We start from the raw sequence: 56,007 nt of genomic DNA on the forward strand, positions 1-56,007 counted from the left end.
CGCCGCCAGCGCCAGCGCCTCAGAAGACCGCCGAAGCCGCGCCGCCCGCCGCCGGGGCCGCGCCCTCCTGGCGCTGGGTGTCGGCCACCTGCTCCGGGTCGAGGTTGGACCCGCACGCCGCGGCGAGCAGGCACACGGCGACGGCCAGGACGGCCGCGACGCCGGACTTCGACCTCTCGGTCAACAGTGTTGACACGCCGGGGACGTTACGTTCGCAGGGCACGGTGTGTCAACGATCACCCCGCCGTTGGGCTACCGTCCGGAACGTGAGGGGCGCGACGTGAGCGAGGCGGTGACGTCGCGCGCCGCCTCCGCGTCGGCGACGCGGGAGGCGATCGGCACGGCCGCGCGCCAGCTCTTCAACCGTCAGGGCTACGCCGGCACGTCGGTCCGCCAGATCGCCGCGCAGGCCGGCGCCGACCCGGCGCTGGTGATCCGCTACTTCGGCTCCAAGGAGCGGCTGTTCCTCGAGACGGTGCCGGTCGAGGGACGGTTCGACCACGTCACCAACGGGCCGCTCGACGGCATGGGCGGCCGGCTCGTCGCGTCGCTGCTGACCGAGTCGCCCGAGCTGACGTTCAGCATCTGGCGGGCGATGCTCCGGGCCTCCGACAGCGAGCTCGTGCGCGAGCGGCTGGTCGCCGCGATGGAGCAGATGTTCATCGAGCCCCTCGCCCCGCGCCTCGTCGGTCCGCACGCCGAGCTCCGGGCCCGGCTGGTAGCGGCGCAGATCTCCGGCCTGCTCGACGCGGTCGCCGTCCTCGGCGACCGGCGGATCACCGAGGCCACCCACGAGCAGCTGGTCCGGTTCTACGGCGCCTCGATCCAGACCCTCGTCGACCCGCCCGACGACTCGCCCGTCGACCCCGCTCTGGACGACGGCAACTAGAACCTGTTCTATTTGCTCCATGCGCAACGGCCTCGTCCTGTTCTCGTCCGACCGCGGCATCACCCCCGCCCAGCTCGCCGTCGCGGCCGAGGAGCGGGGGTTCGACACGATCTACGTGCCCGAGCACACCCACATCCCGGTGCGCCGCGACGCGGCCCACCCGACCGGCGGCGACACGCTGCCCGACGACCGCTACACCCGCACCCTCGACCCGTGGATCTCGCTGGCCACCGCCGCCGCGGTCACCACGCGCATCCGGCTGTCGACCGCGGTGGCCCTGCCGGTCGAGTCCGACCCGATCACCCTCGCCAAGCAGATCGCCACCCTCGACCACCTCTCCGGCGGCCGCGTCACCATCGGCGCCGGCTTCGGCTGGAACACCGACGAGCTCGAGGACCACCACGTCCCGCCGGCCAAGCGGCGCACGGTCCTGCGCGAGTACGTCGAGGCGATGCGGTCGCTGTGGACCGAGGACGAGGCGTCCTACGACGGCGAGTTCGTGAGGTTCGGGAAGTCGTGGGCCTACCCCAAGCCCGTGCAGGCGCACATCCCGCTTGTCATCGGGGCCGGGGGCGGACCCAAGACCTTCGACTGGATCGCCCGCACGGCCGACGGCTGGATGACGACACCGGTCGAGACCGGCATCGGCGAGAAGGCTGACGCCCTGCGCGCCGCGTGGAAGGACGCCGGCCGCACCGGCGATCCCGAGATCCACGTGCTCATCGCGATGAGACCGACCCCCGAGCAGCTGGAGGAGTGGGCCGCCGCGGGTGCGACCGACCTGATCTGGGGCGTGCCCGACAAGTCGGCCGACGAGGTCGTCGCCTACCTCGACCGGCTCGCCGCACGGGTCGGGCTGGGTGCCTGAGATGGCCGACAACATCCAGCAGCTGCTGCGCGAGCTCGCCACGGGCGAGCACGCTGACCGGGCCGGGCTCCTCCACGAGGAGCTGGTCCTCACCTGGCGCGAGCACCTGACCGAGGCGGCCACCGAGGCGGCGGCCGTCATCGGCCTGGCCGACCCCGACCTGCCGCTCCACGTCGGCGTCCTGCTCGGCAACACCCCCGAGATGCTGCGGTCGATGGCGGCGGCCGCGCTCGGCGGCTACGTCCTGTGCGGCATCAACACGACGCGCCGGGGTCCGGCCCTCCTGGCCGACGTACGCCGGTCCGACTGCCAGGTGCTGGTCGTCAACGCCGAGCACCGCGACCTGCTCGACGGCCTCGACCTCACCGGCGTCCTGGTCGTCGACACCGGCTCCGACGAGTGGGCCGGCCTGCTGGCCGCGGCCGCGACGACGCCCGACGACCTCGTCCCGCACCGTGAGGTCGAGGCCATGGACACCTTCATGATGATCTTCACGTCGGGCACGAGCGGCGAGCCCAAGGCCGTGCAGGTCGCCCACCTGATGGTGCTCTTCTCGGGGCTCAACCTGGTCGAGCGGTTCGCCGTGACCGCCGACGACGTCTGCTACCTCTCCATGCCGCTCTTCCACTCCAACGCCGTGGTCGCCGGCTGGGCCGTCGCGATCGGGGCCGGCGCGGCGATGGTGCCGGCGCGCTTCTCGGCGTCGGGCTTCCTGGCCGACGTGCGGCGCTACGGGGCGACCTACATGAACTACGTCGGCAAGCCGCTGGCCTACGTGCTGGCCACCCCCGAGCAGCCCGACGACGCCGACAACACCTTGCGCCAGGCCTTCGGCAACGAGGCCAGCGACCGTGACATCGCCGACTTCTCGCGCCGCTTCGGCACCAAGGTCATGGACGGCTTCGGCTCCACCGAGCTGGCCGTCATCGTCACCCGCTCCGAGGGCACCCCGCCCGGCTCGATCGGCGTCGGCTTCGACGGCGTCGCGATCTATGACAGCGAGACCGTCACCGAGTGCCCGGCCGCCGTCTTCGACGAGAGCGGTGCTCTCGTCAATGCCGACGAGGCGATCGGCGAGCTCGTCAACACCCAGGGTGCGGGCTACTTCCAGGGCTACTACAACGACAAGTCGGCCAACGACGAGCGGATGCGGCACGGCATGTACTGGTCCGGCGACCTGGCCTACAAGGACGCCGACGGCTGGATCTACCTTGCCGGCCGCACCGCCGACTGGATGCGCGTCGACGGCGAGAACTTCGCCGCGGCTCCCATCGAGCGGGTGCTGATGCGGCTGCCCGACCTGTCCCAGGTCGCGGTCTACGCCGTGCCGGACGGCAACGTCGGCGACCAGATCATGGCCGCGATCGTGCTCGTCGACGACGGCACGCTCACGCCCGTCGACCTCGAGAAGTTCCTCGGCGACCAGGCCGACCTGTCGCCCAAGGCGTGGCCGCGCTACGTGCGCATCGCCCGCTCGCTGCCGTCGACGGCCACCAACAAGGTGATCAAGCGCGAGCTCGCGGCGCAGGGTCCGACCGCCGGCGACGGGGTGCTGTGGACGCGCGAGGAGCGCGGGCGGTCCTACACCGCCGGCTGACCGGTCAGCCCGGTCAGCCCGACCACTCGACGAGCAGCACGGTCGCGTCGTCGCTGAGCCAGGCGTCGTCGCGGGCGAGCAGGTCGAGCCGTATCCGCCGGAGCTTCTCGGCGAGCAGGCCGCCGCGGGCGAGCTCGTCGCGGAGGACCACGAGGAAGCCGTCGAGGCCGAGCATCCGGCCGTCGAGGCCGCGGGCCTCGGTGATGCCGTCGGTGTGCAGGACCAGGACGTCACCGGGCTCGAGGTACTCCTCGGCCAGGTCGGGCGCGCCGCCGAGCCCCGTGCCGAGCGGCGGGGCGGCGTCACCCTCGAGCACCTCGACCGCGCCCCCGGCGCGCACGACCACCGGGGCCGGGTGCCCGGCGCTGAGCCAGGTCAGCCGGCCGGTGCCGAGGTGCAGCTCGACGAGGAGCGCCGTGGCGTAGCGGTCGTCCCCGCCGGTGTCACCGACGAAGCGGTCCATGACCGTCCAGGCGCCGAGCAGGTCCTCGCCCGACCGGCGGGCGCTGCGATAGGCGGCGACCCCGACCGCGCTGACGAGCGACGCGGCGAACCCGTGGCCGGTGGCGTCGAGGATCATCGCCCGCAGCACCTCGCCCTCGACGGCGTGGTCGAGCGCGTCGCCGCCCGAGGCATAGCTCGGCTCCATCACGGCCGCGAGCGCGACCCGGTCGTCGGTGTAGGTCAGCGGCGGCACGATCGAGCCGAGGAGCTCGGCCCCGACCGCCATCTCCTGCGTGCGCCGGACCACCTCGACGCCGTCGCTGTAACCGCGGTCGGCCGCCAGGTGCAGCGCCACCGCGTCGACGAGCGCCGCCAGGTCGCCCGCGAGGGGCTCGACCTCCGCCTCGACGACCAGCACCCCGAGGCGGTCACCGCGGTGGGTCACCGGGACCCAGGTGGTGCCGCCCTCGACCACCGACTCGCCCCGGGTGAAGCACCGCCCGGCCGGACCGTCGTCCACCGCGACCGCCTGCTGGCGGGCGCCGGACCGTCCGGTCCGCGGCATCGGCACCAGCTCGGTCTGCTCGTGGGTCGCCAGCAGCAGCGCCACGTCACCGGCCTCCCACGCCTCGCGCGCGACCTCGGCCACGGCGTCGGCGAGCTCGCCCGGCGGACGTCGGGAGGCGCGCCCGACGAGCAGGGCCGCCACGTGGGGGAGGGTCGGCACCCGACCATTGTGGTCGATCCCGGGCGTCCGCGCGGCCCGATCCCCGATCAGGCGGCCGGCAGCCCGAACGCCTCGCGCTGGTCGTCCGGCACGAGCCCGAGGTGGTCGGGGTGCTTGGCCAGCCACGACGTGACGTAGGGGCAGAACGGCAGCACCGAGGTCCCGCGCTCGGCCATCGCGTCCATCGCGACCCGCACCAGCCGCGAGGCGAGCCCGTGCCCCTCGAGGTCGGGCTCGATCTCGGTGTGCACGAAGGCGTAGCCGTCGTGCCGCTCCTGGTAGACCGTGAAGCCGGCCAGGCGGTCGCCGTACCGGATCTCGAAGCGGTGCTCGGCCGGGTTGTCGGTGACGCTGACCGGGGTCTCGTCCTCGGGAGGCATGGGCCCAGCCTAGGTCGACCTGAGTATCCGGACCCTGCGGCGGACGTCCGCGGGCGGTGAGGGTCGACCCATGACCACGACCCAGCCGCTCCCGCCCGCCGTGTCCGCCCGCGAGTCCCTCGCCTCGTCCCGCCTCCTGCTGTGGCTCCCCGTCCCGGCGCTCGTCCTCGTCGGCGTGCTCCTCGTCAAGGGGTACGCCGTCGCCATGGGCTTCGACGCCGTCGCCGAGGCCGACGAGTTCGGGTTCGGCTACCTCGCCATCGTCGCCGCCTGTGCCCCGTCGGGCCTCGTCGTCCTCGTGCTCGCCACGACCTACTCGTTCGCCGACGCGGAGTCCCGCTCGACCGGCGTCGTCGTGACCGCGGCCTGGACCGCCGTCAGCGGCGTGGCCCTCGCCGGCTTCTGCGCCCTGCCCGCCACGTCCGACGGCCACGGGACCGTCGCCTACGTCGCCGCCGGCCTCGTCGCCGCGGCCCCGCTGGCCCTGGTGGCCGTGGCCCGCTTGCGGAGCAGGTGAGGTCGCACCTATTCTGGACACATGTCCAGTCAGGTGTTCAAGTCGTCGCGGTCCGGGCTGCGGAGCCGCCAGGCCGAGACCCTGACCAAGCTCCTCAAGGCCGGTGACGAGGAGCTTCGGGCCGTCGGGCACGAGGCTCTCACGGTTCGTACCGTCGCCGCACGCGCGGGGGTGTCGCCGGCGACGGCCTACACCTACCTGGCCTCCAAGAACCACCTGTTCGCCGAGCTCTTCCTCGGCTACCTCACCGACGACGCCGACCACGCCCCCACCGGTCCCACGCCGGCCGCGCGGGTCCAGAGCGTGACCCGGCGGATGTCGGAGCGGCTGGCGGCCGCGCCCGAGCTCGCGGCCGCGGTGACGCCGGCCCTGCTGAGCTCCGACCCCGACGTCGCCCAGCTCCGGCTGCGCATCGGCGCCGTCTTCGTCCGCACCTTCGAGGGTGCGCTGGGCGAGGCCAGCACCCCCGGCCTGCTCGACGCGCTGACACTGGCCTTCTCCGGCGCGCTGCTCCAGGCCGGGATGGGCGTCATGACCTACACCGAGATGGGCGACCGGCTCGACGGCGTCGTCGCCACGATCCTCGAGGGCCACTAGGCATGGGCAAGTACGACCGGCCCGACCGCCGCCCGACCGTCGTCACCGGTGCCTCGTCCGGGATCGGCGCGGCGACCGCGCTCACGCTGGCCGCCGCCGGCTACCCGGTGGCGCTGGGCGCCCGCCGGGTCGACAAGCTCGACGACCTCGCCGCCTCCATCCGCGAGAGTGGCGGCGAGGTCGTCGTGTCCTCCCTCGACGTCACCGACCCCGACTCGGTCAAGGCGTTCGCGGCCCACGTGACCGCCGAGCTCGGCGAGGTCGAGACGATCGTCTCCAACGCCGGCGCGGTCGCGCCCGGCACGATCCACGAGGTCGACTCCGACCGCTTCGCCCGCGAGGTCGACCTGACGGTCACCGGCGCCCACCGGCTGGTGCGGGCTTTCGTGCCCGCGATGGTCCGACGCCGCCGGGGCGACGTGGTCTTCGTGTCGTCCGACGTCGCCGTCCGGGCGCGGCCCTTCATGTCGGCCTACGCCGCCGGCAAGTGGGGCCTCGAGGGGATGGCCCACGCGATGCAGATGGAGCTCGAGGGCACCGGTGTCCGCGCCTCGATCGTGCGCCCCGGCCCGACCTGGAGCGAGATGGGCACCGACTGGGACGTCGCCGAGGCGGCCCACGTGCTGACCCAGTGGGAGCGGTTCGGCCTCGCCCGGCACCCCCACTTCATGAAGCCGCAGGCCCTCGCCGACGCGATCGCGTTCATCGTCGGTGCGCCCCGGGGCGTCCACGTCAACCTGATCGAGGTCAACCCCGAGGCGCCGATCTCGTGAGCGCCGGCACCCACGGGACCACCGTCGTGGCGCTGCCCTCGCACGACGTCCACGCGCTGACCTGGGGGCCCGACGACGGACCGCTGCTGCTGGCGCTGCACGGCTTCCCCGACACCGCCTGGACGTTCCGCCACCTCGGGCCGCTGTGGGCCGCCGCCGGGTGGCGGGTGGTCGCGCCGTTCCTGCGGGGCTACGGCCCCTCAGGCGTCCCGCGCGACGACGACTACACGGTCGGCGCGCTGATGGCCGACGCCGTCGCACTGCACGCCCGCCTCGACGGTGACGCGCGTGCGGTGCTGGTCGGCCACGACTGGGGCGCGGTCACCGCCAACGGCCTCGGCGCCGATCCCGCCTCGCCCTTCGCGAGGGTCGTCGCGCTCGCCATCCCGCCGCTGCCGACGATGAACCCGGGACGCGGGCTGCTGCGGCCGTGGCTCGCCGCCGTCGTACGGCAGCCGCGGAAGAGCTGGTACGTCCTGGCCAACCAGGTGCCCGGTGTCTCGGAGCGCGTGTTCGCGCGGCTGGCAAGCAGACTCTGGCACGACTGGTCACCGGGCTACGACGCCCGGACCGACCTGGCCCACCTGCTCGAGTCCGTGCCCGACCTCGAGCGGGCCCGGGCCGTCGTCTCCTACTACCGCGCCGCCGCCCGCCCCAGCGGCCTCCGGCACCTGCGGCACGGACCGCCGCTGGTGCCGACCCTCTACCTCCACGGCGCCCAGGACGGCTGCCTCGACCGGCGCTTCTTCGACCTCGCCGCGGCCCGGCTGACCGGCGAGCACCGTGCGGTGCAGGTCGAGGACGCCGGCCACTTCCTCACCGTCGAGCAGCCCGACGTCGTGGCCGCCCACGTCCTGGCCTTCCTCGACCGACCCTGACCGGCCCCTGCGTCGGTCAGGCCGGCTGGGCCACGGGGACGGTGGTGGGTGCGGGGGTGGGGACGACCGGGGCGACGCGCTGGCCGATGCGCAGGAACGAGCCGGTCCGCTCGGTCCCGAGCAGGGCGGTGGGTACGCCGTCCTCGACGACGACCTGCCCGCTGATCATCACCAGCGGGACGGTCGCGGCGTTGCGGTTGACCATGCGGGGAAGGCCGTCGTACTGCTCGACGGGCGACTCGGCGTAGGCCTCGAGCGACGTGTCGAGGCGGGTCGGGTCGACGACCACGAGGTCGGCGCGGTCGCCCTCGCGCAGGTGGCCCGCGTCGATGCCGTACCAGTCGGCCAGCTCGCCCGTGAGGCGGTGGACGGCCTGCTCGACGGAGAGGAACGGCGTGCCGGCGACCTCGGCGTCGCGGACGTGGCGGAGCAGGCGCAGGCCGAAGTTGTAGAACGCCATGTTGCGCAGGTGGGCGCCGGCGTCGGAGAAGCCCATCTGCACGTGGGGGCTCTGCGCCATCTTCTTCAGCACCTGCGGGCGGTGGTTGCTGATCGTCGTGCGCCAGCGGACGGCCGTGCCGTGCTCGAGGACGAGGTCGAGGAATGCGTCGACGGGGTGGACGGGGTTGCCGCGGGTGCCGCGCTCGACGCCGACCTGGCCGAACGACTTGCCGACCACCGAGGGGTCGGGGCACGCGACGATCTCGGCGTCGAAGAGGTCGCGGTGCCAGACGCGCGGGCCGTACTTGGTCTCGTAGTCCTTGCGGAACCACGCGCGATAGTCGGGGTCGCGCAGCAGGTCGTCGCGGGCGATCTTCTCGGTGAGGTGGAGGGCGGCGGCGCCCGAGCCGAACTCCTCGAAGATGACCAGGTCGATGCCGTCGGCGTAGACCTCGAAGGGCACCGGGAGGTGCTGCCAGCGGAAGTCGGCGCCGACCTTGTTGACCGCGCCCGCGAGGCCGTTCATCAGGTGGATGACGAACGGGATCGCCTTGACGTCGGCGGCCGAGAGGAGGCTGGTCTTGAGCGGCTTGCGGCGGGTGCCGGGCAGGCCGATCGACTTGAGGGCCTGGGTGAGGATCGTCTGCGGGTGGCTCGCGTCGGGCCCGGCCTGGAGCGCGCGGCCGCGGCGGCGCAGGATGCCGTTGAGCCCGCGCATCTCCTTGCCCTTGGCGTAGGTCGAGGGCAGCGTGCGCGAGCGGCAGGTGTCGCCGTCGAGCTTGTCGAAGAGCAGCTGCTGGGCCGACATGCCGACGAACCCGGCGTCGAGGGCGTCGGTGAGCATCCGCTCCATCCGGGCCTGCTCGGCCGGCGTCGGACGGACCTCGGGACGCGTGGCGCGATCGAGCCCCATGGTCGCCGTACGCATGTCGGAGTGGCCGATGAACGCCGCCAGGTGCGGGCCGAGCGGCAGCCGCTCGAGCGCGGCGACGTAGTCGGTCGGTGTCTTCCAGTCCTGGTGCTTGTCGACCGCCGCGATGACGTGCTGGCGCGGGATGGCCTCGACCCGACCGAACAGGTCGCCGGCGTCGACGCCGCCGACGTGGACCGTCGAGAGCGAGCACGAGCCGAGCAGGACCGTCGTCACGCCGTGGCGCACGGACTCGTCGAGCCCGGGGCCCTCGAGCACCTCGACGTCGTAGTGGGTGTGGATGTCGACCATGCCCGGCATCACCCAGCGGCCGCGGGCGTCGACGACCCGGGTGCCGGGGCCGGGCTCGAGCGGCTCGGCCGAGACGGCGACGACGATCCCGTCGCGGAGGCCGAGGTGGCGCAGGGCCGAGGGGGCGCCGGTCCCGTCGAACCAGCGGCCGCCCTCGATGATCGTGTCGTAGGTCACGTGGCCCATTGGACCCGCTCGACCTGACACGCGTCAACAGGTGCAGGACACCAGTCTGGACAGGTGTCTGATCCGGCCCGCCGACGATAGTCCCGGGCGAACTGGCCCCTCAAGACCCGTCTCAGGGGCCATTTCGCCCGGGACTATCGGGCGGTGGCGGCGAGGGCGCGCTCGGCGGCGCGGAAGCCGCACATCCCGTGGACCCCCGCGCCGGGCGGGGTGGCCGAGGAGCAGAGCCAGATGCCGGGGGCGCCGGTGGCGTAGGGGTCGGGGGCGAGGCGGGGGCGGCCGACGAGCTGGAGCAGGTCGTTGGCGCCGCCGGCGATGTCGCCGCCGACGTAGTTGGCGTTGTCGGCCTCGTGGTCGGCGGGGGTGCGCACGGCGGTCGCGACGACGTGCTCGCGCAGGCCGGGGGCGAAGCGCTCGAGCTGGTCGAGGACGATCCGCTCGCCCTGCGCGGCGGAGCCCTCCCACCGGGCGGGGACGTGGGCGTAGGCCCAGACCGGGTGCACGCCGTCGACGGCGCGGGTCGGGTCGGCCAGCGACTGCTGGGCGACGAGGACGAACGGCTGCTCGGGCATGACGCCACGGCTCACGTCGGCCTCGGCCGCCGCGACCTGCTCGAGGGTGCCGCCCAGGTGGACGGTGCCGGCGCGGCGGGCGGCCTCGGCGGTCCACGGCACCCCGCCGCGCACGGCGAGGTCGACCTTGAACGCGCCGGGACCGTAGCGCCAGCGGCCGTAGGTCCGCTGCCGGCGGGCCGGCAGCCGGTCGCCGAGGATCTCGGCGGCCGCCTGGGGGCCGGTGTCGAGCATGGTGATCGTGGCCCTCGGCAGGTCGGCGGAGGTACGGACGGCGTGGCTCGTGACGATCTCGCCGCCGAGCTCGGTGAGCATCGACGCGAGCGCGCGGGTGATCGCAGCGGACCCGCCCTCGGGGACGGGCCAGCCGTGCCGGTGGCCGGCCGCGGTGAGCATGACCCCGACCGACGCGGTGACCGGTCGCGAGAGCGGCCGGAACGCGTGGGCCGCGGAGCCGGCGAAGAGCGCGCGGGCCTGGGGCGTGCGGAAGCGGCGGGCCAGCACGGTTGCCGGGAGCGCGGCGCGCAGGCCGAAGCGCGCCATCGACACCGGGTGGTCGGGCCAGCGGACGATCGGGCCGAGGATGTCGCCGGCGAGGTCGTCGAAGCGGTCGACGAGGGGGCCGAACACGCCCCGCCAGGCCCGCCCGTCGACCCCGAGCCCGCGACACGTCTCGTCGAGGTCGCGCACGAGCACCCCCGCCGTACCGTCGTCGAGCGGGTGGACGAGGTCGATCTCGGGCCAGCGCCAGACGAGACCGTGGTCGGCGAGGGGCAGGGAGGCGAGGTAGGGCGACGCCAGGGCGAACGGGTGCACCGCCGAGCAGACGTCGTGGAGCAGGCCGGGGAGGGTGAGCTCCTCGGTGCGGGTGCCGCCGCCGATGGTCGCGGCCGCCTCGAGCACGGTGACCCGGTGTCCCGCCTGGGCCAGCCGGACCGCAGCGGCCAGTCCGTTGGGGCCGGAGCCGACGACGACGGCGTCGGTGCGGGCGGCGTCGGGCGGCGGGGTCACGTCGTCAGTCTGACCTTGAGCACCTCGGCGCTCCGCGCCGCCACCGCGGCGTAGGCCTCGGCGGCGTCGGCGAGGTCGTAGGTGTGGGTGAGGATGCCCGTGGTGTCGAGGCGCCCGTGCACCACCAGCGGGACGAGGTCGCGCCAGGTGCGGTGGACGGGCGCGGTCGTCATCCGCAGGGTGATGCTGCGGTAGACGCCCATCAGCAGCGGCAGCGGGAACGGCTCGAGGTCGTGGATCCCGACGACCGAGACCGTGCCGCCCGCGCGGACCGCGGCGAAGGCGTCGGTGAGCGAGCCGTCGGTCGCGACCGCGTCGATGACCGCGTCGGCGCCGCGGCCCTGGGTGGCCTCGAGGACGGCCTCGACCGTGGGCCCGTCGACGGCCGTCGCACCCGAGGCGACGGCGCGCTCCACCCGGCCGGCCACCGGGTCGACCGCCAGCACCCGGCCCGCGCCCAGCGCGTACGCCGACCGCACCGCGCACAGGCCGACCGCGCCGATCCCGAGCACGACGACGGTGCCGCCGGGCGGGATGTCGGCGCGCTGCGCGCCTGCCCACCCGGTACCGAGGTTGTCGGTGAGCAGCAGCGCCGCCTCGTCGTCGATCTCGTCGGGCAGCACGTGCAGGTTGAAGTCGGCCGCCGGTACGGCGAGCAGGTCGCTCTGCCCGCCCCCCAGCCCGCTGCCCGAGCCGAAGACGACACCGCCCTGGGTACAGGTGACCGGGCGCCCGCGTAGCAGCCGATGCACCCACCGCAGCCGGCGACGGACGCCACCATGACCCGGTCCCCGACCGCGACCCGCCGCACGTCGGAGCCCACGCCGGCCACCCGTCCCACCACCTCGTGGCCCACGGCCACCGGGAAGAACGGCAGGTCGCCGTCGTAGAAGTGCAGGTCGGACCCGCAGATCGCCGTCGAGGTGACCTCGACGACCGCGCCGTCGAGGCCGGGCAGCGAGGGGCCCGGGACCGTGTCGACCGACACCTGCCCCGTGCCGTGGATGACCACCGAGCGCATGCTCGCGACCCTAGTGCGGCAGGTTGTCGCAGAACTACTGATGAAAGTCCGTCGGCGACCGACTACCCAGCCTGGGCTGGCGACGGTGGCGGCACTTTCAGCAGTAGTTGTGCGGGGCATCAGGCTCGATCGGCGGCCGCTGCCGCGCCCTGTGGATGACGGGATGCGGCAAAGACCCACCTGGGGCAGGGTTCCGGTCATGTCCCGGACCGTCGCCGAGCTGCCCGTCGAGCTCGGCGGCGTCGCGCGCTACCAGGCGCTGTCACAGGTGGTCACGCGGGCCGAGCTCGAGCTGGCGGTCGCCGGCGGTTCGGTGCTGCGCGACTCGCGAGGCATCTACGCGTGCCCGGCACGGACGAGGCGAGGCGCGTGGCCCTGCGGCTCGGGGGAGTGCTGTCCCTGACCAGTGCTGCGCTCCATCACGGCTGGGGTGTGAAGACGGAACCGGACAGGCCGCACGTGACGGTGGGTCGCGGCCGCAAGCTCGGGGCCCGCGCCGACCTCGCCCACGTGCACCGGGCCGAGCTCGGACCCGCAGGCGTCCAGGACGGCGTGACCGTTCCGGCGCTCACGCTGGTGCAGTGCCTGCGGTCGCTCCCGGAGGACGAGTCGCTGGCCATCGCCGACTCCGCCCTGCGCGAGGACGGGTGCCACCAGCTGCTGGCCAAGGTCGCGGACGAGGCCAAGGGGCGAGGGGCGTCACGAGTCCGACTGGTCGCGTCGCGAGCGTCCGGCACGGCGTCGGGTCCGTTCGAGTCGGTGGCTCGCCACATCTGCCACGGCGTCCCTGGCTTGAAGGTCGAACCCCAGGTGACGGTGCGCAAGGGCACGTTCTCCGCCCGCGCGGACCTCGTCGACGAGAGGCTGCGCGTCGTGGTCGAGGCCGACTCCTTCGAGTGGCACGGCAACCGCGCGGCGCTGGCCAGCGACTGCCGTCGTTACAACCGGATGGTCGTCGGGGGCTGGATCGTGCTGCGCTTCGCCTACGAGGACGTCATGTTCCACCCGGACTACGTCCACGAGGTGCTCGTCGAGGCCGTCGCGCTCGCAGAACTACTGCTGAAGGTCGGCGACCTGCTGGGTCGCGCCGCCTGACGCGGTCGGGTCGAGGCGACTTTCGTCAGTAGTTGTGCGAGCAACCGACCTGAGCCACCGCTAGTCGAACGTGCGCGCCAGGAACTCGAGCTGGTGCCGCACGGTGGCGTCGTGCCAGGGCTTACCGGCGTAGACGTCGAAGTGGTCACCCGGGTAGTGGCGCACCAGCGCCCGCGCGGCGAAGGCCGCCTTCATCGACGCCTGCGGCGGGGCGCTGCGGTCGAAGTCGGCGACCTGGACGAGGGTCGGCGCGGTGACGTCCTTGGCGACCTTGGACGGCCGGTGCCTGCCCAGCTCGAGCCCGACGGTCGCGTCGACCTCGTTGACCCAGGTGGGTCCGGCCATGGCCAGGTAGTCCTCGCGCGCGCCGTCGAGGGTGAGCGCACCGAGCTCGCCGGGGGCGGCGACGACGGGCATCATCCGCGCGCCCCTGCCGACGCGCGACCGGAAGCCGAGCGCGGTGCTGCGCGCGATCGACCCGAGCGAGTGGTGCTGCAGGGCCAGGCGCCCGGCGGCCGGTCCGTCGACGAGCGGCGTCACCGCGATCACGGCGGCGACGTCGTCACGGCCCGCGGCGACCGCGAGCACGTGGCCGCCGGCGAGCGAGACGCCCCATAGCACGACCCGGGTGGGGTCGACGCCCGGCAGCTTGCGGGCCGCGTCGATCGCGGCGCGGTAGTCGGCCTGCTGGCCGGCGACGGAGACCGTCTGGCGGGGGGCGCCGCCCGAGGCGCCGAAGCCGCGGTAGTCGAAGGCGAGCACGTGGTAGCCGGCCTCGGCGAGCGGCCGCGCGAAGGCCGCGAGCCCGGAGTCCTTGGTGCCGGCCAGGCCGTGGGCCATCACCACCACCGGCCGGTCGGGCGCACCCGCGAAGTGCCAGGCGTCGATGGTGTCGCCACCGGACAGGAAGGTGACGGTCACGGGGTCGGTCAGGGGGTCGGTCAGGGGGTCGGTCACAGGTTCGGTCATCGCACGTCTCCGTAGATCGAGCGGAGCCAGATCGACACCACGGTGTCGACCAGCTCGTCGCGGGTGAGGTCGCCGCCGAGCGCGAGGCGCTCGAGCATGCGGTCGTTGAGCTCGAGCAGCACCGAGGCCAGTGCGGCGGGGTGGTCGTGGCCGCCGGCGGCCTCGATGACGGTGGCGAGGTGGGGCACGAAGGACTGCCGGTCGGCGTCCCAGAGCTCCCGGACGCTGGCGTTGGTCGCCCGCGCATCGAGCATCGCGCGGAAGAGGTGCTGGTGCCGCTCCCACGCGCCGAACAGCCCGCGCACCATGGCCTCGACGCGCTTCGCCGGCGGACCGTCGCCGTCGAGGAAGGCAGCCGCGGCGAGGGACTCGTCGTACATCTCCTCCATGAGCGCCGCCGTCGCCTGCGCCTTGTTCTCGAAGTAGAAGTAGAACGCCGACCGGGTCACGCCGGCCCGCCGCGAGATGTCGGCGATGGTGATCGAGTCGAGGCTCGACTCCTGGAGCTGGAGGTCGAGCGACTCGAGGAGCGCCGTACGCCGGGCGTCGCCCTTGGTCATGCCGGCACCGCAGCGCGCCGCTTGAGACCGGCCGGGATCTCCTTGGTGCGCAGGTCGTGCTCGTAGACGAAGTAGTCGAGCTGCTGCGTGTGCCGGGGCCGGTCGAGCACGTGGCCGGTGTAGAGCTGCTGGTCGGCGTCGATCACCCGCTCCATCTCCTCCGGCGTCGGTGGCTGGTAGGCGCCGACGGCGTAGGCGGCGAGCAGCCTGGCCTGGGCCTCGACGAACGGGAACAGCGTCGGCGTCGACTGCGCGAAGCCGATGAAGACCAGGTCGTCGACGTCGGACTTGGGCATCCGCTTGAACAGCCGGATGTGGTTGCCCGGGGCGCTGAGGAAGTCGGGGTCGAAGAACGGGAAGGTGATGTTGTAGCCCGTGGCGTAGACGATGACGTCGAAGTCGCCGGAGGTGCCGTCCTCGAAGTGGACCGTCCGGCCGTCGAGGCGGGCGACGTTGCCCTGGGGCGTGATGTCGCCCGACCCGAGCCGCAGCGGCAGCTCGACCGACTGGGTCGGGTGGGCCTCGAAGAACTTGTGGTTGGGCGCGGGCAGGCCGTAGAGCTCGGGGTTGGAACCGGTCATGAACTGCATCTTCTGGATCACCCAGCGCTGCCAGTGCAGCGGGATGTGGGGCGAGGTGACGAAGTACTTGTCGGCCGGCAGGCCGTAGACGTACTTGGGCACGATCCAGGCGCTGCTGCGCGTCGAGAGCGTCACCTCGTTCTGCAGCGACTTGCTCGACAGCTCGACCGCGATGTCGGCGGCGCTGTTGCCGATGCCGACCACGAGGATGCGCTTGCCGCTGAAGTCGAGCGGGTCCTTGGGGTCGATGTAGTGGTGGGAGTGGATCGACTCGCCGGTGAACTCGCCCGCGAACTCCGCCGTCCGCGGGTCCCAGTGGTGGCCGTTGGCCACGACCAGCAGGTCGAAGCGGCGGGTGTCGCCGCGCTGGTCGGTGATCTCCCAGCCGCCGCCGTCGCCGTCCTCGCCGGACGGGAGCTTGGCCGCGTGGACCACGCCGTTCTCGAACTCGATGTGCCGGCGCAGGCCGAACGCGTCGCAGTAGTCGTCGAGGTAGGCCTTGATCTGCGTGTGGTGCGGGAAGTCGGGATAGTCCTCGGGCATCGGGAAGTCCTTGAAGGACAGCCGGTGCTTGGACGTGTCGATGTGCAGCGAGCGGTAGGCGCTGCTGTGGCCGTTGGGGTTGCCGAAGGCCCAGTTGCCGCCGACCCGGTCGGAGGTCTCGAAGACCGTGAACGGGACGCCGTAGTCGGCGAGCATCTTGGCGGAGGTGAGCCCGCTGATGCCGGCGCCGATGACGGCGACGGTGGGCGTGGACGTGGTGTGGGTCACAGTCGCCGAGCGTACGCGGTATTTGACACGCGTCAACGAATTCCTTGCCCGGATCTGGAACAAGTTCTAGTTTGAGGGCCATGACTCGATTGGCGGTCGTCATCGGTGGAGCCTCCGGCATCGGCGCGGGCATCGTCACGCGGCTGAGGGCCGACGGCTACGAGGTCGTGGTGGCCGACCGGACCCCGGGGGAGGGCGTCGAGACGGTCGACGTCACCGACGAGGCCGGCGTCGACGCGCTCTTCAGCTCCGTCGTAGAGCGGCACAGCCGCCTCGACGCGGTCGTCAACGCCGCCGGCATCAGCACCTTCGGAGCGGTCGTCGACCACGACGCCGCGGAGTTCCGCGCGGTCGTCGACGTCTGCCTGACCGGTGGCTTCCTCGTGCTCAAGCACGCCGGCCGGCGCATGGCCGACCTCGGGCAGGGCGGCTCGCTGGTCAGCCTCGCCTCGCTCAACGCCCGGCAGCCGGGTGCCGGGCTGGCGGCGTACTGCGCGGCCAAGGCGGGCCTCGTCATGCTCACCCAGGTCACCGCGCTCGAGCTCGGCCCGCGTGGCATCCGCGTCAACGCGGTCTCGCCCGGCCTGGTCGTCACCCCGCTCACCGCCCCGGCGATGGACGTGCCCGGGGTCCGCGAGGACTACCTCGACAACACCCCGCTCGGTCGCGCCGGCACGGTCGAGGAGGTCGCCGCCGCGGTCGCGTTCCTGTGCTCCGACGAGTCGTCGTGGATGACCGGCGAGACCCTCGACCTCAACGGCGGCGCGCACCTCAAGCGCTACCCCGACCTGCCGGCCCACATCGAGCGGATGCTGGCTCCGTAGGCTGGGCGTCGTGCAGTGCGGCTACTTCGACGCAGGACTCTGCCGCTCCTGCACCCACCTGCTGACGCCTTACGTCGACCAGCTCGCTGCCAAGGACGCCCGCGCCCGCGCCGCGCTCGACGGCCACCCCGGCATGGCCTGGCTGCCGCCGGTCGCGAGCGCCGAGGCGGGCTTCCGCAACAAGGCCAAGATGGTCGTCGCCGGGACGGTCGAGGCGCCGACGCTGGGCATCCTCGACACCGACGGACGTGGGGTCGACCTGCGCTCGTGCGGGCTCTACTCGCCGACCGTGCACGCCCTGCTGCCGGCGCTCGCGCGGCTGGTCACGACCGCCGGCCTCACGCCGTACGACGTCCCGTCGCGCCGCGGCGAGCTCAAGCACGTCCTGGTGACCGAGTCGCCGGGCGGCGAGCTGCTCGTGCGCTGGGTGCTGCGGTCCACCGAGCCGCTGCCGCGGCTGCGCAAGCACCTCCCGGCGCTGCTCGCCGAGCACCCCGAGGTGGTGGTGGCCAGCGCCAACCTGCAGCCCGAGCACAAGGCGGTGCTCGAGGGTGACGAGGAGGTGCTGCTGACCGAGCGGACCACGCTGCGGGTGGAGGTCGACGGGATCGGGCTGCACCTCGGTCCGCGCAGCTTCTTCCAGACCAACACCGCCGTGGCGGCCGCTCTCTACCGCCAGGCGCGGGAGTGGGCCGACGAGGCGGCGCCGGCGAGCGTGCTCGACCTCTACTGCGGGGTCGGCGGGTTCGCGCTGCACCTCGCGGCGCCCGGCCGACGCGTGCACGGCGTCGAGGTGAGCGAGCAGGCCGTGGCCAGTGCGCGCACGACCGCATCCGAGCTCGGCCTGGTCGACGTGACGTTCGCGGCCGGCGACGCCACCGGGACGGCGGGACCCGACGCCGACCTCGTCGTCGTCAACCCGCCGCGGCGCGGCCTCGGTCCCGAGCTGTGCGCGACGCTCGAGGCGTCGGCGGCGACGACCCTCGTCTACTCGAGCTGCAACGCGACGACCCTGGCCCGCGACCTGGCGGCGCTGCCGTCGTGGTCACCGCGGCGGGCGCGGCTGCTCGACATGTTCCCGCACACCGACCACTACGAGGTGATCGTGCTGCTGGACCGGGCAGGACGGGCCGACCGGGCCGACCGGGCTCAGACCGCGGCGGGCAGCGAGAAGTAGAACGCCGCGCCGACGTGCTTCTCGCCCTCGGCGCTGACCTGGCCGCCGTGCATCTCGACGATCCGGGCGACCGACGCCAGGCCCATGCCGACGCCGGGGAACTCGTCGGCGCTGTGGAGCCGGGCCATCGGCCGGAAGAGCCGCCCGACGTCCTCGGCGTCGAACCCGTCCCCGTTGTCGCGGACCACGAAGGTGCGAAACGCGTCGGCGCTGCCGATCCGGCCCACGCTCATGTGGCCCTGGGTGACGCTCAGCAGCTCGATGCAGGCGTCGGGCACGTCGCGGGTGTACTTGACCGCGTTGCCCAGCAGGTTCTCGATCATCAGGTAGGCGAGGTCGGGATCGGCGATGGCGTCGAGCCCGTCCTCGATCCGGATCTCGATGTGGCGGTCACCGGTGAGGGCGCCGAGCTGGTCGGCCACCTGCCGCGCGATCTCGCTCAGGTCGACGGTCGCAGGCTCGATGTCGCGGTCGGTGATGCGGTAGACGCCGAGCATGGTGTCGATCTGCTCGGTGATCCGACGACCGGACTCGACGATCGTGCGGGCGAAGGCGTGGGCGGCCTCGGCCGCCGCTGCCGCCCCCGCGGCCTCGGCGGCGGGCGCGTCGCTGACGACGTCGTCGAGGAGCTCGGCGTAGCCCAGCATGGCGATGAGCGGGTCGCGGAGGTCGTGGACGATGGTGTGGACCGCGGCCTCGAGCTCGTCGGCGCGCTGCGCCAGCTCGTCGCGCTCGTCGCTGCGCCGGACGATCGCGCCGCGCAGCTCGAGGTTCTCGATGGCGACGGCGGCGCTGTTGGCGATCACGCCCAGCAGCCGCACCTCGTCGGCGTCGGCGACGTGGTGCTCGGCCCAGTAGGCGCCGATCGCGCCGAGCGGGTCGGCGGTGCGGATGGGCACCATGGCCAGGCTCTGCACGAACGTCGGGCGGTAGGCGTCGTGGGGGATGCGCTCGTCGGCGTAGATGTCAGGGACGACGACGGGCTCGCGGTGGAGCATCGCCCAGCCGCTGATGCAGCTGCTGAGCGGGAAGCGCGAGCCCTTCCACAGCGGGCTGATCGCGTCCTCGTCGGCGTAGTGGCAGCAGCCGTCCTCGCGCAGCACGAACGAGGCTCCGTCGCAGCCGAGGGCCGCGCGCACCGCCTCGGTGACGACGCCGGTGACCCGGTCGAGGGTCGTCGCGGTGGACAGGCGCTCGATGGTGGCGACCAGCACCTGTGCGCTGTGCTCGTTCGATCCGATGTCATGCAGTCCGAGCTGCACGGCAAGACCCCCTGTCTCGACCCCCCCAGGTCCTGCACTCGAGCATGCATACCGAGGTAGGTATGAGGGTACGTGCGAAAGCGGCGTTGAAAATACCCTTGGGGGTATCAGGTTCCGCAGTAGGTCGTGTATTGACCGAACGTGTCAGGAGCCGCGCCAGCATATGCCTGGAAATCGGCCGATTCGCCCCACGGAGACGCTATCGCGGCGAGCAGCGGACCGAGGGGAGCGAGGTCGCCGGCGGTCGCTGCGGTGAGTGCCTCCTCGACGAGGTGGTTGCGGGGGACGCGGACCGGGTTGGTCCGCTCCATCAGGTCGCGGTCGGGACCGAGCGACTCCCAGCGCTGCTGCCAGGAGTCGAACGTGACGACGTCGAGCACGTGGTCACGGGCGGTCCCGGCGTGCAGGTGGACGAGGAACGACGTCAGGTCGGGGTGGTCGGTCTGGAGGATCGCGAGGAAGTCGTCGACGACGCCGGCCGCAGCCTCGCTCGTGGCGGCCTCGTCGGCCAGGCCGAGCTTGGCCCGCCAGCCGTCGTCCCAGGCCTGCGAGTAGCGCGGCCGGAAGCCCTGCAGGGCGGTCGTGGCCAGGGTGATCGCCTCGGCCTCGTCGTCGTGGAACAGCGGCAGCAGCGCCTCGGCGAGCCGGGCGAGGTCCCACTCGGCCATCGGCGGCTGGTTGCCGTAGGCGTAGCGGCCACCCTCGTCGATCGAGCTGAACGTGGTGGTCGGGTCGAACGCCTCGAGGAACGCACACGGCCCGTAGTCGATGGTCTCGCCCGAGATCGTCACGTTGTCGGTGTTCATCACGCCGTGCACGAAGCCGACCAGCATCCACCGGGCGACCAGGTCGGCCTGGGCGGCGACCACGGCCTCGAACAGCGCGAGGGCGGGGCCACCCGGGCGGTCGGTGGCGTGGGCCGCGTCGGGGTGGTGGCGGGCGACCGCGTGGTCGACCAGGCGGCGCAGCAGGTCGGGGTGCCGGTCACCCTCACCGCCCGCGAGCGCCCGGGCGTACTGGAACGAGCCGACGCGCAGGTGGCTCGACGCGACGCGGGTCAGGACCGCTCCGGGCATCGGCACCTCGCGCTGCACGGTGCGCCCGGTCGCGACGACGGCCAGCGCCCGGGTCGTCGGGACGCCGAGCGCGTGCATGGCCTCGCTGACGACGTACTCGCGCAGCATCGGGCCGACGACCGCGAGCCCGTCACCGCCGCGCGCGAAGGGCGTGCGGCCGGAGCCCTTGAGGTGGAGGTCGCGCAGCGTGCCGTCGGGGGTGGTGAGCTCGCCGAGCAGGAGCGCGCGGCCGTCGCCGAGCCGCGGTGAGTAGCCGCCGAACTGGTGGCCCGCATAGGCCTGCGCGACCGGCCGGGCGCCCTCGGGCACGAGGTTGCCCACGAGGAACCGGACGCCGTCGTCGGTGCGCAGCCACGCGGGGTCGAGGCCGAGCTCGACGGCGAGGGGCTGGTTGAGGACGAGCAGCTGCGGCGCCGGCGCGGTCTCGGCCTGCCAGTCGAGCGCGAGCTCGGGGAGGTCGTCGGCGAACCGGTGGCTGAGGGTGACCGGCAGCGTCGGCGAGGTCGGGACGGTCTCGGCGGTCATGCCTCCCAGGCTACTGAGTCCACGGTGCGGGCCCGGCTCGACGGGGGACGGCCGCCGCTAACGGAGGGCCCGCACCTGGGCCACGAGGTCGGCGGCGGCGCCCTCCCAGCTGGGGTGCTCGAACACGAAGCCCGCGTCGAGCAGCCGGCCGGGCACGACCCGGCGGCTCTTGAGCAGCAGCTCGGGGTCGGAACGCAGCGCCCACGCGCCGAGGCCGGCCATCCGCCTCGTGGCCGGGAGGGCGGGCCGGCGTCCCCAGGCGCGGCGGAGGGTGCGGGCGAAGTCGCGCTGGGGGAGCGGGTCGGGAGCGGCCAGGTTGACCGGCCCGTCGAGGTCGTCGCGCTCGAGCAGGAAGAGGACGGCCCGCACGAAGTCGTCGCCGTGGATCCACGACACGTGCTGCCCGCCGCCCGCGACCGGGCCGCCGAGCCCGAGCCGCGCCAGCCACAGCAGGTAGTCGAGGATGCTGCCCCGGTCGGGGCTCAGCACCAGCGCCGTCCGCAGCGCGACCCGCCGGGTGCGGGGCAGGTCGGCCTCGGCCTGCGCGGCCTCCCAGTGCCGGGCGATGCGGACGCTGTACTCCCAGTAGAGCGGTACGTCGGGCTCATCGCCCCCGATCACCCCGGTCGCCTCGTCGTGCGCCCGGCCGTGGGAGCGCGCGTCGGCGTAGATGGTCGCGGTGCTCATCTGGAGCCACACCCGCGGCGGCCGGTCGGCCTTCATGATGGCCTCGCCGACCACCCGCGTCGACTCGACCCGGGAGTCCATCATCTGGCGCAGGTGGGTGTCGGTGTAGCGGCAGCTCACGCTGCGCCCCGCCAGGTTGACCACCGCGTCGGCGCCGTCGAGCTCGTCGGCCCAGGCCCCGAGCGTCCGCCCGTCCCAGACCACGTGCCTTACGCCGTCCTCCAGCGTCTCGGGTCGCCGGCTCAGCACGACCACCTCGTGCCCCCGCTCGACGAGTGCGCGCCGCAGGACGGCCCCGACGTGCCCGGTTCCCCCGGGGATGACGATCTTCATGAGGGCAGCGTACGACAATTTTGAACGAGTTCAAATCAGCGGGCGAGGTCAGCAGGTCGGCTGTGACTCACCGTCCGTGGGACTCACCCGCCCGAATTCGGGCGGGTAAGTCGTCTGGACGGTGAGTTACTTGTCCGCCGGGCCCGGCACCCCCCGGCGTGTCACCCGACGACGAAGTCGTCCCAGTTGGTGGCGAGGTAGTCGACGAACGCCGGGCCGACGGACTCGGCCTCGAGGTGGGCACGGGTGACGGGCTGGGGGAGGCTGGCCCAGCCGGGGTCGGCGATCGCGCGGGCGGGGAAGTCGTGGTGCAGGATGCCGCCGGTCCCGACGGTGACGAAGTCGGCGCCGCGGTCGAGGCACCAGGTCGCGTCGGCGGCCGAGAGGACCTTGCCGGCGACGCCCAGGGCGACGCCGTGGCGGGGCAGGTCGGTGAAGTGCGCCACCAGCAGGTCGTCGTCGGCGCCGCCGTGGACGGCCTTGCGGACGTCCCACAGCGACAGGTCGAGGTGGTCGACGAGCCCCGAGGCGAGGATCTCGCCGGTCAGCGTGACGGTCTCGCCGAGGTCCATGCCGAACCGCTCGGGGGAGAGTCGCAGGCCGACCTGGAAGTCGGGGCGGGTGCTCTCGCGGATGCCGCGCAGCACCTCCCAGAGGAAGCGCGAGCGGCCGGCCAGGTCGCCGCCGTAGTCGTCGGTGCGGAGGTTCTTGCGGGCGTCGAGGAACTGGGCGGCGAGGTAGCCGTGCGCGCCGTGCACCTGGACGCCGTCGAAGCCGGCCCGGTCCGACCGCACGGCCGCGGCGACGAAGTCGTCGACCGCCTGCCGCACCTCGGCGGTGGTGAGGGCCCGGGCGCCCTTGGCCTCGTCGTCCCAGGGCGCCACGACCTGCTCGCCCGAGGCGGCGCTGCTGGCGCGGATGCCGCCGTGGTGGAGCTGGACCGACGACACGCTGCCGGCGGCGCGGATCTCGTCGGCGAGCCGGCGCAGCGCGGGGAGCTGGCTGTCCTCGGCCACGCCGAGCTGGCCGGGCCAGGCGTTGCCCGCGCGGACGACGTACGCCGCGCAGGTCATCGTCAGGCCGAACCCGCCCTCCGCCCGCGCCACGAGCCAGCGCCGCTCGTCGTCGCCGAGCGACCCGTCGGGGTGGCTCTGCAGGTTGGTCAGCGGGGCGAGCGCGAGGCGGTTGGGCCAGGCGGGGCCGTGCGGGAGCGAGAGGGGATCGGCGAGGTTCACGGCTCCATCCTCCGGGGTCGGGCCACGGCCGACCGGAGCGGCCCGTCGCTCCCCGCGACAGACCGCTCCGGGGCCGCCGGAGGGGCCACCTGTGGGGAATGGCCCCGCGGCAACGGCTCCGTGCCCCGTCCCGCGACGGCTAGCGGAGGGTCCAGACCACTTGACCGCCTGTGCCACGTCTACGGTCTCCGGGTGGACCTCTCGACCGTCTCGTTCTTCACCCTCGACCCGGACCAGGCCGACGACGGGGAGGTCCTGCTGCCCACCCCGCTGGCCTGCAGCTCGTGGAGCTCCGACCAGGTCCACGGCGTCGCGATCAGCGGCGCCTTCGCCCGCGCGGCCGAGCAGGCCCTGGCGGCGCTCGGCCGCGACGACCTGCGTCCGGCGCGGCAGTCGGTCGACCTCTTCCGCCCGGCGCGGATGGCGCCGTTCCACCTGTCGACCGAGGTCGTGCGGGAGGGCCCCCGGATCTGCCTGGTCGACGTGACCCTGCGCCAGGAGGACGAGCCCGTCGCCCGCGCGTCGGTGCTCTTCCTCCGCACCGGCGAGCCCGCCTCGGGCACCGTCTGGTCCCCGCAGGAGGAGCACGCGTCGCACCGGCCGCCGTCGGAGGACGTCGCCCCGCCGACCGACCAGCCCCGGGTGCCGTTCGTGCACAGCGACGCCGGCTGGACGCAGCGCTTCGGCGACCACCAGAACGCCTCGCGCAAGTCGTCCTGGAACTCCGCGGTCCCCGTCGTCGCCGGCGAGACGCTCACCCCGTTCCAGGCCGTCGCCGCCACGGCCGACGGCACCAGCCTCGTCACCAACTGGGGCACCGAGGGTGTCCAGCACATCAACACCGACATCACCCTCTCCCTCGCGCGGCTGCCGCGCGGCGTCGAGGTCGGCCTGACCGCGATCGACCGGGTCGAGCACGACGGCATCGCGGTCGGCACGGCCGCCGTCTTCGACCGCGAGGGGCCGATCGGCGAGGTCGTCCTCACCTCGATCGTCAACGCCCGCAGGGCGATCGACTTCAACCGGGTCGAGTACGACGACGACGGCACCCGCCACGACTCGTGACGAGGACCGGCCCCTTGGGTTGGGTACCCTAGGGGGGTACGGTAGTCAGCATGGACCACGGGACACCCGGCTACGCCGACCGCAAGGACGACTACCTCAAGCGGATGAAGCGCATCGAGGGGCAGGTGCGCGGCATCGAGCGGATGATCGACACCGACACCTACTGCATCGACATCCTCACCCAGGTCTCGGCGGTGACGAAGGCTCTCCAGGCCGTCGCCCTCGGCCTGGTCGACGAGCACATGAGCCACTGCGTCCTCGACGCGGCGCGGACCGGCGGTCCCGAGGCCGAGGCCAAGCTCAAGGAAGCCTCGGCCGCGATCGCCCGGCTGGTGAAGTCGTGACCGACCTCCACCCCGCCGGCCACACGGCCACCTGGACCGTCACCGGCATGACCTGCCAGCACTGCGTCGCCTCCGTCACCGAGGAGGTCTCCGAGCTCGACGGCGTCACCGACGTCAGCATCGACCTCGCCTCCGGCGCGGTCACCGTCACCAGCGACCAGCCCCTCCCCGACGACCGGGTCCGCGCCGCCGTCGAGGAAGCCGGCTACGCCGTCTCATGACCACCGCGGCCCGCCTGGGCGTCTTCGTCGCCGGCCTGCTCGTCGTCTTCGCGGCCGCCGTCGGGATCGGACGCGCCACCGGACCGGTCGGTCCGATCGGACCGGCGGAGCAGACCGAGGGTGGCCGCGAGGTGCTGCACGCGAGCGACAAGCACGCCGACGTGGCGGGCGACGGCCACGACCACGGGCCCGAGGCGGCCACCGACCTGCCGGGCGGCCTCGCCACCAGCCAGGGCGGCTACACGCTCGTCCCCGACCACACGACGTACCGGCCCGGAACCCGCGAGCTCGCCTTCCGGGTCGAGGACGCCGACGGGGCGGCCGTCACCGACTACGACGTCGAGCACGACGAGCTCCTCCACCTGGTCGCCGTACGCCGTGACTTCACCGGGTTCCAGCACGTCCACCCCGAGCTCGACGCAGCACCGGAGGACGAGGACGCGGGCACGTGGCGCGTGCCGCTCGACCTGACCCCCGGTTCTTGGCGGGTGTTCGCCGACTTCGTGCCCCACGACGGCGACCCCGTCGTCCTGGGCGTCGACCTGTCGGTGGCCGGCCCGACCGACCTGGCGCCGCGGGCCGAGCCGACGCGCACCGCCGTGGTCGGCGACTACGAGGTCACCCTCGACGGCGACCTGACGGCCGGCCAGCACTCGATGCTGTCGCTGACGATCAACCGCGACGGCGTCCCTGTCACCGACCTCGAGCCCTACCTGGGGGCCTACGGCCACCTGGTCGCGCTGCGCGAGGGCGACCTGGCCTACCTCCACGTCCACCCCGAGGACGGCGAGCCGGGGCCGAGCGTCGCGTTCGACGCCGAGGTGCCGAGCGCGGGCCGCTACCACCTCTACCTGGACTTCCGTCACGACGGCGTGGTCCGCACGGCCGGGTTCACCGTGGAGGCGGACCGATGACGACCACGACCACGACCACCGAGCTCGCCATCACCGGCATGACGTGCGCGTCGTGCGCCAACCGCATCGAGCGCAAGCTCAACAAGCTCGACGGCGTCGAGGCGAGCGTCAACTACGCCACCGAGAAGGCCCGCGTCTCCCACGGCGACGACGTCGGCACCGACGTCCTCCTGGCCACCGTCGAGGCGGCCGGGTACGCCGCCACGCTGCCGGTCACCGAGCCCGCCGCCGACGCCGAGACCTCCCCCGACCCCACGCGCGCCCTCCGCGACCGGGTGCTCGTCTCGGCCGTCCTCACCGTGCCCGTGGTGGTGATGGCGATGTGGCCGGCCGTCCAGGTCGACGGCTGGCAGTGGCTCTCGCTGAGCCTGGCCGCGCCGGTCGTCGTGTGGGGTGCGTGGCCGTTCCACCGCGCCGCGTGGGCCAACCTGCGCCACGGCGCCGCGACCATGGACACGCTCGTGTCGGTGGGGGTGCTGGCCGCGTTCGGCTGGTCGGTCTACGCCCTGCTGTGGGGCACCGCCGGGATGATCGGCATGACCCACCCGTTCCGGCTCGTCATCGAGCGCACCGACGGGGCCGGCGTCATCTACCTCGAGGCCGCCGCCGGCGTCACGACGCTGGTGCTGCTCGGACGCTGGATCGAGGCCCGCTCCAAGCGCCGGGCCGGGTCCGCGCTCCGGGCGCTGCTCGACCTGGGGGCGCGCGACGTCGCCGTCCTGCGTGACGGTCGCGAGGTCCGGGTCCCGGCGGCCGAGCTGGCCGTGGGCGACACGTTCGTCGTACGCCCCGGCGAGAAGGTCGCCACCGACGGCGAGGTCGTCGAGGGCAGCTCGGCGGTCGACGCCTCGATGCTGACGGGCGAGTCGGTCCCGGTCGAGGTGCGCGCCGGCGACCCCGTGGTCGGTGCGACCGTCAACGTCGGTGGGCGGCTCGTCGTCCGCGCCACCCGCGTCGGCGCCGAGACCCAGCTGGCCCGGATGGCCCGTCTCGTCGAGGACGCCCAGAGCGGCAAGGCCGCCGCGCAGCGCCTCGCCGACCGCGTGTCGGGCGTCTTCGTACCGGTCGTGCTGGCGGTCGCCGCCGCCACCCTCGGGTTCTGGGTCGGCACCGGCGCCGGCACCGCCGCCGCGGTGACCGCCGCCGTCGCCGTGCTCGTCATCGCCTGCCCGTGCGCGCTCGGTCTGGCCACGCCGACGGCGCTGCTCGTCGGCACCGGCCGCGGCGCCCAGCTCGGCATCCTCGTCAAGGGGCCCGAGGCCCTCGAGCGGGCGCGCCGGATCGACGTCGTCCTCCTCGACAAGACCGGCACCGTGACCACCGGCGAGATGGCGCTGCGCCACGTCGTCGGCGACGAGCGCACGCTCGAGCTCGCCGCCAGCCTCGAGCACGCCTCCGAGCACCCGATCGCCCGGGCGATCGCGAGCGGGACCGATCACCACCTGCCGGTGCAGGACTTCACCAACCTCGAGGGTCTGGGCGTCGAGGGACGCGTCGACGGCCTCGACGTCGTCGTCGGCCGGCCGAGCCTGCTCGCCGAGCGCGGCCTCCCTCTCCCCGTCGAGCTCCGGGACGCCGTCGACCGGGCCCACGCCGACGGCGGCACCGCCGTCGCGGTCGGCTGGGACGGCGCCGCTCGCGGCGTCCTCGTCGTCGCCGACACGGTCAAGCCCACGTCCGCCGAGGCCGTCCAGCGGCTGCGCGACCTCGGGCTGGTCCCGGTGCTGCTCACCGGCGACCACGAGGCCGTCGCCCGTGCGGTCGCGGCCGAGGTGGGCATCGACGCCGACCACGTGGTGGCGGGGTTGCTCCCGGCCGACAAGGCGGACGTCGTACGCCGTTGGCAGGGCGACGGCCACCGGGTCGCCATGGTCGGCGACGGCGTCAACGACGCGGCCGCCCTGGCCCAGGCCGACCTCGGCCTCGCGATGGGCACCGGGACCGACGTCGCCATGGAGGCCGGCGACCTGGTCCTCGTGCGCGGCGACCTGCGTGTCGCGGCCGACGGCATCCGCCTGGCGCGGCGGACCCTCGGCACCATCAGGGGCAACCTGTTCTGGGCGTTCGGCTACAACGTCGCCGCGATCCCGCTGGCCGCCGCCGGCCTGCTCAGCCCGATGATCGCCGCCGCGGCGATGGCGTTCTCGTCGGTGTTCGTGGTGCTCAACAGCCTGCGGCTGCGCACGTTCGTGTGAGCCCGGGGTCGCTACGGTGGCCGTGTGACATCGGCCACCGCCCCCGTGCGCGACCTGCCCGACATCCGCCGCGACGACCGTGGGCTGCCGGTGCTCGGCCGCGCCATGGCCTACGCCCGTGACCCGATCGCGCTGTTCCAGCGCCAGTGGGACCACTACGGTCCGGTCGCGCCCATGCAGATCCTCGGCGACCGCTGGGTGATGCTGCTCGGGCCCGACGCCTGCCAGGCGGCGTTGACCAACCGCGACAAGGCGTTCGCCAACGGCCCGGCGTGGACCCACCTGGTGGGGCCGTTCTTCCACCGGGGCCTGATGCTGCTCGACTTCGAGGAGCACCACCTGCACCGGCGGATCATGCAGGAGGCGTTCGTCCGTCCGCGCCTGGAGGGCTACGCCGCGGGGATGCACCCGGCGATCGAGCGCGGCCTGGCCACGTGGCCCGGTGCCGACAGCTCGTTCAAGACCTATCCGGCCCTCAAGCAGCTGACGCTCGACGTCGCCGCCGACATCTTCATGGGCGGCGCGGAGGACTCGAGCCCCGAGGAGATGGCGCGGGTCAACAAGGCGTTCATCGCCTGCGTGCAGGCGGCCTCGGCGCTGGTGCGCAAGGACCTGCCGCTGACCCGCTGGGGCCGCGGCCACCGCGGGCGCGAGGTCCTCGAGCAGTGGCTGCGCCACTACCTGCCGTCGCGCCGCGCGCGGCTCACCGACGACCTGTTCTCGCAGCTGTGCCACATCGAGACCGACGACGGGCAGCGCTTCACCGACGACGACGTCGTCAACCACATGGTCTTCCTGATGATGGCCGCCCACGACACCTCGACGATCACCCTGTCGACGATGCTGCAGTACCTCGGCCAGCACCCCGAGTGGCAGGACCGCTGCCGCGCCGAGTCCGACGCGCTCCCGGCCCGCGCCTCGCTCACCGAGCTCGACGGCCTGACCTCGCTCGACCTGGTGATCAAGGAGTGCCTGCGGCTGCGTGCGCCGGTGCCCGTCGTCGTACGGCGCACCGTCAAGGACGTGGTCGTCGAGGGTGTGCGCATCCCGGCCGACACCTTCGTCACGGTCGCCGCGCAGTTCTCCCACCTGATGCCCGAGCTCTGGACGGACCCGACGTCGTTCGACCCCGAGCGGTTCTCGCCCGAGCGGCGCGAGGACAAGAGCCACCGCTTCGCCTGGGAGCCGTTCGGCGGCGGCGTGCACAAGTGCCTCGGGATGGCCTTCGCGGGCATGGAGGTCAGTGCGGTGATGCACCACCTGCTGCGGACCTACGAGTGGCGGGTCGACCCGACGTACGTCGCCCCGCTCGACAACCGGTCGCTGCCGTTCCCCAAGGACGGGCAGCCGGTCTCGCTCGTGCGGCGGCCCTGAGGACGCGAGGCCCTGAGACGCAGGACAGCCCGTCGACTCGCGTCGACGGGCTGTCCGGGTGAGCGGGTGGGGTCAGGCCGTGGTGGCCTCGTGGTGGTCGCTGCTGCTCGCGGCGGCGGCGGCCTCGCCCTCGGTGGTGGCGCCGGTGGTGCTGAGGTTGCCGCCCTTGTCCTCGAGGTGGGCGCGGATGAACCAGTGGAACAGCTCGAGCGCGTCGGTCTGCCCGATGAGCATGTCCTGGGTCACCAGGTCGAGGTCGTCGAGCTCCTGGATCGCCTCGCGATAGCTGGTGATGACACCCTGGTAGACGAGGTCGAGGGCACCGAGGTGCTCCTGGGTGGTCGCCCGCCCGATCGAGTACTCGTCCCACGCGCGCTGCTCGACGAGAGCGCCCGGCGTACCGACCGGCGAGCCACCCAGGGTGGCGATGCGCTCGGCGATGGCGTCGGAGAAACCGCGCACGGCGTCGACCTGCGGGTCGATCATCTCGTGCACGGAGATGAAGTGCGGGCCGACGACGTTCCAGTGCACGTGCTTGAGCGTGAGGTGCAGGTCGGTCGTGGCGTTGAGCCGGTCCTGGAGGAGGGCGACGACGCGCTCGGCGTCGGCGGTCTCGATGCCGGGGGTGGTGTAGCGGAGCTTGCCGTTGGTAGCCATGCTTCGAACGTAGCCACGCGCGCGTGACGGGACGTCACCACAAGGGGTGGACCCCCGGGGTGACCCGGCTCATAGCGTCAGGAGCATGGCCGACCCAGTCCGCCCGTCCGGGGCCGAACCCAGCACCGCCGAGCTGTTCACCCGCCTCACCGACCAGTCGCGGCAGCTCGTGCGCGACGAGATCCGGCTCGCGCAGGCCGAGACCACCCAGAAGGTCAAGCACGGGATCATGGGCGTCGCAGAGTTCGGTGTCGCCGGGGTGCTCGCGCTCTACGGCGTCGGGCTGCTGCTGGCCACGATCGTGCTCGGCCTCGCCGAGGCGCTGCCCGCCTGGCTGGCCGCCCTCATCGTCACCGTCGTGGTGTTCGTGATCGTCGGCATCCTCGCGCTGCTCGGCAAGAAGCAGGTCGGCGAGGCCACCCCGCCGGCGCCCGAGAAGGCGGTGGCCGGGATCAAGCAGGACGTCGACACCCTGAAGGGGAACCAGTCATGAGCGACTCGAGCCCGTCGAGCCAGTCCGAGGACGAGGCCGCGGCCGCGTCGCAGACGCCCGAGGAGATCCAGGCCGACATCGAGAAGACCCGCGCCGACCTGGCCGACACCGTCGACCAGCTCGGCCAGCGCCTCGAGGAGCGCAAGCAGCAGGCCAAGACCGGCGCCACCTACGCGGGCGCCGCCATCGGCGGCCTCGTCGCCGTCCTCATCATCGTCAGGATCGTCAAGAAGGTGCGCTCGTGACGCAGAACAGGGCCAAGGTCGAGGACCGGACCAGCAAGTCCGCCAAGATCCTCTACAAGCCGTGGGGGATCGTCGGCAGCATCGTGTCGGCGCTGATCGCCCGCCAGGTCTTCCAGGCGATCTTCACCAAGTTGGTCCCGGTCGACAGCGACGACCCGCCCAAGCCGCTCGAGTCGGAGTACTCCCTCAAGGAGGTGCTCATCACCGCCGTCGCCCAGGGGGCGATCTTCGCGGTGGTCAAGGCGCTGTTCCAGCGCGGCTCCGCGCGGGCGTTCCAGCGGTGGACGGGCGAGTGGCCGGGCGACTAGCCGGTCGGCCGGCGGCTGTGGTCCTGGGGTCGGCGGCGTGACGCTCACGCAGCTGCCCGCCGGTGACCACGGACTGCTCTCAGCCCGACCCGAGCCGGATCTCGGGGCCGTCGGCTACGAGGAGTCCGAGCACCTGCTCACCACGGAGCGCGGCACCACCCGTGTCGTCGTACGCCGTCCGCTCCCTGGGCTGTCCCGCTCCGTGAGTGGCACCCTGCTGGTCGAGTGGCTCAACGTCAGCAGCGGCAGCGACGCCGCACCGGACTGGACGTTCGCCGCCGACGAGATCCTGCGGGCCGGGCACGCGTGGGCCGGGGTGTCGGCGCAGCACGTCGGTGCCATGGGCGGCGTCGCCGCCGTCGCCATCGACGCGGCGCCCACCGGCGGTCTCCGCGGCCGCGACCCGGAGCGGTACGCCGCCATCGACCACCCGGGTGACACCCACTCCTACGACTTCTTCACCGCCGCGGCGCTCGCCGTCCGCGCCCTCGTCGGCGCCGACGTCGTGCTGGCGGTCGGCGAGTCCCAGTCGGCCGCGCTGCTGACGACGTACGCCAACGAGGTGCAGCCGCGCACCGGCACCTTCGACGGCTTCCTCGTCCACAGCCGACCCGCCGTCGCGGCGCCCCTGGTGCTGGCCGACGAGCAGGGCCCGGCGATGCGGATGGACGAGATGCTGGGTGGCGGGCCGGTGCTGTTCCGCGACGACCTCGGCGTGCCGGTGCTGGTGGTGCAGACCGAGGGCGACCTGTTCGACCGGATCGGCTTCCTCCCCGCGCGCCAGCCCGACACCGACCGGTTCCGGCTCTGGGAGGTCGCCGGCGCGGCCCACGCCGACGGCTACGTGATCGGCGAGTTCGAGTCGTTCCTGGGCTGCGTCGTACCCGTCAACCGTGGGCAGCAGTGGGTCGTCGTCCGCGCCGCCGTGCGCGCGCTCGACCAGTGGGTCCGCGACGGCGTCGCCCCGCCCGCCGCCGACCGGCTCGAGGTCGACGCCGACGGCACCGACTTCGTCCGCGACGAGCACGGCCTGGTGCGCGGCGGCGTCCGCACGCCCGCCGTCGACGCCCCGGCCGACGTCGTGTCCGGCCGACCGTGGCCGGACTCGACCTCGGCCTGCCGCCTCTTCGGCTCGACGACCCCCTTGGCGGCGCCGGCCTTCGCGTCCCACGCCGACTACCTCGCGGCCTACGAGGCCGCGACCGACGCGATGGTCGCGGCGGGCTTCGCCTGCCCCGAGGACCGCGACGCCCTGCTCGCCGAGGCCCGCCCCGACCGGTCCGACCTGGCCGACGACCCGGTTAGCCTGACGACATGAAGACACTGCTGCGCTGCCCCTGTGGCGAGGAGATCCGAGGCGTCGACGAGGACGAGCTCGTCGAGAAGGCCCAGTCCCACCTCGCCGCCCAGCACCCGGGTCGGGAGTACGAGCGGGAGATGATCCTGTTCATGGCGACCTGAGCGGCCGGGGCGGCAGGGTCGTGTGCCTCCCGACCTACCCGGTCACCGGAGCGGCTTGACCCACCGCCGCCAGTCGTCCTGCGGGGCGTAGCCCGCGGCGGCCCAGATCGCCTGCCCGAGCGCGTTGCCCTCGAGCACCATCGCGTCGACCCGGGTCGCGCCGAGGGCGGTGAACCGTGCCTCGACGTGCTCGAGCAGCAGCCGTCCGAGGCCGCGCCGGCGGGCGTCGGGGTGGACGGCGAGGCGGTAGACGTGGGCGCGCCAGCCGTCCCAGCCCGCGATGACGGACCCGACGATCCTGCCGTCGAGCTCGGCGACCACCAGGGCCTCGGGGTCGCGCTCGAGCTGACGGCGCACGGCGTCGGCGGAGTCGGCGGGGCGGGAGTCGTTCTCGCCGGCCTCGAGCCAGAACCCCAGCAGGGCCTGGACGTCCGCGGTCGTCGCCGGACGCAGCAGCGGGTGGCTCATGCCAGCATCGCCGCCTCGACCAGCGACGGGCCGTACCACGTGACGAGCCGCCCGCTCACGAGCTCGGTCGGCGTGCGGGTGAAGGCCTCGGGGCCGTCGTCGGCGGTGAACACGTAGGGCTCGTCGGGCAGCAGCACGACGTCGGCCCCGGCCGCGTCGAGGTCGGCGAGGTCGACGGCCGGGTAGCGGTCGGTGTGCTCGGCGTAGGCGTTGGCCCAGCCGAGCCGCCGCAGCAGGTCGGTGGTGAACGTGCGCGCGCCGACCACCATCCACGGGTCCCGCCAGATCGGTACGACGACCGTACGCGTCACGGGCGGCAGCGGGCCGCACCACAGCGCGCGCGCCTCGGCCAGCCAGGCGGGTCGGGACCAGCCGCAGGCGTCGAGCAGCCGCTCCATCGACGCGACGGAGTCGGGCACGGTCTCGATGTCGGTGACCCACACCGGCACGCCGGAGTCGCGTAGCCGGCGTACGTCGAGCTCGCGGTTCTCCTCCTTGTTGGCGACCACCAGGTCGGGCGCCAGCGCTCGGATCGCGGCCAGGTCGGGGTTCTTGGTGCCGCGGACGCGGGCGACGGCGAGGTCGGCGGGGTGGGTGCACCAGTCGGTGGCGCCCACGACCGCGCCGGGCTCGACCGAGACCAGGGCCTCGGTCAGCGACGGCACGAGCGACACGACGCGACGTACGGGCGCCGTGAGGTCGACGGCCACGCCGAGGTCGTCGGCCGTCATCGCCGCAGGGTCAGCCCGGTGGCGGCGCCGAGGGCCCAGGTGCGCTCGGCGATCTCGCCGTCGAGCCCGGCCGCGACGTCGTCGGGGATCTCCACCGAGCGCCGCGTCTCCATCGAGACGTGCACGTAGAGGACCTCCATCGTGCAGGCGATCTTGTCGCGGCTCTCGTCGATGACGAACGCGATCGCGTGCAGGGCCTTGCCGGTGCGTGCCACCAGCGCCGGCCGCACTGACAGCGGCTCACCCAGGCGCAGCTCGCCGAGGTAGCGGATGTGGTGCTCGACGGTGAAGAACGACAGGGCGCGCTCGGTGATGTAGTCCTCGCCCGCGCCGAGCTCGCTGATCCGCTGCCACGGCGCCCAGGCGCCGAGCTCGAAGTACTTCGTGATGTTCATGTGGCCGTTCTCGTCGATGTAGTCGTCGGGAACGGTCATCTCGAAGTGGGCCGGGAGGCTCCGGACCTGGTCGATGTCGGGGAGTGAGGTCACGCCGCCGACGCTATCCGGGCGCGGTCCTGGCGTCGCGGTGCGGCATGCCCCGGCGGTGGCGGATTCCCCGGCTGGCCGGGGAATCTGACCCTTGTCAGGGGTTGCAACCCCTGACAACGGTCGGAATCCCCGGCCGACCGGGGATTCCGCCACCGTGGGGCCGGGGGAGAAAACTCAGGGGCGGGACTGCTGCTCGCGACGCTCGTGCAGCCGCTGCTGGGCGGCGGGGAGGTAGGCGAGGCAGGGGGCGTCGGTGAGGCGGTGGGTCTCGTGGAGGTGGAAGGTCCAGCGGTCCATGGCGGCGAGGTAGCCGTTGTCGCCCCCGGGGCGGTAGGCCGACCACGCCTTGTCGCCCTTGGCCGTGCACTCGGCGCAGGCGATCTTGTAGACGAACGACTTGTCGGCGCCGACCTCGATCTTGACGCGGGCGAGGGGACCGCCCTCGATGGCGGCCTTCCGCTCGCGGGCGGAGCGGCTGGCGGTCATGGGAGGAACCTACCGAGGCGCGCGAGCGCACCCGGGATCCGGTCGTGACCGGTCACCGCACCATGCTGTTGTCGCGGATCGGCGCGAGCCGGGCGCTGACGCTGAGCAGGGTCTCGATGATGAAGTCCTCGCGGCCGCCCTGGAGCCGGCTGATCGGCACCGCGACGCTGAGGGCGTCGACGGCGTCGTGGGTGAACGGCAGCGCGACGCCGAAGCACCGCACGCCCATGCACGACTCCTCGCTCTCGACGGCGTAGCCCATGAGCTCGGCGCGGTCGATGATCTCGAGCACGGCCGCCTTGTCGGTGGTGGTGTGCGGGGTCATCGCGGCGATCTCGTCGGGGACCAGGTCGCAGCGCACGTCGGCGGGCTGCTTGGCGAGGATGGCGCGCCCCAGCGAGGTGGCGTACGCCGGGAGGCGGCGGCCGACCGCGGAGTGCATGCGCAGCGGGTGGACCGACTCGCGCTTGGCCGTGTAGATCACGTGGTCGCCGTCGAGGCGGCCGAGGTGCACGGTCTCCTCGGTCGCGGCGGCGACCTCCTCCATCACGGGCGTGGCACGCGACAGGATCGGGTCGCCGTCGAGGTAGGCCGAGCTGACCACGAGGGAGTGGATGCCCAGCATGTAGACGCTGCCGGTCGGGTCGGTCTGCAGCCAGCCCCGGTCGAGCATCGTGCGGAGCAGCGCGTGGAGGCTGCTCTTGGGGATGCTGAGGCGCTGCGAGAGCTGCAGCTGGGTGCCGGGACCGTGGGCCGCGATCTCGTCGAGGAGGTCCAGCGCGCGCGCCGCGGACTTCACCGGACCGGCGGCGACCGCCGTCGCGTTGGCGCCGTTGGCTGAGCCGTTGGCGCTCGTCTGGTCCTGCATGCGGGAACTCCCTTGGTCGGATAGATGGACCACGAGTTCCATCGTTCAGCGGCCATCCTACCTGCGTTTCACATATATGGACTAGTTTCAGGTTCTTGACCGTGACCCCGGTCACGTGTACGTTCCTGGTTCACATAGACGAACGTAGTTCACAAGACCGAGGAGCGGCCCCCACCATGATTCAGGTTCGATATTCGACCTCCCCGTCGAGCGTGGAGACCGCCCACGCCGCGGACCTGCGCGACAACTTCCTCGTGCCGGACCTCTTCGAGACGGGCGAGGTGCACGGGGTCTACACCCACGACGACCGGCTCGTCGTCGGCGGCGCGGTGCCCGGTGACGAGCAGCTGAGCCTGCCCGCCTGGGAGGACGTCCTCGGCGGCGCCAGCCACCTCGAGCGCCGCGAGCTCGGCGTCATCAACGTCGGCCAGGCCGGCCACGTGCTGGTCGACGGCGAGAAGTTCGAGCTCGAGCACCTCGACGGCCTCTACGTCGGCCGCGGCAGCGAGGTCGTCTTCGCCGGACCCGACGCCGCCTTCTACTTCGTGTCGGGCCCGGCCCACGCGACCTACCCCGCGACGGCCCTGACCCACAAGGACGTCGAGCCGGTGCAGCTCGGCTCGGGTCAGTCGGCCAACGAGCGCAGCCTCTACCGCTACGCCTGGGGCCAGGAGCTCGAGACCGCCGCCCTCCAGTTCGGCGTCACGGTCATCGCCGACGGCTCGGTGTGGAACACGTTCCCGCCCCACCTGCACGACCGTCGTACGGAGATCTACTGCTACGTCGACCTCGCCGAGACCGACCGGGTCTTCCACCTGATGGGCCAGCCCGGCGCGACCCGTCACCTGGTCGTCGCCAACCGCCAGGCCGTCATCTCGCCGCCGTGGTCGATCCACAGCGGCGCGGGCACCGGCTCCTACGCCTTCATCTGGGCGATGAGCGGCGAGAACAACTGCTACACCGACCTGTCGGCCGTGGCGGTGGAGGACCTGTGAGCGCCTCCTCGCCGTTCGACCTCGCCGGACGCACCGCCGTCGTCACCGGCGCGGGCCGCGGCCTCGGCCAGGGTGTCGCGCTCGGGCTGGCCCAGGCCGGCGCCGACCTCATCCTCGTCGGACTGCCCGGCAGCCAGGACGAGAGCGCCAAGATGATCGTCGACCTCGGCCGCGACGCCCAGGTGGTCGACCTCGACATGTCCGACCACGACGCGGTCGCCCGCGTCGGCGCCGAGATCTCCGGCAGCCGCCAGGTCGACATCCTGGTCAGCAACGCCGGCATCATCGAGCGCGAGGACACCGTCGACCTGACCCCCGAGTCGTGGAACCGGGTCGTCGACATCAACATGTCCGGCCTCTTCTTCCTCACCCAGGCGCTCGGCCGCCCGATGGTCGAGCGGGGCAGCGGCAAGATCGTCAGCATCGCGAGCCTGCTCGCCTTCCAGGGCGGCATCCGGGTCATCTCCTACGCCGCCAGCAAGCACGGCGTCGCCGGCATCACCAAGGCGCTGGCCAACGAGTGGGGCGGCGCCGGCGTGCAGGTCAACGCCATCGCCCCCGGCTACATGGCCACCGACAACACCACCGCACTGCGCGAGGACCCCGAGCGATCCAAGGCGATCCTCGACCGGATCCCCGCGGGGCGCTGGGGCACCCCGGAGGACGTGGCCGGAGCGGCCGTCTTCCTGAGCTCCTCCGCCGCCGACTACGTCAACGGCCACGTCCTGGTCGTCGACGGGGGCTGGATGGCCCGCTAGCACCACCGCGCACGACAGCTCCACCAACTTCTCGGACCCCATCTCGGACCACACCGCCTCCCGGCATCAAGAAAAAGAGGATCGAACGATGAAGTTCACATCACGTCCCGCTGTTGTCCTGGCCAGCCTGTCGCTGGCTGCGGTCGCCCTGGCGGGCTGCAGCGAGGAAGCCGCCGGCGGCGGCAACGACGGCGGGGACGGCGACGCCGCTGCCGCCTGCGCCCCGGGCGACGTCAAGCTCGTCGGCCAGGTCCGCAACGAGTCCAACCCCTACGAGGCCTCCTGGCTCGACGGCGGCGACGCCTTCGCCGAGATGGTCGACCTCGAGCAGGACCGCCTGACCTACGACGCCGACTCCACCAAGCAGCAGGAGCAGATCAGCCAGCTCCTCGCCGGCGACACCGAGTGCCTCGTCATGAACATCCTGCCCAACGGCGACTCCGACACCCCGCCGATCGTCGAGCAGGCCCAGGAGGCGGGCGCCTACCTCGTCACGCAGTGGAACAAGCCGGCCGACCTCGACGTCGCCGACTACGACCACTGGGTCACCCACCTCACCTACAACGGCGAGGAGTCGGGCAAGCAGATCGGCGACGCCCTCGTCGAGGAGATCGGTGGCTCGGGCGGCATCATCGCCCTGCAGGGCATCCTCGACACCGCCGCCGCCAAGGACCGCTTCGCCGGTCTCGAGGCCTCGCTCGCCGAGAACCCCGACGTGGAGCTGCTCGACCAGCAGACCGCCAACTTCTCCCGCGCCGAGGCGCTCGAGGTCACCAAGACCCTGCTCGCCAAGCACGGCGACGACATCAAGGGCATCTGGACGGCCAACGACGACATGGCCCTCGGGGCGCTCGAGGCCCTCAAGGCCGCCGGCAAGGAGGGTGAGGTCGCCGTCGTCGGCATCGACGCCGTGCCCGACGCCCTCACCGCCATCCAGGACGGCACCATGACCGCGACCGTCTCCAGCGACGGCCCGTGGCAGGGCGGCATCGGCCTGGCCATCGGCTACTGCGTCGCCACCGGCGAGCTCGCCGTCGAGGACATCCCGACCGAGGACCGTGCCTGGTACGCCGAGCAGTTCCTGATCGACGCCGACAACGTCGCCGACTTCATCGACCCGGCGACCGACGAGTCCGACTTCGCCTGCGACAACGTCTTCAGCCGTTCGCAGGGCGCGATCTCGTGACCCTGACATCCCCTGCCGAGGACGTCGAGGTCGTCGCGGCGCCCCCCCAGCCTCGGCGGGGGGTGTCGTTCCGGGACGCCGGTCCGCCGGTCGCCCTGGTCGTGATCTTCCTGGTCTTCTCCGCCCTGAGCAGCGACTTCCGCACCTTCGCCAACGTCCAGAACATCATGGACACGGCCGCGGTCCTCGCGGTCGTCACGGTCGGCATCACCTTCGTGCTGATGATGGGGTCGATCGACCTCTCGGCACCGGGGGTCATGGGCACGTCCGCCATCGCGGTCGCGCTGCTCGTGGCCAACAACCGCAACGACAACGACCTGGGTCTCATCGGGATCCTGGTGGCGGTCCTCGTGGCCGCCGCGCTGGGCTGCGTCAGCGGCCTGGCCCTGGTGCTGCTCAAGGTGCCGTCGTTCATGACCACGCTCGGCATGTCGGCGGTCGGCCTCGGCCTCGCGACGCTGCTGTTCAACGGCGTGCAGCCCAACATCACCGACGAGACGCTCGCCAGCTGGGCCGTCGACCGCTTCCTCGGGTTCTCCCTGCTGACCTGGATCGCCGTCGGCTGCGTGCTCGTCGGCTGGCTGGTCCAGCGCTACTCGCGGCTCGGGCGCTACGCCTTCGCGATCGGCGGGGCCGAGGAGGTCCTGGCGCTCTCGGGAGTCAAGGTCGCGCCCTACAAGGTCGCGGTCTTCACCCTGGCCGCCGCGTTCTACGGCCTCGCCGGCGTGATGGTGACCAGCCAGCTCAGCGCCGGCCTGGTCCAGGCCGGCAAGGGCTACGACTTCGCCGCCATCACCGCCGCCGTCGTCGGTGGCACCCTGCTGACCGGCGGGCGCGGTGGTGTCCTCCACTCGGCCGTGGGCGTCCTGCTCGTCACGGTGCTCACCAACGGCCTGGTCCAGGTGGGCGTGAGCCCCTACTGGCAGGGCGGCGTGCAGGGCCTCATCGTCGTGGCCGCCGTGGCCGCCGCCGTCCTCCCTCAACGTCGAAGGAACCAGGTGACCAAGTGAGCATCGACCTCCAGAAAGAGGCCGAGGCACGGCCCACGGCGCCGGTCCTCGCCCTCGAGGTGCGCGGCCTCGTCAAGCACTACCCCGGGGTCAAGGCCCTGGACGGGGTCGACTTCACGGTCCGCCAGAACGAGGTGCTCGGCCTGGCCGGCGAGAACGGTGCCGGCAAGTCCACGCTCCTCAAGGCGCTCGTCGGCCTGGTCAAGCCCGACGCGGGCGACATCTACGTCCGCGGCGAGAAGGTCAAGCTGCGCAGCGTCGTCGACGCCGCCGGCAAGGGCATCGGGATGGTGTTCCAGGAGCAGTCGCTGGTCCCCAACCTGACCGCGGCGGAGAACATCGTGCTCGGGTCCGAGGGCCGCGGGGTCCGCGGCGGCATCTACCGCTGGGAGACCATGCGTCGCCTCGCGCAGGAGCAGCTCGACAAGATCGGCTCCGACATCAACCCGCTGGCCCGCACCGACACGCTCACCTTCGCCGAGCGGCAGATGGTCGAGATCGCCAAGGTGCTGCGGATCGAGCAGCGCAGCCAGCACGCGCCGGTGATCATCCTCGACGAGCCCACCTCGGTGCTCGAGTCCAAGGAGATCGAGACCCTCTTCGAGCAGGTACGCCGGCTGCGCGAGTTCGCCTCGGTCGTCTTCGTGTCGCACCGCCTCGACGAGGTGCTCGACGTGTGCGACCGAGTGACCGTGCTCCGCGGCGGCCAGTCCGTCGGCGAGGTCGCCACCGCCGGTGCCGCCCCGGCCGACCTGCACCGCATGATGATCGGCTCCACCGGCTCCGACGACCACTACCACGACACCGAGGCCGTGCGCTCCGAGGAGCCGCTGGCCCCCATGCTCACCGTGCGCGGCCTCACCGGCAAGACGTTCCGCGACGTCGACCTCGACGTCCACGCGGGTGAGATCGTCGGCATCGTCGGCGTCCACGGCTCCGGCCGCGAGGACGTCTGCCGCGCCCTGTTCGGCGCCGAGCCGATCACCGCCGGTGAGGTCACCCTCGACGGCAAGAAGCTCGACCTGTCCGGCACCCGCGCCGCCTGCGCCGCCGGCGTCGGCTACGTGCCCGCCGAGCGCAAGATCGAGGGCATGGTCGGCCCGATGTCGGTGGCCGAGAACATGACCCTCACCAAGCAGAAGTCGCGCTGCTCCGGCCCGCTCGTCGTGCCCAAGAAGCAGGCCACGCTGGTCGACAGCTGGATCGAGCGACTCTCGATCCGCACCCCCCACCGGGGCACCGCGATCCAGCGGCTCTCTGGCGGCAACCAGCAGAAGGTCGTCCTGGCCCGGTGGCTCGTGGCCGGCGACATCCGGCTGCTGCTGCTCGACCACCCGACCCGCGGCCTCGACATCGGGGCGCGCTCGGAGGTCTACAGCCTGATGCGCGAGCTCGCCAACAGCGGCGTCGCCACGGTGCTCCTCGCCGACAGCCTCGAGGAGGCGATCGGCATGTCCGACCGGATCGTCGTGATGAGCGACGGGCGCGCCACCCAGGAGGTCGCGTGCCCCTCCGGCAGCAAGCCGACCCCGCTCGACCTCGTCAAGGAAATGGTCTGACCTCATGAGCACCCCCGTCATCACCAAGCCCGCCTCGGAGGCCGCCATCCGGCGCGGCCCCACCCCGGCCCAGCGGCTCACGTCGTTCATGCCGGTCATCGCCCTCGTCGCGCTGCTCGCCGCCCTGACGCTGGCCGACTCGAGCTTCCTCACGCAGAAGAGCCTCACCGCCGCGGTGCGTACGTCGGCCCCGCTGGTGGTGCTGGCGGCGGGCGCGACGCTCGTGGTCCTCTGTGGCGGCATCGACCTGTCGATCGCCGCCCTCTGCTCGCTGTCGACCGTCTTCTTCGCGATGTGGCTGCCCGACCTCGGCGCCCTCACCACGCTGGCGGTCATCATCGGCGCCGGCCTGGTCGGCGCCCTGCAGGGCATCGTCCACGTCGTCCTGCGCATCCCGTCGTTCATCGTGACGCTGGGCGGGATGAGCATCTTCTCCGCCGTCGCGCTCGTCGTCTCCGACGCCGGGCCGATCCGGGTCGTCGACCGCGAGGCCACCAGCTGGCTGACGACCTACGTCGGCGGCTACGTGCCGATGGCGTTCGCCGTCGCCGTGATCGTCGTGGCCGTGGTCGCGCTGGTCCTCAAGCTCACGCCGCTGCAGAGCTACGTCCACGCCACCGGCTACTCCGAGTCGGCGGCCCGGCTGGCCGGCACGCCGGTCGACCTGGTCAAGATCGGCGCGTTCACCGTCTCCGGCGCCTGCGCCGGCCTGGCCGCCGTCATGCTCGTGTCGCGCAACTTCAGCGGCAGCCCCACGATGGCCGACAACCTGCTGCTGCCCGCCGTCGCGGCCATCGTGGTCGGTGGCACCGCGATCACCGGGGGCCACGGCTCGCTGTGGCGCTCGCTCGTGGGCGCCCTCGTCATCACCCTGCTCCGGGTCGGCCTGCCCATCGTCGGCGTCCCGTCGGCCTACGAGCAGATCCTCTACGGCGCGATCATCGTCGTCGCCGTGGCGCTGACGCTCGACCGCTCGAAGGTGCTGGTCATCAAGTAGCTGCTCCCGACCGGCCCCACCCCACCCCCTCAGCACGACTCCTGACGAACACCCCGCCAAGGAAGGCACCATGACCACCACTGTCGGCTCCACCACCCACCGCGCCGAGCTCCTCCCCGCCGTCCGCGACTTCCTCTCCTCGCCCAAGCAGCTGCTCATCGGCGGCGAGTGGGTCGACGCTGCCGACGGCGGGCTGTTCGACACCGTCGACCCCGCCACCGAGGAGGTGCTGGTCCAGGTCGCCCAGGGTTCTGCGGTCGACGCCGATCGCGCCGTCCAGGCCGCCCGCCTGGCCTTCGAGTCGCCGTCGCCCTGGTCGCAGTTCACCCCGCGCGAGCGCTCCCACCTGCTGTGGCGCATCGGCGACCTCATCGACGAGCAGTCCGAGGAGTTCGCCCAGCTCGAGTCGCTCGACAACGGCAAGAGCCTCGAGTCGGCCCGGGGCGACGTCGGCGTCGCCGCCGAGCTGTTCCGCTACTTCGCCGGCTGGGCCACCAAGATGGAGGGCACCACCATCCCGATGTCGGTGCCCGGCCGCGAGTTCCACGCCTACACCCGCCGCGAGGCGATCGGCGTCGTTGCCGGCATCGTGCCGTGGAACTTCCCGCTGACGATGGCCGCCTTCAAGATCGTCCCGGCGATCACCGCCGGCAACACCGTGATCCTCAAGCCGGCCGAGCAGACCCCGCTCACCGCGCTGCGCCTGGGCCAGCTGCTGCTCGACGCGGGCCTGCCCGCGGGCGTCGTCAACATCCTGCCGGGCTTCGGCGACGCGGGTGCCGCGCTCGTCGACCACGCCGGCGTCGACAAGGTCGCCTTCACCGGCAGCACCGAGGTCGGCAAGAAGATCGCGGCCGGCGCGTCCAAGAACCTCAAGAAGGTCTCGCTCGAGCTCGGCGGCAAGGCCCCCAACATCATCTTCGCCGACGCCGACCTCGACGCCGCGATCGCCGGTGCCGCCCTGGCCGCCTTCTTCAACGAGGGCCAGTGCTGCGTCAACGGCTCGCGCCTCTACGTCCAGCGCTCGGTCTTCGACCAGGTCGTCGAGGGCGTCGCGGCCGCTGCCCGCAAGATCACCGTCGGCAACGGCTTCGACTCCACCACCACCATGGGCCCGCTCGTCTCGCAGGAGCAGCACGAGAAGGTCATCGGCTACGTCCGCGGCGCCGTCGCCGACGGCGCGACGCTGGCCGCCGGCAGCGCCGAGCCCGCGGCCGACCAGGGCTACTTCTTCGCCCCGACCGTCATCACCGACGTGACGGAGGAGATGGCGATCCAGACCGACGAGATCTTCGGCCCGGTCGTCACGGCCATCCCGTTCGACACCGAGGACGAGGTCGTCGCGGCCGCCAACAACACCGTCTACGGCCTCGCCGCCGGCGTCTGGTCGCGCGACCTGGGCACCGCCCACCGCGTGGGCTCCAAGCTCCGCGCCGGCACGGTCTGGCTCAACACCTGGCACGCCGACGACGTCACCCTCCCGCGCGGTGGCTTCAAGCAGTCCGGCTGGGGTCGCGAGCTCGGCTCGTTCGGCCTCGACGACTACACCGAGCTCAAGACCGTCATCGCCGAGCTCCGCTGATGTCCGGCGTCATGGGCCACCGGGTGATCCCGGTGGTCGTCCTCGACGACCCCGGTCGTGCCGACGACCTCGGGGCGGCGCTGGTCGCCGGCGGGCTGCCGGTGGCCGAGGCCACCTTCCGCTCGCCCGAGGCCGTGGCCGTCCTGCGCCGGCTCGCCACCAACCGTGACCTGCTCGTGGGGGCCGGCACCGTGATCACCGCGGCCCAGGTCGACCTCGCGCACGACGCGGGAGCGCGCTTCGTGGTCTCCCCGGGTCTCAGCGCGGCCGTCGTACGCCGGTGCCAGGAGCTCGGGCTGCCGGTGTTCCCCGGCGTCAGCTCGGCGACCGAGATCATCACCGCGCTCGACCTCGGCCTCGACACCGTGAAGTTCTTCCCGGCCGAGGCCAACGGTGGCCTCGCGAGCGTCAAGGCCCTGGCCGCGGCGTTCCCGCAGGTCCGCTTCATCCCGACCGGCGGCATCACCGCCGACACGGCCCCGACCTACCTCGCCCACCAGGCCGTCGCCGCCGTCGGCGGCAGCTGGATGGTCGCGCCCGACCTGCTCGCCTCCGGGCAGTGGGACGAGGTGACCGCGCGGTGCGCCGCGACGGTCGCCGCCACCTCCACCGACAGCCCCGTCCTGCAAGGAGCACCCGCATGATCGAGACCCGTCCCGTCGAGGAGTGCGAGCTCGACATCGTCGCCCTCGGCGAGGTGATGCTCCGCCTCGACCCCGGCGAGGGCCGGATCCGCACCGCGCGCCGGTTCGAGGCGTGGGAGGGCGGCGGCGAGTACAACGTCGCCCGCGGCATGCGCAAGGTCTTCGGGCTGCGGGCCGGCGTCGTCACCGCCCTGGCCGACAACGAGATCGGCCGGCTGGTCGAGAACCTCATCATGCAGGGCGGTGTCGACACGTCGATGATCCGCTGGGCGTCCTACGACGGCATCGGCCGCTCGGTCCGCAACGGGCTCAACTTCACCGAGCGCGGCTTCGGCGTGCGCGGGGCGGTCGGGGTCTCCGACCGTGCCCACACGGCCATCAGCCAGCTCGCGCCGGGCACCGTCGACTGGGACGACCTGTTCGGCCGCCGCGGGGTGCGCTGGCTGCACACGGGCGGCATCTACGCCGCACTGTCCGAGAACGCCGCCGCCGTCGCCGAGGAGGCCATGGCGGCCGCGCAGAAGCACGGCACCGTCGTGTCGTTCGACCTCAACTACCGGCCCAGCCTCTGGGCCGGGATCGGTGGCCAGGAGTTCGCCCGCGACGTCAACACGCGCCTCGCGAGCCACGTCGACGTGATGATCGGCAACGAGGAGGACTTCACCGCCTCGCTCGGCTTCGACGTCGAGCACGTCGACGAGCACCTGCGCGAGCTGCCCATGGACAGCTTCGCCGCGATGGTCGGCACGGTCGCCGAGAAGATGCCATGGTTCAAGGTCGTCGCGACCACGCTGCGGGGCGTCCACAGTGCCAGCGACAACGACTGGCAGGCCATCGCCTGGTCCCCCGAGACCGGGGTCCTCCAGTCGACCGCGCGCGACCACCTCGCGGTCTACGACCGGGTCGGCGGTGGCGACGGGTTCGCCTCGGGCCTCGTCTACGGCCTGCTCGAGGGCGAGGAGCTCCAGACCTGTCTCGACTACGGCGCCGCCCACGGCGCCCTGGCGATGACGACCCCCGGCGACACCTCGATGGCCTCACGGGCCGAGGTCCTCGCGCTCGCCGGCGGCGGAAGCGCGCGCGTGCGTCGCTGACCCCCCAAGACCGCCCGGCCGGTGAGAGGCACTCTCACCGGCCGGGCGCTGCCATGCCCGAGCCAGTTCACTGATGTGAACCAATTCATCGATCAGTTCACAAACTCGGACGAAGTTCTTGACTCTGATGTGACGCTCGCCATACGTTCGTCGGAGCGAGGGGAGTGCCCCGGCGGTCTCCGCCGGCCCCCGAGTCGACCCGAGCCCAACCCAAGGGATGTTCATGAACGTGCTTCGCAGGTCTGTCCGCGTGCGTGTCGCCAAGCGCTTCCGGCGCTCGGCCACGCACCTCCTCGCCCTGGTCGTCGGCCTGGTCGTGGCGCTCCCGGTGCTCGCCACCGTGACCGCCACGCCGGCCTCGGCGGCCCCCGCCGACGACGGGATCCTCCGGGTCCTGCTCTTCTACAAGCCCAACTTCCACGCCTCCAACGTCCAGGCCCGTCAGGCCATCCGCGACCTCGCCGCCGAGTTGGGCACGCAGTACGCCCAGCCCGTCGAGATCCAGGAGACCGACGACCCGGCCGTGTTCACCCCGGCCAACCTCGCCACCAAGGACACGCTGGCCTTCGCGCAGACGGGCGGCGTGCTCTTCAACGAGGAGCAGCGCACCGCGCTCGAGGCCTACATCCGCGGCGGCGGCGGCTTCATGGGCATGCACTACACCGGCTGGTCGGTCGGGCAGAGCGAGCACGACGTCAACCCGTTCTACAACCGCCTCGTGGGCGCCGTCTCCGAGGGCCACCCCGAGAACCCCGCCGTCCGGCCGGGCCGGGTGTTCGTCAAGGACACCGCGAGCCCGCTGACGCAGGGCATCCCGGCCGAGTTCACGCGCAGCGACGAGTGGTACGACTGGGTGGTCAACCCGGCCCCCAACGTCCACACGCTGCTCGAGGCCGACGAGTCGTCCTACGTCACCGACGCCAGCGGCGGCCGCAACGGCACCTCGCACCCAGTCACCTGGTGCCAGACGATCGACGCCGGCCGCTCCTGGTACTCCGGCATGGGCCACGAGGGCACCGCGTTCTCCGAGCCCAACATCCGCACCCAGCTGCGCCTCGGCCTCGCCTACTCCGCGGGCCTCCTCGCGGCCGACTGCTCGCCGCCGGCCAAGGACGTCGCCGGCGGCTGGAGCGGCGTGACGCCGTGGCCCCTCGTCGCGATCAACGCCTCGCTCACCGCTGACGGCATGGTCCAGACCTTCGGCAGCACCCCCACCACCTGCAACGACACCACCCCCTACGACTGGACCGGCAACGGCTGCGTCTCGCAGGGCGGCCAGTTCGAGTTCGACGTGTGGGACCCCGCGACCCCGCGCACCCTCGCCAACGTCAACCAGGGCCGGCACCCCAACAACACCTACACCGACATGTTCTGCTCGATGCAGGTGCAGAACCCCCGTCGCCGCACGGTGATGACCGTCGGCGGTGACGACGGCCTGGGCGAGAACGCCCCCAACGACGCCGCCATCGGCGTCACCAGCTACTCCAAGAACAAGGGCCTGCAGAACGAGGCCCCGATGAACTTCCCGCGGTGGTACCCCACCGGCACGACCATGCCCAACGGCGACATCGTCGTCCAGGGCGGCAGCAGCCGCGGCGGCCCCGGTGGCCCCGGCGTGCTCACCCCCGAGATCTTCACCCCCGACGCCGGCTCCGGCTGGCGGCTGCTCAACGGCGCCACCAGCTCGGCGGCCTACGGCGACGGCGGTGCCGACCACCCCGGCGCCGACGAGAATCGCTGGTGGTACCCCCGCGCCTTCGTCACCCCGGGCAGCGGCACCCTCTTCAACATCACCGGCACGCAGATGTACGAGCTCGACCCGGCCGGCAACGCCGGTGAGGGCGCGCTGACCCTGCGCGGCACCCTGCCGACCAACGTGTCCAACCAGGGCGCGCTCGGCAACCCGGTCGGCGCCACGTCGACCGCCGCGATGTACGCCCCCGGCAAGATCCTCCAGGTCGGTGGCGGCTGGTGGGCCAACGGCGGCGGCCCCGCCGGTGCCAAGGCCGGCTTCACCGTCGACATCACCGGCGGCACGGCCAACCCCGTCGTCACGCCGATCGCGCCGATGAAGTTCGCCCGGCACTGGCCGACCGCGACCGTCCTCCCCAACGGCGAGGTCCTCGTGACCGGCGGCAGCCGTGACAACAACGGCAACGGCGGCTACGTCACCACGGCCGAGATCTGGAACCCCGACAGCGGCCAGTGGCGCACCGTCGAGGCGCCCTACGAGCACGCGCGGCTCTACCACTCGACCGCCCTGCTGCTGCCCGACGGTCGTGTCATGGTCGGCGGTGGCGGTGCCCCCGGCCCGCGCAACTACACCGACGTCGAGTACTACTCCCCGTCCTACCTCTACGACGGCAACCAGGCCGCCGCCCGGCCCGAGATCACCTCGGCGCCCAAGAAGATCGGCTACAACGGCACCTTCGGCATCCAGGCCTCCGGTCCGGTCGCCAAGGTCACCCTCGTCCGCAACGGCTCGGTGACCCACGGCTTCAACAACGACCAGAACTTCCAGCAGCTCGACTTCACCCAGTCGGGCAACAACCTGACGATCAAGGCCCCCACCGACGGCACCTACGCCCCTCCGGGCGCCTACATGCTGTTCGTCTGGAACGCCGACGGCACCCCGTCGGCCGCCAAGATCCTCGACATCGACCCCGCGGTGAAGACCGACGACCACGCGCCCAAGCTCGTGGACCAGTTCGAGTACCCCCGCATCCCGGCCGACTGGCGCGGCGGCAACCCCGCTGCTCTCGTCGACGTCGCCGCCGGCGGCGGCCGGATGGCCCCCTGGACCGTCAAGAACCCGGTCCAGCTGGTCCGCAGCACCGGCGCCAGCCAGGGCGGGCTCGGCCAGGTCGGCTACCACCTCGGCCTGGGCGCCTCCGGCAGCCTGGAGCGCAGCATCACCGGTCTCGACCCGGGTCGCTCCTACCGGATCTCGCTCAAGTACGCCCGTGACAGCCGCTCCGCCGGCACCGTCGACGGCAAGGCTGCCGTCAAGGTCGGCAGCCTCGACGCCACCCTCACCGCCACGACGGCCAACCCGTCCCAGAACGGCAACGGGCGGCTCACCACGTTCAAGACCTACGTCGACACGTTCACCGCGTCGGCCCGGTCCGAGACGCTCACCCTCTCCGCGCCCGGCGGCGCCCCCGGCGTGATGATCGACGACCTCGTCATCACCGCCGTCGACCCGGGCCTGTCCGACGTGCCGATCCACTACGAGCTCGACGAGGGCACCGGCACGACGGCCGCCAACACCGGCACCGACTCCTCCGTCGGCCCGGCGGTCCTGACCGGCACCACCGGCTGGTCCGACAACGGCATCTTCGGCACGTCGGTCAACCTGCCCGGCGGCTCCAACGCCAGTGCCGTCGACCTGCCCGACAACCTGCTCCAGACCGCGACCGACTTCACCACGTCGTTCTGGGTCCGCCCCGACACCAAGGGCAACTGGATCGGCATGTTCCACCTCGGCGACGGCCTCGGCGACGCCGGCAGCTTCTTTCAGATCCAGATGCAGACGCAGGCGGCCGGCGCCACCGGCGTGGCGGCGACCTTCAAGAAGAAGGGCAGCAACGTCCAGGAGCGCGTCTTTGCGACGCCGGTCAAGGACGTGACCGCCAACCAGTGGAACCACGTGGTCTTCACCCGCTCCGGCGCGACCGGGACGCTCTACCTTGACGGCGTCCAGATCGCGAGCCGCAACAACCTGACGATCACCATGGCCGACCTCGGCCCGACGGCCAACAACTGGCTGGGTCGCAACGGCTACCCCGACCCCGCCTACGACGGCCTGATGGACGACGTGCGCCTCTACACCTCGTCGCTGACCGCCGCCGACGTCGCGGCGCTCTACGCCGACGGCACGGCCAAGCGCACGACCACGACCGTCACGGTCTCCCCGGCGTCGCCGTCCCCGTTCGCCGAGCCGCTCACGGTCTCGGGCACGGTCCGCGACGAGGCCATCCAGCCCGCCACGGGCACCGCCGAGCTCTGGGTCGACGCGGCCCGCGTCGGTGAGCCCGTCGCCCTGGTCGCCGGCAACGTCTCCTTCCCGGCGCTGACCCTGCCCCCGGGCCCGCACCAGATCGAGATCCGCTACCTCGCCGCCGCCGGCTTCCGCAGCTCGACGGCCACGGTGACCCACACGGTCTCGCGTCCGCCGCCGGGCAGCGGCGTACCGATCCGCTACGCCTTCGACGAGGGCACCGGGACGACGGCGGCCAACACCGGCTCCGACACCTCGGTCGGGGCGGCCACGCTCCAGGGCGCGACCACCTTCACCCCCACGGGCAAGTTCGGGCCCGGGATCAACCTGCCCGGCGGCGCTTCGACGACCAACAACCAGGTCCGCCTGCCCGACAACATCGAGGCCGGCATGGACGAGGAGTTCTCGGTCTCGGTCTGGGCCCGTCCGGACGCGCTGCCCAACTGGGTGCCGCTCCTCCAGATCGGCAGCAGCACGGACACGTTCTTCCTGCTGCAGTCCTCCACCCAGGCTGCCGGCGCCACCGGCTTCGCGGCCACGTTCAAGGCGCCCGGCAACGCGGCGCAGGAGCGACTGACCCTCGGTGCGGGCAACGACCTGCCCCTCAACGAGTGGACGCACGTCGTCTTCACCATGAGCGGCAGCACCGGCCGTCTCTACTTCGACGGCGAGCTGGTCGGCACCCGTGCCGACTTCACGCTGGGCATCGGCGACGTCGGGGTCGGTGGCAACACCACCGCCAACTTCCTCGGCGGCACCAGCTGGCCCGACCCGCGGTTCGACGGCATGGTCGACGACTTCCGGATGTACGGCTACGAGCTGACCGGTGACCAGGTCGACGAGCTCTACGCCGGCCCGCCGGTCACCAACGCCGCACCGGTCGGCGTGGCCGACGCCTACAGCACCGACCAGGACGAGGCCCTCACGGTCGTCGCCCCGGGCGTGCTGACCAACGACACCGACGCCGACGCCGACACGCTGACCGCGACCGGGCTCACCCAGCCCGCCCACGGCGTCGTGACCCTGGCCCCGACCGGGGCGTTCACCTACACCCCGACCGCGGGCTACTCCGGCACCGACACGTTCACCTACAAGGCCAACGACGGCACCGTCGACTCCGCCGCGACGACGGTCACCATCACCGTCGCCGAGGTCACGGGTCCGACCAACGCCACGCCGGTCGCGGTCTCCGACACCTTCGTCACCGACGAGGACGTGGCCCTCACGGTCGCGGCCCCGGGTGTCCTCACCAACGACACCGACGCCGACGGCGACGACCTGACGGCTGCGGCTGTGACCCAGCCGGCCCACGGCGACGTGACCCTCGGTGCCGACGGGGCGTTCACCTACACCCCCGACGCCGGGTTCGTCGGAGTCGACAGCTTTACCTACGCCGCCGACGACGGGACGGTCGACTCCGCCCCGGCCACGGTGAGCATCACGGTCGAGGAAGCCGGGCAACCGTCACCCAACCAGGCCCCGACGGCTGTCGCCGACGTCTTCCTGACGCAGCAGGACGTGCCGCTGACGGTCGCCGCCCCCGGTGTGCTCGGCAACGACGCCGACCCCGACGGGGACGTGCTCACCGCCGTCGCCGCCAACCAGCCGGCCCACGGACAGGTGGTGCTGAGCGGGAACGGGTCGTTCATCTACACCCCTGACCGCGGCTTCAGCGGCTACGACATGTTCCTCTACAAGGTCAACGACGGCACCGTCGACTCCGGCCTCACCACGGTGACCATCGCGGTCGACGCGGTGCCGCCGGCGGCGACGGCGGTCGCGGCAGCGATCGCGCCGTTCACCTACGGTCAGCGCGGCGTCCTCTCCACGGCGATGGCCCCGGCCACCGCCACCGGTGAGGTCACCGTGCTCCTCGGCACCCGCACCATCGCCGGAGGCACGCTGACCGACGGCCAGTCGCGCATCGTCCTGCCGGTGGGCTCGGTCCCGCCGGGTGCCCAGGTGCTCACGCTGCGCTACGCCGGCGACGACGACCACGCGGCCTCGACGACGACCGTCCCGGTCACCGTTGCCAAGGCAGCACCGACCCTCAAGGTCACCGCACCCAAGCAGGTGCGCAAGGGTCAGCGGCCCACGGTCCGGGTGCAGCTCACCGCACCCGGTGGCGTGCCCGTCACCGGTCGGGTCTCGGTCAAGGTCGGTGGGGTCACGCTCACCGGTACCGTCCGCAACGGTGCGGTGGCCCTCCAGCTGCCGAGGGCCGCCAAGGTCGGCTCCCTCAAGGTGACCGTGACCTACCTCGGCAGCACCCTGGCGAGGACGGCGACCAAGACGGTCACCGTCCGCGTCACCCGCTGACCTCCCCTCCCCGCACCACACGACAGAAGGACGAACCACATGCCCAACATCACCGTCGAGCTCCTCAAGGGCCGCACGATCGACCAGCGCCGCGCGTTCGCGGCGGCCGTGGCCGAGAGCGCGGTGGAGATCCTCGGCGCTCGCCGTCAGGACGTCCGGATGGTCTTCACCGAGATCACCGCCGACATCGTCGCCAACGGCGGCGTGCTCGCCAGCGACGACGACAGCCGGGCCGGGGTCGTGGCCGCCCTGGCCGACTCCTCGGCCGAGAGGGTCTGACGCTGAACCACGACGAGCACCGGCGTGCGCCCTCGCGGCGCACCTCGGTGCTCGTCCTCGTCCTCGTCGTGGTGGCGCTCGTGCTCGGGCTGGCCCCGCCGGCGAGCGCGCACGCCTCGGTGGTGTCGACCGACCCCGCCGCCGGCGCCGTGCTCGCCGACGCCCCCGAGCGGGTCCGGTTCACGTTCAGCGAGCCGGTCGCCACGGTGCCCGACGGGGTCAAGGTCTATGACGCCGCCGGCGAGCTCGTCGCCTCGTCGGCGACCGCCGACGGGGTCGAGCTCGCCATCGCCCTCGAGGGCGAGGTCGGCGACGGCACGCTGATCGTCACCTACCGGATCGTCTCCAAGGACGGCCACCCCGTCAGCGGGTCGCTGATCTTCTCGGTCGGCGCACCCAGCCCGACCGTCGAGGAGCCCCCACGCGACGACGCCGCCTCGACCGCGGTGCCGCGCACCCTCAGCCTGGTCCGCTTCGTCGGCTACGTCGGACTGTTCCTCGGAGCCGGTCTCCTGTGGTTCGCCGTGCTGTTCCTGCCGTCCGACCGGGCCGCCGACACGTCGCGCCGCCGCGTGGTGCTCGGCGCCCGTCTGGGCGGCGGCGTCGCACTGGTCGGCTGGCTGCTCGCCCTGCCCGTCACGGCGTCTTACCAGGTGGGCGGGGGAGTGACCTGGTCCGCCCTCGCCGCGACCGAGTACGTCGTCGCCGCGGCGGTCGCGGTCGGGCTCGTCGTGGCCCTGGTGCTGCTCGGGTCCGGCGCGCCGGGACGACGGCGGGGCTGGGTGGCCTTGGCCGCAGCGGTCGTCGCGACGACCGCCCCCGCGCTGACCGGTCACACCCGCGCGGCGACGCCCGAGGTCCTGGCCGTCGCCGCCGACCTCGTGCACCTGCTCGCCGGCAGCGTCTGGCTCGGCGGTCTCGTCGGGCTCGGCCTCGTGCTCGCCGACCTGTCGGGCCGCGGGACGATGGCGGGTGAGGTGCTGGCCCGCTTCTCCGGGGTGGCGGCCGGGATCCTGGCGGTCCTCGTGGTCACCGGGTCGCTGCTCGCGTGGCGCGTCCTCGGCTCGTGGAGCGGCCTCGTCGACACCACCTACGGCAAGCTGCTGCTCGTCAAGATTGGTGCGGCCCTCGTCGTCATCGCGATCGCCGCGTTCAACCGCTTCCGGCTGCTGCCGCGCCTGCAGGCGGCCGCCCACCGCAAGGACCGGCGTGCGGGCGCCGGCCTCGTCGTCCGCTCGGTCGTCGCCGAGAGCGCGGTGCTCGTGGTGGTCCTGCTCCTGACCGGCTTCCTCGTCGACCGCAACCCCGAGGGCGACCCCGTCGTCCAGGCCTCCGCGACGGCGCGCCCCACCTCGCGCACCGCGCAGCTCGACGCCATCGAGGTGCGCGCCACCCTCGGCCGACAGACCCCCGGCCCGACCAGCGTCACCCTCGAGCTGCTCGACCCGGCCGGCGAGCCGACCGAGGGCTACGCCGCCCCGCAGGCGACGTTCGCGTCCGACGACGTCGACCTCGGCGAGGTCCCGCTCCGCAACATCGGGCCGGGCGTCTACACCGCCGAGGTTGTCGTACCGGCTCCCGGCGACTGGCGGCTCAAGGTCGTGCTGCCGACCAGCGAGGTCGACGTACCGACGTCGACGCTGGAGTTCGACGTCCTCGGCTGACATCCCCCTGGGGGTGAAGGACCTCCGCGATCGTCGCGGGCCCTGGCAGGCTCGCCCGGTGAGCCCCACCCCAGAGTCCCGCGCCGACCGACCGCAGCGTCCGGAGGTGATCGGCGACGGCGTCGCCTGGGTCGCCCTGTGGAGCGGCCGGTGGATCCTCATCGCCCTCGCGGCCGTCGTCCTCGGGCTGCTGGTCGGGCAGCTGTGGAGCATCGTGCTGCCGGTCGCGCTGGCCCTGGTCCTCGCCAGCGTCCTGGAGCGGCCGGCCCGCGCGCTCGAGCGACGGCTGCACCTGCCACCGGCCGCCGCGGCGGCGAGCGTCCTGCTCGGTGGGATCGCCGTGCTCGTCGGCCTCGGCTTCGCGATCGCCCCGCTCATCGGGGGGCAGGTCGACGACATCGTCGACGACGCCTCGTCCGGGCTGCAGGAGGTCCAGGACTGGGTGCAGGGCCAGGACTTCGTGTCGCGCGACCAGATCGACTCCGGCATCCAGGCCGTCCAGGACCGGCTCGGCGACAGCGGCTCGGCGATCGCCTCCGGCGTCCTGTCCGGCGTGGGCGCGGCGACCTCGGCGACCGTCACGGTCGTCATCACCCTGATCCTCACGTTCCTGTTCCTCAAGGACGGCCGACGCTTCCTCCCCCTGGTCGAGCGCATGGCAGGCGCCTCGGCGGGCGGGCACCTCGCGGAGGTGCTGCGCCGCTCGTGGACCACGCTCGGTGGCTACATCCGGACGCAGGCCGTCGTCAGCGCCGTCGACGCCGTCCTCATCGGCATCGCCCTGGTGGTCGTCGGCGTACCGCTCGCGATCCCGCTGGCCCTGCTCACCTTCGTCGGCGGGTTCGTCCCGATCGTCGGGGCGTTCGTGGTCGGGGCGGCGGCGGTCCTGGTCGCGCTGGTCTCCAACGGACCGACCGGCGCGCTCGTCATCCTCGTGGTGATCGTGCTGGTGCAGCAGCTCGAGGGCAACGTGCTTTCGCCATGGCTGCAGGCCAAGAGCATGCAGCTCCACGCCGCCGTCGTGCTGCTGTCCGTCACGCTCGGCTCCACGCTCTTCGGCATCACCGGTGCCTTCCTCGCGGTGCCGGTCGTGGCCGTCGTGGCCGTGGTGATCCGCTACCTCGACGAGGTGGTCGCGGCGCGGGCCGGCGAGGTCCAGGAGCCGGAGCGGGCTGAGGAAACGGTCGACGAGGAGAAGTAGCGCGAAGCCTCCCGCGGTCAGCCGCGCGGCAGGTCGCGGGCAGCGTCGCGCCCGAGCCGCCGGGTGGCCCGCGCGTCGGTGGCCGCACCGACGACGCCGCCGAAGAGCGGCACCCGCTTGCCGATCATCGACGCGAGCTGCTTGCCGCCCAGGAAGCCGACCAGCGTCGCGGCGACCTGTGCGGACACCCGCTGGATCGTCTCCTGACCGTGGTCGCCGCCGCCGGCGAGCCAGGCCGCGTTGCCGGGCAGCTCCTTCTTGCGCACGAGCTTCTCGGTCTCGTCGTGGCCCAGGAGCGTCACGAGCACGGCCGCACGCACGCCCGGGTCGGCGAGGTCGAGGCCGTGGACCTTCGCGATCGCGGCGTGCAGGCGGAGCTCGACCATGACGAGGCCGGTCACGTTGGCGGGCACCGTGACCACCGCGGTCACGAGGCCGCCGATGTTGGTGAGGAACCCCTGGGCGCCGGCGAGCCGGGTGTGCGAGGAGACCAGCGCGTCGACCGCCTCGTCGACGTCACCCTTGGCGTCGGCCAGCGCCTTGTCGGCGACGGTGGCCGCGCTGTCGAAGGGCCCGGTGCCCGAGACGGCCCTGTCCAGCACCTTCTGCAGGAACCCCGCGGTGAAGCCGGGCGCGATCTTGCCGATCCGCGGAGCCGCGAACCTGCCGCCGCGCTTGGTCAGGAAGCTGAGGACGCCCATGCGTCCACCCTGCCCGAGGCGACCCGGCCGACGTACACCCCATCAGTCGACCTTGAGCTCTGCGACATTCCTGTCGGAGTCGGGGGTTAGGGTCGGGTGGCCGCGCGCTTGGCAGACCGCGTCGCGGGCCCGCTTGTCGGCGGGGCAACGGCGGGGCCTCGCAGGCTCGGCCCGCCGTCGCCTGCGCGGCCATCCGACCCTCCTGTCCCGGTAGGCACGGCTGCACCACCGGGCCGATGAACTTGCTACCTGGCCGACAACGCATCAACGGCCCACCAACAACTCCATCGTCCCAGCGGTGAAGCCATGGCAGATGAGGTCTGTCCGCGCCGGGCGAGGGCGCGGCCGAGCCCGCCCTTGTCTGCGCCCTCGGCATCCCGGGAGGCGAGACCTGGGATGCTGAGCGCGCGGACCGACCGACCCCGAAAGACAGCGGGCCAGCACGAGTCGAGGGCGGCCTGGAGCGCAGGGGAGGCGCCGAC

General features: G+C 72.8%; 55 protein-coding genes and 1 pseudogene. 35 read left to right on the forward strand and 21 right to left on the reverse strand.

Translation table 11 applies throughout. From position 1 onward, the window contains the following. Positions 1 to 19: 19 nt before the first annotated feature. Positions 20 to 196, reverse strand: a complete 177-nt coding sequence (locus tag Q7T52_RS09930) for a hypothetical protein (RefSeq protein ID WP_304801950.1) — start codon at positions 194 to 196, stop codon at positions 20 to 22. Positions 197 to 280: 84 nt separating this feature from the next. Here Q7T52_RS09930 and Q7T52_RS09935 point away from each other — a divergent pair, with 84 nt between their 5' ends. From Q7T52_RS09935 to fadD1, 3 genes are read left to right on the forward strand one after another with little or no spacing between them, the layout of a single operon-like run. Next, entirely contained in the window at positions 281 to 889 is a 609-nt protein-coding gene (locus tag Q7T52_RS09935) for a TetR family transcriptional regulator (protein WP_304801951.1), read from the forward strand. A gap of 19 nt (positions 890 to 908) precedes the next feature. Further along, positions 909 to 1,757: an LLM class F420-dependent oxidoreductase gene (locus Q7T52_RS09940; RefSeq protein ID WP_304801952.1), complete on the forward strand. Its 849-nt coding sequence runs from the start codon at positions 909 to 911 to the stop codon at positions 1,755 to 1,757. Position 1,758: 1 nt separating this feature from the next. Beyond that, on the forward strand, positions 1,759 to 3,354 hold the full coding sequence (gene fadD1, locus Q7T52_RS09945; RefSeq protein ID WP_304801953.1) for a fatty-acid--CoA ligase FadD1: 1,596 nt from the start codon (positions 1,759 to 1,761) through the stop codon (positions 3,352 to 3,354). A 13-nt stretch (positions 3,355 to 3,367) separates the two neighbouring features. Here the strand turns inward: fadD1 and Q7T52_RS09950 are convergent, their stop codons facing one another. Both Q7T52_RS09950 and Q7T52_RS09955 read right to left on the reverse strand, forming a co-directional pair. After that, positions 3,368 to 4,525, reverse strand: a complete 1,158-nt coding sequence (locus Q7T52_RS09950; RefSeq protein ID WP_304801955.1) for a PP2C family protein-serine/threonine phosphatase — start codon at positions 4,523 to 4,525, stop codon at positions 3,368 to 3,370. A 47-nt stretch (positions 4,526 to 4,572) separates the two neighbouring features. After that, positions 4,573 to 4,905, reverse strand: coding sequence for a GNAT family N-acetyltransferase (locus tag Q7T52_RS09955; protein ID WP_304801957.1), 333 nt, complete (start codon positions 4,903 to 4,905; stop codon positions 4,573 to 4,575). Between the two features lie 70 nt (positions 4,906 to 4,975). Between Q7T52_RS09955 and Q7T52_RS09960 the strand changes: the two genes are divergently transcribed. Genes Q7T52_RS09960 through Q7T52_RS09975 form a run of 4 tightly spaced genes read left to right on the forward strand, consistent with a single transcriptional unit; the run spans position 4,976 to position 7,670 of the window. Then, the gene (locus tag Q7T52_RS09960) at positions 4,976 to 5,422 is read left to right on the forward strand and encodes a hypothetical protein (RefSeq protein ID WP_304801959.1); all 447 of its coding nucleotides are present in this window, start codon (positions 4,976 to 4,978) and stop codon (positions 5,420 to 5,422) included. A gap of 21 nt (positions 5,423 to 5,443) precedes the next feature. Further along, a complete protein-coding gene (locus Q7T52_RS09965; protein ID WP_304801961.1) occupies positions 5,444 to 6,019 on the forward strand; it encodes a TetR/AcrR family transcriptional regulator in 576 nt (191 codons plus the stop codon). Positions 6,020 to 6,021: 2 nt separating this feature from the next. After that, positions 6,022 to 6,792, forward strand: coding sequence for an SDR family oxidoreductase (locus Q7T52_RS09970; RefSeq protein ID WP_304801963.1), 771 nt, complete (start codon positions 6,022 to 6,024; stop codon positions 6,790 to 6,792). Beyond that, the gene (locus Q7T52_RS09975) at positions 6,789 to 7,670 is read left to right on the forward strand and encodes an alpha/beta fold hydrolase (RefSeq protein ID WP_304801965.1); all 882 of its coding nucleotides are present in this window, start codon (positions 6,789 to 6,791) and stop codon (positions 7,668 to 7,670) included. The genes Q7T52_RS09970 and Q7T52_RS09975 overlap by 4 nt, the downstream gene beginning before the upstream one ends. Positions 7,671 to 7,686: 16 nt before the next feature. Here Q7T52_RS09975 and Q7T52_RS09980 read toward each other — a convergent pair whose 3' ends face one another. From Q7T52_RS09980 to Q7T52_RS20640, 4 genes and pseudogenes are all read right to left on the reverse strand, one after another. Further along, positions 7,687 to 9,510, reverse strand: coding sequence for an amidohydrolase family protein (locus Q7T52_RS09980; protein WP_304801966.1), 1,824 nt, complete (start codon positions 9,508 to 9,510; stop codon positions 7,687 to 7,689). 143 nt (positions 9,511 to 9,653) lie between these two features. Continuing rightward, on the reverse strand, positions 9,654 to 11,102 hold the full coding sequence (locus Q7T52_RS09985; protein WP_304801968.1) for an NAD(P)/FAD-dependent oxidoreductase: 1,449 nt from the start codon (positions 11,100 to 11,102) through the stop codon (positions 9,654 to 9,656). After that, complete coding sequence (locus Q7T52_RS09990; protein ID WP_304801970.1) at positions 11,099 to 11,854, reverse strand: zinc-binding dehydrogenase; 756 nt, start codon at positions 11,852 to 11,854, stop codon at positions 11,099 to 11,101. The genes Q7T52_RS09985 and Q7T52_RS09990 overlap by 4 nt, the downstream gene beginning before the upstream one ends. 29 nt (positions 11,855 to 11,883) lie before the next feature. Further along, a pseudogene (locus tag Q7T52_RS20640) lies at positions 11,884 to 12,324 on the reverse strand (alcohol dehydrogenase catalytic domain-containing protein); the annotation flags it as partial. Here Q7T52_RS20640 and Q7T52_RS09995 point away from each other — a divergent pair. Then, entirely contained in the window at positions 12,323 to 12,526 is a 204-nt protein-coding gene (locus Q7T52_RS09995) for a hypothetical protein (RefSeq protein ID WP_304801972.1), read from the forward strand. The pseudogene Q7T52_RS20640 and the gene Q7T52_RS09995 sit on opposite strands and share 2 nt — an antisense overlap. A gap of 56 nt (positions 12,527 to 12,582) precedes the next feature. Beyond that, complete coding sequence (locus Q7T52_RS10000; protein ID WP_304801974.1) at positions 12,583 to 13,218, forward strand: endonuclease domain-containing protein; 636 nt, start codon at positions 12,583 to 12,585, stop codon at positions 13,216 to 13,218. 60 nt (positions 13,219 to 13,278) lie between these two features. Here Q7T52_RS10000 and Q7T52_RS10005 read toward each other — a convergent pair whose 3' ends face one another. Genes Q7T52_RS10005 through Q7T52_RS10015 form a run of 3 tightly spaced genes read right to left on the reverse strand, consistent with a single transcriptional unit; the run spans position 13,279 to position 16,099 of the window. Further along, a complete protein-coding gene (locus tag Q7T52_RS10005) occupies positions 13,279 to 14,175 on the reverse strand; it encodes an alpha/beta hydrolase (RefSeq protein ID WP_304801976.1) in 897 nt (298 codons plus the stop codon). An 8-nt stretch (positions 14,176 to 14,183) separates the two neighbouring features. Then, entirely contained in the window at positions 14,184 to 14,747 is a 564-nt protein-coding gene (locus tag Q7T52_RS10010) for a TetR/AcrR family transcriptional regulator (RefSeq protein WP_304801978.1), read from the reverse strand. Further along, the gene (locus Q7T52_RS10015; RefSeq protein ID WP_304801980.1) at positions 14,744 to 16,099 is read right to left on the reverse strand and encodes an NAD(P)/FAD-dependent oxidoreductase; all 1,356 of its coding nucleotides are present in this window, start codon (positions 16,097 to 16,099) and stop codon (positions 14,744 to 14,746) included. Before Q7T52_RS10015 ends, Q7T52_RS10010 begins: the two co-directional genes overlap by 4 nt. 80 nt (positions 16,100 to 16,179) lie before the next feature. On the opposite strand from Q7T52_RS10015, the gene Q7T52_RS10020 reads away from it, so the two are divergent. Further along, positions 16,180 to 16,923: an SDR family NAD(P)-dependent oxidoreductase gene (locus tag Q7T52_RS10020; protein ID WP_304801982.1), complete on the forward strand. Its 744-nt coding sequence runs from the start codon at positions 16,180 to 16,182 to the stop codon at positions 16,921 to 16,923. Between the two features lie 10 nt (positions 16,924 to 16,933). Next, positions 16,934 to 18,100 carry a 23S rRNA (uracil(747)-C(5))-methyltransferase RlmC gene (gene rlmC / locus Q7T52_RS10025; protein WP_304801984.1) on the forward strand — a complete coding sequence of 389 codons (1,167 nt, stop codon included), beginning with the start codon at positions 16,934 to 16,936 and terminating at the stop codon, positions 18,098 to 18,100. Here rlmC and Q7T52_RS10030 read toward each other — a convergent pair. The 4 genes from Q7T52_RS10030 to Q7T52_RS10045 all read right to left on the reverse strand — a co-directional run bounded on the left by Q7T52_RS10030 (position 18,073) and on the right by Q7T52_RS10045 (position 23,218). After that, positions 18,073 to 19,362, reverse strand: coding sequence for a GAF domain-containing sensor histidine kinase (locus Q7T52_RS10030; protein ID WP_304801986.1), 1,290 nt, complete (start codon positions 19,360 to 19,362; stop codon positions 18,073 to 18,075). The two genes, rlmC and Q7T52_RS10030, sit on opposite strands and share 28 nt — an antisense overlap. A gap of 107 nt (positions 19,363 to 19,469) precedes the next feature. Then, on the reverse strand, positions 19,470 to 20,963 hold the full coding sequence (locus Q7T52_RS10035) for a YdiU family protein (protein ID WP_304801988.1): 1,494 nt from the start codon (positions 20,961 to 20,963) through the stop codon (positions 19,470 to 19,472). Positions 20,964 to 21,020: 57 nt separating this feature from the next. Then, the gene (locus tag Q7T52_RS10040; RefSeq protein WP_304801990.1) at positions 21,021 to 21,983 is read right to left on the reverse strand and encodes a TIGR01777 family oxidoreductase; all 963 of its coding nucleotides are present in this window, start codon (positions 21,981 to 21,983) and stop codon (positions 21,021 to 21,023) included. Between the two features lie 161 nt (positions 21,984 to 22,144). Further along, a complete protein-coding gene (locus Q7T52_RS10045) occupies positions 22,145 to 23,218 on the reverse strand; it encodes an NADH:flavin oxidoreductase (protein ID WP_304801991.1) in 1,074 nt (357 codons plus the stop codon). 192 nt (positions 23,219 to 23,410) lie between these two features. On the opposite strand from Q7T52_RS10045, the gene Q7T52_RS10050 reads away from it, so the two are divergent. The 6 genes from Q7T52_RS10050 to Q7T52_RS10075 are packed head-to-tail and all read left to right on the forward strand — an operon-like array spanning position 23,411 to position 29,331. Continuing rightward, positions 23,411 to 24,283: an acyl-CoA thioesterase domain-containing protein gene (locus Q7T52_RS10050; protein WP_304801993.1), complete on the forward strand. Its 873-nt coding sequence runs from the start codon at positions 23,411 to 23,413 to the stop codon at positions 24,281 to 24,283. 50 nt (positions 24,284 to 24,333) lie between these two features. Then, on the forward strand, positions 24,334 to 24,627 hold the full coding sequence (locus Q7T52_RS10055; protein WP_304801995.1) for a metal-sensitive transcriptional regulator: 294 nt from the start codon (positions 24,334 to 24,336) through the stop codon (positions 24,625 to 24,627). After that, the gene (locus Q7T52_RS10060; protein WP_304801997.1) at positions 24,624 to 24,848 is read left to right on the forward strand and encodes a heavy-metal-associated domain-containing protein; all 225 of its coding nucleotides are present in this window, start codon (positions 24,624 to 24,626) and stop codon (positions 24,846 to 24,848) included. Before Q7T52_RS10055 ends, Q7T52_RS10060 begins: the two co-directional genes overlap by 4 nt. Continuing rightward, positions 24,845 to 25,762, forward strand: a complete 918-nt coding sequence (locus tag Q7T52_RS10065) for a hypothetical protein (RefSeq protein ID WP_304801999.1) — start codon at positions 24,845 to 24,847, stop codon at positions 25,760 to 25,762. Before Q7T52_RS10060 ends, Q7T52_RS10065 begins: the two co-directional genes overlap by 4 nt. Then, a complete protein-coding gene (locus tag Q7T52_RS10070) occupies positions 25,759 to 27,957 on the forward strand; it encodes a cation-translocating P-type ATPase (RefSeq protein WP_304802001.1) in 2,199 nt (732 codons plus the stop codon). The genes Q7T52_RS10065 and Q7T52_RS10070 overlap by 4 nt, the downstream gene beginning before the upstream one ends. Before the next feature lie 24 nt (positions 27,958 to 27,981). After that, complete coding sequence (locus Q7T52_RS10075; protein WP_304802003.1) at positions 27,982 to 29,331, forward strand: cytochrome P450; 1,350 nt, start codon at positions 27,982 to 27,984, stop codon at positions 29,329 to 29,331. A gap of 72 nt (positions 29,332 to 29,403) precedes the next feature. Here Q7T52_RS10075 and Q7T52_RS10080 read toward each other — a convergent pair whose 3' ends face one another. Next, positions 29,404 to 29,988, reverse strand: coding sequence for a Dps family protein (locus Q7T52_RS10080; RefSeq protein WP_304802005.1), 585 nt, complete (start codon positions 29,986 to 29,988; stop codon positions 29,404 to 29,406). 85 nt (positions 29,989 to 30,073) lie between these two features. On the opposite strand from Q7T52_RS10080, the gene Q7T52_RS10085 reads away from it, so the two are divergent. Genes Q7T52_RS10085 through Q7T52_RS10105 form a run of 5 tightly spaced genes read left to right on the forward strand, consistent with a single transcriptional unit; the run spans position 30,074 to position 32,495 of the window. Next, the gene (locus tag Q7T52_RS10085) at positions 30,074 to 30,481 is read left to right on the forward strand and encodes a phage holin family protein (RefSeq protein WP_304802007.1); all 408 of its coding nucleotides are present in this window, start codon (positions 30,074 to 30,076) and stop codon (positions 30,479 to 30,481) included. Continuing rightward, positions 30,478 to 30,726 (forward strand): DUF3618 domain-containing protein, encoded by a 249-nt coding sequence (locus Q7T52_RS10090; protein WP_304802009.1) that lies wholly within the window; start codon positions 30,478 to 30,480, stop codon positions 30,724 to 30,726. The genes Q7T52_RS10085 and Q7T52_RS10090 overlap by 4 nt, the downstream gene beginning before the upstream one ends. Next, positions 30,723 to 31,034, forward strand: a complete 312-nt coding sequence (locus Q7T52_RS10095) for a DUF4235 domain-containing protein (protein ID WP_304802011.1) — start codon at positions 30,723 to 30,725, stop codon at positions 31,032 to 31,034. Before Q7T52_RS10090 ends, Q7T52_RS10095 begins: the two co-directional genes overlap by 4 nt. A gap of 37 nt (positions 31,035 to 31,071) precedes the next feature. Further along, positions 31,072 to 32,352 carry an alpha/beta hydrolase domain-containing protein gene (locus Q7T52_RS10100; RefSeq protein ID WP_304802013.1) on the forward strand — a complete coding sequence of 427 codons (1,281 nt, stop codon included), beginning with the start codon at positions 31,072 to 31,074 and terminating at the stop codon, positions 32,350 to 32,352. Continuing rightward, the gene (locus Q7T52_RS10105; protein ID WP_304802015.1) at positions 32,349 to 32,495 is read left to right on the forward strand and encodes a DUF1059 domain-containing protein; all 147 of its coding nucleotides are present in this window, start codon (positions 32,349 to 32,351) and stop codon (positions 32,493 to 32,495) included. The genes Q7T52_RS10100 and Q7T52_RS10105 overlap by 4 nt, the downstream gene beginning before the upstream one ends. Positions 32,496 to 32,537: 42 nt before the next feature. On the opposite strand, the gene Q7T52_RS10110 is transcribed toward Q7T52_RS10105, so the two are convergent. From Q7T52_RS10110 to Q7T52_RS10130, 5 genes are all read right to left on the reverse strand, one after another. Further along, entirely contained in the window at positions 32,538 to 32,963 is a 426-nt protein-coding gene (locus tag Q7T52_RS10110) for a GNAT family N-acetyltransferase (RefSeq protein ID WP_304802017.1), read from the reverse strand. Next, positions 32,960 to 33,694, reverse strand: coding sequence for a helical backbone metal receptor (locus Q7T52_RS10115; RefSeq protein ID WP_304802019.1), 735 nt, complete (start codon positions 33,692 to 33,694; stop codon positions 32,960 to 32,962). The genes Q7T52_RS10110 and Q7T52_RS10115 overlap by 4 nt, the downstream gene beginning before the upstream one ends. After that, positions 33,691 to 34,182 carry a thioesterase family protein gene (locus Q7T52_RS10120; protein WP_304802021.1) on the reverse strand — a complete coding sequence of 164 codons (492 nt, stop codon included), beginning with the start codon at positions 34,180 to 34,182 and terminating at the stop codon, positions 33,691 to 33,693. The genes Q7T52_RS10115 and Q7T52_RS10120 overlap by 4 nt, the downstream gene beginning before the upstream one ends. A 174-nt stretch (positions 34,183 to 34,356) precedes the next feature. Then, positions 34,357 to 34,668: a hypothetical protein gene (locus tag Q7T52_RS10125; protein ID WP_304802023.1), complete on the reverse strand. Its 312-nt coding sequence runs from the start codon at positions 34,666 to 34,668 to the stop codon at positions 34,357 to 34,359. A gap of 52 nt (positions 34,669 to 34,720) precedes the next feature. Next, positions 34,721 to 35,536, reverse strand: a complete 816-nt coding sequence (locus tag Q7T52_RS10130; RefSeq protein WP_304802025.1) for an IclR family transcriptional regulator — start codon at positions 35,534 to 35,536, stop codon at positions 34,721 to 34,723. A 212-nt stretch (positions 35,537 to 35,748) separates the two neighbouring features. On the opposite strand from Q7T52_RS10130, the gene kduI reads away from it, so the two are divergent. The 13 genes from kduI to Q7T52_RS10195 all read left to right on the forward strand — a co-directional run bounded on the left by kduI (position 35,749) and on the right by Q7T52_RS10195 (position 54,824). Beyond that, positions 35,749 to 36,531 (forward strand): 5-dehydro-4-deoxy-D-glucuronate isomerase, encoded by a 783-nt coding sequence (kduI, locus tag Q7T52_RS10135; protein ID WP_304802027.1) that lies wholly within the window; start codon positions 35,749 to 35,751, stop codon positions 36,529 to 36,531. Beyond that, positions 36,528 to 37,289 carry a 2-dehydro-3-deoxy-D-gluconate 5-dehydrogenase KduD gene (gene kduD, locus Q7T52_RS10140; protein ID WP_304802029.1) on the forward strand — a complete coding sequence of 254 codons (762 nt, stop codon included), beginning with the start codon at positions 36,528 to 36,530 and terminating at the stop codon, positions 37,287 to 37,289. Before kduI ends, kduD begins: the two co-directional genes overlap by 4 nt. A gap of 88 nt (positions 37,290 to 37,377) precedes the next feature. Next, positions 37,378 to 38,475, forward strand: a complete 1,098-nt coding sequence (locus Q7T52_RS10145; protein ID WP_304802031.1) for a sugar ABC transporter substrate-binding protein — start codon at positions 37,378 to 37,380, stop codon at positions 38,473 to 38,475. 62 nt (positions 38,476 to 38,537) lie between these two features. After that, positions 38,538 to 39,485: an ABC transporter permease gene (locus Q7T52_RS10150; RefSeq protein WP_304802033.1), complete on the forward strand. Its 948-nt coding sequence runs from the start codon at positions 38,538 to 38,540 to the stop codon at positions 39,483 to 39,485. Continuing rightward, entirely contained in the window at positions 39,482 to 41,044 is a 1,563-nt protein-coding gene (locus Q7T52_RS10155; protein ID WP_304802035.1) for a sugar ABC transporter ATP-binding protein, read from the forward strand. Before Q7T52_RS10150 ends, Q7T52_RS10155 begins: the two co-directional genes overlap by 4 nt. 4 nt (positions 41,045 to 41,048) lie before the next feature. Beyond that, positions 41,049 to 42,041, forward strand: a complete 993-nt coding sequence (locus Q7T52_RS10160; RefSeq protein WP_304802037.1) for an ABC transporter permease — start codon at positions 41,049 to 41,051, stop codon at positions 42,039 to 42,041. 70 nt (positions 42,042 to 42,111) lie between these two features. Next, on the forward strand, positions 42,112 to 43,623 hold the full coding sequence (locus Q7T52_RS10165) for an aldehyde dehydrogenase family protein (RefSeq protein WP_304802039.1): 1,512 nt from the start codon (positions 42,112 to 42,114) through the stop codon (positions 43,621 to 43,623). Continuing rightward, entirely contained in the window at positions 43,623 to 44,267 is a 645-nt protein-coding gene (gene eda, locus Q7T52_RS10170) for a bifunctional 4-hydroxy-2-oxoglutarate aldolase/2-dehydro-3-deoxy-phosphogluconate aldolase (RefSeq protein ID WP_304802041.1), read from the forward strand. Before Q7T52_RS10165 ends, eda begins: the two co-directional genes overlap by 1 nt. Beyond that, complete coding sequence (locus tag Q7T52_RS10175) at positions 44,264 to 45,361, forward strand: sugar kinase (RefSeq protein ID WP_304802043.1); 1,098 nt, start codon at positions 44,264 to 44,266, stop codon at positions 45,359 to 45,361. The genes eda and Q7T52_RS10175 overlap by 4 nt, the downstream gene beginning before the upstream one ends. A gap of 223 nt (positions 45,362 to 45,584) precedes the next feature. Beyond that, positions 45,585 to 51,680 (forward strand): LamG-like jellyroll fold domain-containing protein, encoded by a 6,096-nt coding sequence (locus tag Q7T52_RS10180; RefSeq protein ID WP_304802045.1) that lies wholly within the window; start codon positions 45,585 to 45,587, stop codon positions 51,678 to 51,680. 39 nt (positions 51,681 to 51,719) lie between these two features. After that, complete coding sequence (locus Q7T52_RS10185; protein WP_304802047.1) at positions 51,720 to 51,959, forward strand: tautomerase family protein; 240 nt, start codon at positions 51,720 to 51,722, stop codon at positions 51,957 to 51,959. 47 nt (positions 51,960 to 52,006) lie between these two features. Next, positions 52,007 to 53,623: a copper resistance protein CopC gene (locus Q7T52_RS10190; protein WP_304802048.1), complete on the forward strand. Its 1,617-nt coding sequence runs from the start codon at positions 52,007 to 52,009 to the stop codon at positions 53,621 to 53,623. A 58-nt stretch (positions 53,624 to 53,681) separates the two neighbouring features. Beyond that, the gene (locus tag Q7T52_RS10195) at positions 53,682 to 54,824 is read left to right on the forward strand and encodes an AI-2E family transporter (RefSeq protein WP_304802050.1); all 1,143 of its coding nucleotides are present in this window, start codon (positions 53,682 to 53,684) and stop codon (positions 54,822 to 54,824) included. Positions 54,825 to 54,841: 17 nt separating this feature from the next. On the opposite strand, the gene Q7T52_RS10200 is transcribed toward Q7T52_RS10195, so the two are convergent. Continuing rightward, the gene (locus Q7T52_RS10200) at positions 54,842 to 55,525 is read right to left on the reverse strand and encodes an EcsC family protein (RefSeq protein WP_304802052.1); all 684 of its coding nucleotides are present in this window, start codon (positions 55,523 to 55,525) and stop codon (positions 54,842 to 54,844) included. Positions 55,526 to 56,007: the final 482 nt, after the last annotated feature.

The organism is Nocardioides sp., from assembly GCF_030655615.1.
GTDB lineage: Bacteria > Actinomycetota > Actinomycetes > Propionibacteriales > Nocardioidaceae > Nocardioides.

What these genes read in the sequence shown, in the direction of transcription:
- Q7T52_RS09940 (WP_304801952.1), top strand. Translation starts at nt 909, where the DNA reads ATGCGCAACGGCCTCGTCCTGTTCTCGTCCGACCGCGGCATCACCCCC.
- fadD1 (WP_304801953.1), top strand. Translation starts at nt 1,759, where the DNA reads ATGGCCGACAACATCCAGCAGCTGCTGCGCGAGCTCGCCACGGGCGAG.
- Q7T52_RS09955 (WP_304801957.1), bottom strand. Translation starts at nt 4,905, where the DNA reads ATGCCTCCCGAGGACGAGACCCCGGTCAGCGTCACCGACAACCCGGCC.
- Q7T52_RS09960 (WP_304801959.1), top strand. Translation starts at nt 4,976, where the DNA reads ATGACCACGACCCAGCCGCTCCCGCCCGCCGTGTCCGCCCGCGAGTCC.
- Q7T52_RS09965 (WP_304801961.1), top strand. Translation starts at nt 5,444, where the DNA reads ATGTCCAGTCAGGTGTTCAAGTCGTCGCGGTCCGGGCTGCGGAGCCGC.
- Q7T52_RS09970 (WP_304801963.1), top strand. Translation starts at nt 6,022, where the DNA reads ATGGGCAAGTACGACCGGCCCGACCGCCGCCCGACCGTCGTCACCGGT.
- Q7T52_RS09995 (WP_304801972.1), top strand. Translation starts at nt 12,323, where the DNA reads ATGTCCCGGACCGTCGCCGAGCTGCCCGTCGAGCTCGGCGGCGTCGCG.
- Q7T52_RS10010 (WP_304801978.1), bottom strand. Translation starts at nt 14,747, where the DNA reads ATGACCAAGGGCGACGCCCGGCGTACGGCGCTCCTCGAGTCGCTCGAC.
- Q7T52_RS10020 (WP_304801982.1), top strand. Translation starts at nt 16,180, where the DNA reads ATGACTCGATTGGCGGTCGTCATCGGTGGAGCCTCCGGCATCGGCGCG.
- Q7T52_RS10035 (WP_304801988.1), bottom strand. Translation starts at nt 20,963, where the DNA reads ATGACCGCCGAGACCGTCCCGACCTCGCCGACGCTGCCGGTCACCCTC.
- Q7T52_RS10040 (WP_304801990.1), bottom strand. Translation starts at nt 21,983, where the DNA reads ATGAAGATCGTCATCCCCGGGGGAACCGGGCACGTCGGGGCCGTCCTG.
- Q7T52_RS10055 (WP_304801995.1), top strand. Translation starts at nt 24,334, where the DNA reads ATGGACCACGGGACACCCGGCTACGCCGACCGCAAGGACGACTACCTC.
- Q7T52_RS10065 (WP_304801999.1), top strand. Translation starts at nt 24,845, where the DNA reads ATGACCACCGCGGCCCGCCTGGGCGTCTTCGTCGCCGGCCTGCTCGTC.
- Q7T52_RS10070 (WP_304802001.1), top strand. Translation starts at nt 25,759, where the DNA reads ATGACGACCACGACCACGACCACCGAGCTCGCCATCACCGGCATGACG.
- Q7T52_RS10080 (WP_304802005.1), bottom strand. Translation starts at nt 29,988, where the DNA reads ATGGCTACCAACGGCAAGCTCCGCTACACCACCCCCGGCATCGAGACC.
- Q7T52_RS10085 (WP_304802007.1), top strand. Translation starts at nt 30,074, where the DNA reads ATGGCCGACCCAGTCCGCCCGTCCGGGGCCGAACCCAGCACCGCCGAG.
- Q7T52_RS10090 (WP_304802009.1), top strand. Translation starts at nt 30,478, where the DNA reads ATGAGCGACTCGAGCCCGTCGAGCCAGTCCGAGGACGAGGCCGCGGCC.
- Q7T52_RS10105 (WP_304802015.1), top strand. Translation starts at nt 32,349, where the DNA reads ATGAAGACACTGCTGCGCTGCCCCTGTGGCGAGGAGATCCGAGGCGTC.
- Q7T52_RS10110 (WP_304802017.1), bottom strand. Translation starts at nt 32,963, where the DNA reads ATGAGCCACCCGCTGCTGCGTCCGGCGACGACCGCGGACGTCCAGGCC.
- Q7T52_RS10115 (WP_304802019.1), bottom strand. Translation starts at nt 33,694, where the DNA reads ATGACGGCCGACGACCTCGGCGTGGCCGTCGACCTCACGGCGCCCGTA.
- Q7T52_RS10125 (WP_304802023.1), bottom strand. Translation starts at nt 34,668, where the DNA reads ATGACCGCCAGCCGCTCCGCCCGCGAGCGGAAGGCCGCCATCGAGGGC.
- Q7T52_RS10130 (WP_304802025.1), bottom strand. Translation starts at nt 35,536, where the DNA reads ATGCAGGACCAGACGAGCGCCAACGGCTCAGCCAACGGCGCCAACGCG.
- Q7T52_RS10145 (WP_304802031.1), top strand. Translation starts at nt 37,378, where the DNA reads ATGAAGTTCACATCACGTCCCGCTGTTGTCCTGGCCAGCCTGTCGCTG.
- Q7T52_RS10160 (WP_304802037.1), top strand. Translation starts at nt 41,049, where the DNA reads ATGAGCACCCCCGTCATCACCAAGCCCGCCTCGGAGGCCGCCATCCGG.
- Q7T52_RS10165 (WP_304802039.1), top strand. Translation starts at nt 42,112, where the DNA reads ATGACCACCACTGTCGGCTCCACCACCCACCGCGCCGAGCTCCTCCCC.
- eda (WP_304802041.1), top strand. Translation starts at nt 43,623, where the DNA reads ATGTCCGGCGTCATGGGCCACCGGGTGATCCCGGTGGTCGTCCTCGAC.
- Q7T52_RS10175 (WP_304802043.1), top strand. Translation starts at nt 44,264, where the DNA reads ATGATCGAGACCCGTCCCGTCGAGGAGTGCGAGCTCGACATCGTCGCC.
- Q7T52_RS10180 (WP_304802045.1), top strand. Translation starts at nt 45,585, where the DNA reads ATGAACGTGCTTCGCAGGTCTGTCCGCGTGCGTGTCGCCAAGCGCTTC.
- Q7T52_RS10185 (WP_304802047.1), top strand. Translation starts at nt 51,720, where the DNA reads ATGCCCAACATCACCGTCGAGCTCCTCAAGGGCCGCACGATCGACCAG.
- Q7T52_RS10200 (WP_304802052.1), bottom strand. Translation starts at nt 55,525, where the DNA reads ATGGGCGTCCTCAGCTTCCTGACCAAGCGCGGCGGCAGGTTCGCGGCT.